The sequence below is a fragment of the Pantoea sp. T14 genome, from assembly GCF_036663535.1.
Taxonomy (GTDB): Bacteria; Pseudomonadota; Gammaproteobacteria; order Enterobacterales; family Enterobacteriaceae; genus Pantoea; species Pantoea phytostimulans.
This window is the reverse complement of the sequence record NZ_JAWUEB010000025.1, coordinates 1-57,671: the sequence shown is the minus strand read 5'-3', so window position 1 is coordinate 57,671 and position 57,671 is coordinate 1. Positions and strand designations below refer to the sequence as shown.

General features: G+C 51.0%; 49 protein-coding genes and 4 pseudogenes. 16 read left to right on the top strand and 37 right to left on the bottom strand.

Annotated elements, in window-relative coordinates; all coding sequences use genetic code 11:
• Positions 1–445: 445 nt before the first annotated feature.
• Positions 446–922 (bottom strand): heme-degrading domain-containing protein, encoded by a 477-nt coding sequence (locus tag SC127_RS13080; RefSeq protein WP_215848428.1) that lies wholly within the window; start codon positions 920–922, stop codon positions 446–448.
• 172 nt (positions 923–1,094) lie between these two features.
• On the opposite strand from SC127_RS13080, the gene SC127_RS13075 reads away from it, so the two are divergent.
• Positions 1,095–1,568, top strand: a complete 474-nt coding sequence (locus tag SC127_RS13075) for an OsmC family protein (protein ID WP_332626856.1) — start codon at positions 1,095–1,097, stop codon at positions 1,566–1,568.
• Positions 1,569–1,728: 160 nt separating this feature from the next.
• Complete coding sequence (locus SC127_RS13070; protein WP_332626854.1) at positions 1,729–3,678, top strand: methyl-accepting chemotaxis protein; 1,950 nt, start codon at positions 1,729–1,731, stop codon at positions 3,676–3,678.
• A 61-nt stretch (positions 3,679–3,739) separates the two neighbouring features.
• Here SC127_RS13070 and SC127_RS13065 read toward each other — a convergent pair whose 3' ends face one another.
• From SC127_RS13065 to SC127_RS13045, 5 genes are read right to left on the bottom strand one after another with little or no spacing between them, the layout of a single operon-like run.
• Positions 3,740–4,831: an ABC transporter ATP-binding protein gene (locus SC127_RS13065; protein ID WP_215848426.1), complete on the bottom strand. Its 1,092-nt coding sequence runs from the start codon at positions 4,829–4,831 to the stop codon at positions 3,740–3,742.
• Positions 4,832–4,833: 2 nt separating this feature from the next.
• Entirely contained in the window at positions 4,834–5,766 is a 933-nt protein-coding gene (locus tag SC127_RS13060; RefSeq protein ID WP_332626850.1) for a carbohydrate kinase family protein, read from the bottom strand.
• A complete protein-coding gene (locus SC127_RS13055) occupies positions 5,763–6,602 on the bottom strand; it encodes a carbohydrate ABC transporter permease (protein WP_332626848.1) in 840 nt (279 codons plus the stop codon). The genes SC127_RS13060 and SC127_RS13055 overlap by 4 nt, the downstream gene beginning before the upstream one ends.
• Positions 6,592–7,500 carry a carbohydrate ABC transporter permease gene (locus tag SC127_RS13050; protein ID WP_243079388.1) on the bottom strand — a complete coding sequence of 303 codons (909 nt, stop codon included), beginning with the start codon at positions 7,498–7,500 and terminating at the stop codon, positions 6,592–6,594. The genes SC127_RS13055 and SC127_RS13050 overlap by 11 nt, the downstream gene beginning before the upstream one ends.
• A 9-nt stretch (positions 7,501–7,509) precedes the next feature.
• The gene (locus SC127_RS13045) at positions 7,510–8,757 is read right to left on the bottom strand and encodes an extracellular solute-binding protein (RefSeq protein ID WP_332626844.1); all 1,248 of its coding nucleotides are present in this window, start codon (positions 8,755–8,757) and stop codon (positions 7,510–7,512) included.
• A gap of 281 nt (positions 8,758–9,038) precedes the next feature.
• On the opposite strand from SC127_RS13045, the gene SC127_RS13040 reads away from it, so the two are divergent.
• On the top strand, positions 9,039–10,208 hold the full coding sequence (locus SC127_RS13040; protein WP_215848421.1) for an ROK family transcriptional regulator: 1,170 nt from the start codon (positions 9,039–9,041) through the stop codon (positions 10,206–10,208).
• 35 nt (positions 10,209–10,243) lie between these two features.
• Here the strand turns inward: SC127_RS13040 and SC127_RS13035 are convergent, their stop codons facing one another.
• The 3 genes from SC127_RS13035 to SC127_RS13025 form a co-directional block, all read right to left on the bottom strand.
• Positions 10,244–11,518, bottom strand: coding sequence for a Glu/Leu/Phe/Val family dehydrogenase (locus tag SC127_RS13035; RefSeq protein WP_215848420.1), 1,275 nt, complete (start codon positions 11,516–11,518; stop codon positions 10,244–10,246).
• A 516-nt stretch (positions 11,519–12,034) separates the two neighbouring features.
• The gene (locus SC127_RS13030; protein ID WP_332626841.1) at positions 12,035–12,418 is read right to left on the bottom strand and encodes a DUF1090 domain-containing protein; all 384 of its coding nucleotides are present in this window, start codon (positions 12,416–12,418) and stop codon (positions 12,035–12,037) included.
• A 115-nt stretch (positions 12,419–12,533) separates the two neighbouring features.
• The gene (locus SC127_RS13025) at positions 12,534–13,322 is read right to left on the bottom strand and encodes a transcriptional regulator (protein ID WP_215848418.1); all 789 of its coding nucleotides are present in this window, start codon (positions 13,320–13,322) and stop codon (positions 12,534–12,536) included.
• 434 nt (positions 13,323–13,756) lie between these two features.
• On the opposite strand from SC127_RS13025, the gene SC127_RS13020 reads away from it, so the two are divergent.
• A complete protein-coding gene (locus SC127_RS13020) occupies positions 13,757–14,152 on the top strand; it encodes a hypothetical protein (protein WP_215848417.1) in 396 nt (131 codons plus the stop codon).
• Positions 14,153–14,171: 19 nt separating this feature from the next.
• Here SC127_RS13020 and SC127_RS13015 read toward each other — a convergent pair whose 3' ends face one another.
• From SC127_RS13015 to SC127_RS12985, 7 genes are read right to left on the bottom strand one after another with little or no spacing between them, the layout of a single operon-like run.
• Positions 14,172–14,510, bottom strand: a complete 339-nt coding sequence (locus SC127_RS13015) for a LysR substrate-binding domain-containing protein (RefSeq protein ID WP_332626838.1) — start codon at positions 14,508–14,510, stop codon at positions 14,172–14,174.
• Positions 14,476–14,949: a nuclear transport factor 2 family protein gene (locus tag SC127_RS13010; protein ID WP_332626835.1), complete on the bottom strand. Its 474-nt coding sequence runs from the start codon at positions 14,947–14,949 to the stop codon at positions 14,476–14,478. Before SC127_RS13010 ends, SC127_RS13015 begins: the two co-directional genes overlap by 35 nt.
• Before the next feature lie 38 nt (positions 14,950–14,987).
• On the bottom strand, positions 14,988–15,947 hold the full coding sequence (locus SC127_RS13005) for a sugar-binding transcriptional regulator (protein ID WP_332626833.1): 960 nt from the start codon (positions 15,945–15,947) through the stop codon (positions 14,988–14,990).
• A 7-nt stretch (positions 15,948–15,954) separates the two neighbouring features.
• Entirely contained in the window at positions 15,955–16,389 is a 435-nt protein-coding gene (locus SC127_RS13000; protein WP_215848413.1) for a 6,7-dimethyl-8-ribityllumazine synthase, read from the bottom strand.
• Positions 16,390–16,419: 30 nt separating this feature from the next.
• The gene (locus tag SC127_RS12995; RefSeq protein ID WP_215848412.1) at positions 16,420–17,358 is read right to left on the bottom strand and encodes a sugar phosphate isomerase/epimerase family protein; all 939 of its coding nucleotides are present in this window, start codon (positions 17,356–17,358) and stop codon (positions 16,420–16,422) included.
• 10 nt (positions 17,359–17,368) lie between these two features.
• Positions 17,369–18,904 carry a glycerol-3-phosphate dehydrogenase gene (locus tag SC127_RS12990; protein WP_243079396.1) on the bottom strand — a complete coding sequence of 512 codons (1,536 nt, stop codon included), beginning with the start codon at positions 18,902–18,904 and terminating at the stop codon, positions 17,369–17,371.
• Between the two features lie 54 nt (positions 18,905–18,958).
• Positions 18,959–20,506 carry an FGGY-family carbohydrate kinase gene (locus SC127_RS12985; protein ID WP_243079397.1) on the bottom strand — a complete coding sequence of 516 codons (1,548 nt, stop codon included), beginning with the start codon at positions 20,504–20,506 and terminating at the stop codon, positions 18,959–18,961.
• 469 nt (positions 20,507–20,975) lie between these two features.
• Between SC127_RS12985 and SC127_RS12980 the strand changes: the two genes are divergently transcribed.
• The 6 genes from SC127_RS12980 to SC127_RS12955 all read left to right on the top strand — a co-directional run bounded on the left by SC127_RS12980 (position 20,976) and on the right by SC127_RS12955 (position 27,190).
• Positions 20,976–21,629 (top strand): DUF2291 domain-containing protein, encoded by a 654-nt coding sequence (locus SC127_RS12980; RefSeq protein WP_332626825.1) that lies wholly within the window; start codon positions 20,976–20,978, stop codon positions 21,627–21,629.
• Positions 21,626–23,164 (top strand): sugar ABC transporter ATP-binding protein, encoded by a 1,539-nt coding sequence (locus tag SC127_RS12975; RefSeq protein WP_243079399.1) that lies wholly within the window; start codon positions 21,626–21,628, stop codon positions 23,162–23,164. The genes SC127_RS12980 and SC127_RS12975 overlap by 4 nt, the downstream gene beginning before the upstream one ends.
• 23 nt (positions 23,165–23,187) lie before the next feature.
• On the top strand, positions 23,188–24,246 hold the full coding sequence (locus SC127_RS12970) for an ABC transporter permease (RefSeq protein ID WP_243079400.1): 1,059 nt from the start codon (positions 23,188–23,190) through the stop codon (positions 24,244–24,246).
• A gap of 79 nt (positions 24,247–24,325) precedes the next feature.
• Complete coding sequence (locus SC127_RS12965; protein WP_243079401.1) at positions 24,326–25,279, top strand: D-ribose ABC transporter substrate-binding protein; 954 nt, start codon at positions 24,326–24,328, stop codon at positions 25,277–25,279.
• Between the two features lie 128 nt (positions 25,280–25,407).
• On the top strand, positions 25,408–26,277 hold the full coding sequence (locus tag SC127_RS12960) for a DeoR/GlpR family DNA-binding transcription regulator (RefSeq protein WP_243079402.1): 870 nt from the start codon (positions 25,408–25,410) through the stop codon (positions 26,275–26,277).
• A gap of 205 nt (positions 26,278–26,482) precedes the next feature.
• A complete protein-coding gene (locus SC127_RS12955) occupies positions 26,483–27,190 on the top strand; it encodes a phage antirepressor KilAC domain-containing protein (protein ID WP_215848405.1) in 708 nt (235 codons plus the stop codon).
• Between the two features lie 77 nt (positions 27,191–27,267).
• Here SC127_RS12955 and fhuE read toward each other — a convergent pair whose 3' ends face one another.
• The gene (gene fhuE / locus SC127_RS12950; protein WP_332626819.1) at positions 27,268–29,451 is read right to left on the bottom strand and encodes a ferric-rhodotorulic acid/ferric-coprogen receptor FhuE; all 2,184 of its coding nucleotides are present in this window, start codon (positions 29,449–29,451) and stop codon (positions 27,268–27,270) included.
• 428 nt (positions 29,452–29,879) lie between these two features.
• Here fhuE and SC127_RS12945 point away from each other — a divergent pair, with 428 nt between their 5' ends.
• The gene (locus SC127_RS12945) at positions 29,880–30,974 is read left to right on the top strand and encodes a YncE family protein (protein ID WP_332626817.1); all 1,095 of its coding nucleotides are present in this window, start codon (positions 29,880–29,882) and stop codon (positions 30,972–30,974) included.
• Between the two features lie 48 nt (positions 30,975–31,022).
• Here the strand turns inward: SC127_RS12945 and SC127_RS12940 are convergent, their stop codons facing one another.
• The 7 genes and pseudogenes from SC127_RS12940 to SC127_RS22610 all read right to left on the bottom strand — a co-directional run.
• Complete coding sequence (locus tag SC127_RS12940) at positions 31,023–31,334, bottom strand: antibiotic biosynthesis monooxygenase (RefSeq protein ID WP_332627041.1); 312 nt, start codon at positions 31,332–31,334, stop codon at positions 31,023–31,025.
• Positions 31,335–31,446: 112 nt separating this feature from the next.
• Positions 31,447–31,664 (bottom strand): annotated as a pseudogene (locus SC127_RS12935) (arylsulfatase regulator).
• Positions 31,665–31,715: 51 nt separating this feature from the next.
• Positions 31,716–32,195, bottom strand: coding sequence for an Hcp family type VI secretion system effector (locus SC127_RS12930; protein ID WP_332626815.1), 480 nt, complete (start codon positions 32,193–32,195; stop codon positions 31,716–31,718).
• A 451-nt stretch (positions 32,196–32,646) separates the two neighbouring features.
• Positions 32,647–33,126, bottom strand: a complete 480-nt coding sequence (locus tag SC127_RS12920) for an Hcp family type VI secretion system effector (protein ID WP_332626811.1) — start codon at positions 33,124–33,126, stop codon at positions 32,647–32,649.
• Between the two features lie 244 nt (positions 33,127–33,370).
• On the bottom strand, positions 33,371–33,586 hold the full coding sequence (locus SC127_RS12915) for a hypothetical protein (protein WP_332627053.1): 216 nt from the start codon (positions 33,584–33,586) through the stop codon (positions 33,371–33,373).
• A gap of 36 nt (positions 33,587–33,622) precedes the next feature.
• Positions 33,623–33,846 (bottom strand): annotated as a pseudogene (locus SC127_RS22615) (helix-turn-helix domain-containing protein); the annotation flags it as partial.
• Between the two features lie 7 nt (positions 33,847–33,853).
• Positions 33,854–34,120 (bottom strand): annotated as a pseudogene (locus tag SC127_RS22610) (Hcp family type VI secretion system effector); the annotation flags it as partial.
• 365 nt (positions 34,121–34,485) lie between these two features.
• Here SC127_RS22610 and SC127_RS12905 point away from each other — a divergent pair.
• Positions 34,486–34,690 (top strand): annotated as a pseudogene (locus SC127_RS12905) (hypothetical protein); the annotation flags it as partial.
• A gap of 246 nt (positions 34,691–34,936) precedes the next feature.
• Here SC127_RS12905 and treY read toward each other — a convergent pair.
• The 8 genes from treY to SC127_RS12865 all read right to left on the bottom strand — a co-directional run bounded on the left by treY (position 34,937) and on the right by SC127_RS12865 (position 48,372).
• Complete coding sequence (gene treY, locus SC127_RS12900; RefSeq protein ID WP_332627040.1) at positions 34,937–37,426, bottom strand: malto-oligosyltrehalose synthase; 2,490 nt, start codon at positions 37,424–37,426, stop codon at positions 34,937–34,939.
• A 41-nt stretch (positions 37,427–37,467) separates the two neighbouring features.
• Positions 37,468–39,255 (bottom strand): malto-oligosyltrehalose trehalohydrolase, encoded by a 1,788-nt coding sequence (treZ, locus tag SC127_RS12895; protein WP_332626809.1) that lies wholly within the window; start codon positions 39,253–39,255, stop codon positions 37,468–37,470.
• Positions 39,256–39,521: 266 nt separating this feature from the next.
• On the bottom strand, positions 39,522–40,655 hold the full coding sequence (locus tag SC127_RS12890) for an MFS transporter (RefSeq protein ID WP_332626807.1): 1,134 nt from the start codon (positions 40,653–40,655) through the stop codon (positions 39,522–39,524).
• A complete protein-coding gene (locus SC127_RS12885; RefSeq protein WP_332626805.1) occupies positions 40,652–41,194 on the bottom strand; it encodes a TetR/AcrR family transcriptional regulator in 543 nt (180 codons plus the stop codon). Before SC127_RS12885 ends, SC127_RS12890 begins: the two co-directional genes overlap by 4 nt.
• 137 nt (positions 41,195–41,331) lie before the next feature.
• Positions 41,332–43,407 (bottom strand): glycogen debranching protein GlgX, encoded by a 2,076-nt coding sequence (gene glgX, locus SC127_RS12880; protein WP_332626802.1) that lies wholly within the window; start codon positions 43,405–43,407, stop codon positions 41,332–41,334.
• A 437-nt stretch (positions 43,408–43,844) separates the two neighbouring features.
• On the bottom strand, positions 43,845–46,172 hold the full coding sequence (locus SC127_RS12875; protein WP_332626800.1) for an FdhF/YdeP family oxidoreductase: 2,328 nt from the start codon (positions 46,170–46,172) through the stop codon (positions 43,845–43,847).
• Positions 46,173–46,516: 344 nt separating this feature from the next.
• A complete protein-coding gene (locus SC127_RS12870) occupies positions 46,517–47,347 on the bottom strand; it encodes a sugar phosphate isomerase/epimerase family protein (RefSeq protein WP_332626798.1) in 831 nt (276 codons plus the stop codon).
• 14 nt (positions 47,348–47,361) lie between these two features.
• The gene (locus SC127_RS12865; protein ID WP_332626796.1) at positions 47,362–48,372 is read right to left on the bottom strand and encodes a LacI family DNA-binding transcriptional regulator; all 1,011 of its coding nucleotides are present in this window, start codon (positions 48,370–48,372) and stop codon (positions 47,362–47,364) included.
• A gap of 472 nt (positions 48,373–48,844) precedes the next feature.
• Between SC127_RS12865 and SC127_RS12860 the strand changes: the two genes are divergently transcribed.
• Genes SC127_RS12860 through SC127_RS12850 form a run of 3 tightly spaced genes read left to right on the top strand, consistent with a single transcriptional unit; the run spans position 48,845 to position 51,948 of the window.
• Positions 48,845–49,762 carry a substrate-binding domain-containing protein gene (locus SC127_RS12860; RefSeq protein WP_243079414.1) on the top strand — a complete coding sequence of 306 codons (918 nt, stop codon included), beginning with the start codon at positions 48,845–48,847 and terminating at the stop codon, positions 49,760–49,762.
• Positions 49,763–49,818: 56 nt separating this feature from the next.
• Positions 49,819–50,997 (top strand): Gfo/Idh/MocA family protein, encoded by a 1,179-nt coding sequence (locus SC127_RS12855; RefSeq protein ID WP_332626793.1) that lies wholly within the window; start codon positions 49,819–49,821, stop codon positions 50,995–50,997.
• Between the two features lie 9 nt (positions 50,998–51,006).
• On the top strand, positions 51,007–51,948 hold the full coding sequence (locus tag SC127_RS12850) for a sugar phosphate isomerase/epimerase family protein (RefSeq protein WP_332627039.1): 942 nt from the start codon (positions 51,007–51,009) through the stop codon (positions 51,946–51,948).
• 48 nt (positions 51,949–51,996) lie between these two features.
• Here SC127_RS12850 and SC127_RS12845 read toward each other — a convergent pair whose 3' ends face one another.
• Positions 51,997–52,401 carry a YybH family protein gene (locus SC127_RS12845; protein WP_215848398.1) on the bottom strand — a complete coding sequence of 135 codons (405 nt, stop codon included), beginning with the start codon at positions 52,399–52,401 and terminating at the stop codon, positions 51,997–51,999.
• Between the two features lie 206 nt (positions 52,402–52,607).
• Between SC127_RS12845 and SC127_RS12840 the strand changes: the two genes are divergently transcribed.
• A complete protein-coding gene (locus tag SC127_RS12840; RefSeq protein ID WP_215848397.1) occupies positions 52,608–53,333 on the top strand; it encodes a pirin family protein in 726 nt (241 codons plus the stop codon).
• 115 nt (positions 53,334–53,448) lie between these two features.
• On the opposite strand, the gene SC127_RS12835 is transcribed toward SC127_RS12840, so the two are convergent.
• The 4 genes from SC127_RS12835 to SC127_RS12820 all read right to left on the bottom strand — a co-directional run.
• Complete coding sequence (locus SC127_RS12835; RefSeq protein ID WP_215848396.1) at positions 53,449–54,270, bottom strand: alpha/beta fold hydrolase; 822 nt, start codon at positions 54,268–54,270, stop codon at positions 53,449–53,451.
• Between the two features lie 47 nt (positions 54,271–54,317).
• Positions 54,318–55,946, bottom strand: a complete 1,629-nt coding sequence (locus SC127_RS12830; RefSeq protein ID WP_332626791.1) for an MFS transporter — start codon at positions 55,944–55,946, stop codon at positions 54,318–54,320.
• Positions 55,933–56,361 carry a DoxX family protein gene (locus SC127_RS12825; protein WP_243079419.1) on the bottom strand — a complete coding sequence of 143 codons (429 nt, stop codon included), beginning with the start codon at positions 56,359–56,361 and terminating at the stop codon, positions 55,933–55,935. The genes SC127_RS12830 and SC127_RS12825 overlap by 14 nt, the downstream gene beginning before the upstream one ends.
• Positions 56,362–56,363: 2 nt before the next feature.
• Positions 56,364–57,671 (bottom strand): amidohydrolase (locus tag SC127_RS12820; protein WP_332626788.1); only part of this gene is annotated, 1,308 nt, incomplete at its 5' end.

Below are 57,671 nucleotides of genomic sequence, written 5' to 3'. Positions count from 1 at the left end.
CAGGACGCGAAGGCCCTGTTTTGAGATTAATGTGTGAATTGCGTGAAGGTGCTCGAGTAGAACTGAACCATCCAGATCACATAAACCAGCCATACCACCAGCGCGCCTGCTAACCCGACTTTGCCCGTCATCATTATCTTCTCCTGCTGTCGTTTCGTGGTTTGAAAACCGTTTACATAAACTGACAGTAGTGCGGATAACGTTTGTTGTTGTAGATCAAAAAAAAGCGTTGTCGGCGGATTTAAGTTTTCCGGTTTGTGGTCAAGTTAACCCTGATTCAGTTACTGGCCGGAAAAATTTCTCCATTTCTTTGCAGAGCTGAACAGGCAGCATCAAAATCAGGCCGCACGAAGCGGCTTTATGCGTTGATAAATTGGCTATCAGGCGCGTTTAAGTCTTCGCTGACCGCCGTTATCGGGGTCTTGTGCCTCTTCGCGCTTTTGGTTTACGTGTTCAGAGTATGTTGAATTTGTTGGATGCCCCATAACGCCAACGTATGATCTTCTTCAGACGGTAAGCCACTGACGCTCACCGCACCAAACACCACGCCCGCCTCGTTCAACAGCGGGAATGAGCCACCGTGATCGGTAAATTCATCTTGTGCAATCCAGTTCATCTCTTCCATGCGTTTGCCGCTCTGCTCATTGTTAAGGCCGAGGTACATTGAGGCATGCCCGAAGCGCAGCACTGAATTGCGTTTACGCTTCATCCATTCCAGATTGTCAGGGCTTGAACCGGGCAGCGCGGCAAAGAAAAGAGGCTGACCAAAGGCATAAACTTCAATAGCGACCGGTAATTTTTGCTCACTGGCGCGCTGTTGCAGGCTTTGGCCTAAAAGCCAGGCCAGTTGGAAATCAAACGTAGATAAACGACTTTCAGCTTCTTGTTGCAGGATAGTGTGTGAAGTAAGGGTCGATGACATGGTTATCACTCTGGTTTAATGGAATTAATATTCTATTAAACATACCAACAAAATAAAATTACCGCATCCATTTATCCTGACTGCGCAAAATTTAAGTTTTTCGCCATGTAAACTTCACTGCATTCAAGCGATCCTTTTAATATCAGTGACAAATAACCCATAAGGATGACAAATGGCAGCACGTGAACATCATTATCAGCTTAGCGTCGAATGGACCGGCAACAGCGGCAAAGGCACGGAATCTTATCGTTCCTATCAACGTGATTTTGTGGTGACGACAGCGAACAAACCTGCAATTCAAGGCTCATCCGATCCGGCCTTTCTGGGCGATGCGACCCGCTGGAATCCAGAAGATATGTTGCTGGCTTCTACGTCTGCCTGTCACAAGTTGTGGTATCTGCATCTGTGTGCTGAAGCCGGAATCGTGGTAACTGCATACCGTGATAATGCAGAAGGCACGATGACAGAAGATGAAAAAGGGCACTTTACTCAAATTATCTTAAAACCGCAGGTCACGGTGCGGCAGGGCAGCGATAAAGCGTTGGCGCTGGCGTTACATCACAACGCGCATGAGATGTGCTTTATCGCCAATTCGCTTAATTTTCCGGTGCTCTGCGAAGCATCGATTACCGACGCGGCTGAATAATCTCACTTTTATAGTGGCGACTCCCCACGCCACTGCGATCTCTTCTAAAAAAGCGTCCTCGGCAGTGATTAAAGTTCAAAAAAAAAGCGCCGATAGAGGATCCTGTAACGGATGAAATTTACAGGGAGGTCATGAGAAGGTTTATTTCAGGGGAGCCGCAATGGCCAATCAAACCAAAGAGAAGAAAAGAATGAGCACCCGCACGCAGATGCTGTGGACGGGAGGCTTGACTATCATGCTGGGTTTCGCCGTTACCATTGGCGTGCTGAGTTGGCAATCGAGTAAAGAACAGAAGACGCTGGCTGAAAACTATTTGCAGCAAATTGCGCAAAGCAAAGGTTTGCAGATTCAACAGGAATTAAGCTATGCGCGTGATGTGGCGCATAACCTTGGCCAAAGTCTGATTGCGTTGCCTGCTGCGAATATCACCGACCGCAAAGTCGTTGACAAAATAATGGAATATTCGCTGCGCGCGAATCCCGACTATTTATCGATGTCAGTGATTTTTGAAGAAAACGCCTTTGACGGACGTGATGCGGAATTCGCAACGCAACCTAACCAGGCACCAAAAGGGCGCTATGCCTGGTTTGTCGATCGCGATCAATCCGGCAATTACTCCATGCACCCGTTAACCTCTTATCTCACACCAGGACAAGGTGATTATTATCTTGTGCCGCAAAAAACCCAGAAAGACACGCTCACGGAACCTTATAGCTATGCCTATAACGGCGTACCTACCTTATTAACCTCCGTGGCTGCGACTGTTTTTGAAAATGCGAAACTTCGCGCCGTCGTCACCTCTGATATTTCGTTAGCCTCTCTTCAGCAGAAAGTGAATCAAATTAAGCCTTGGGAAGGCACCGGTTATGCGCTGCTGCTCTCCAATGGCGGCAAAGTGATTTCGTCCCCGAATAAAGATGAAGCAGGAAAAGCGTGGAAAGGTCAAAGCGATGGGTTTACCTCGGCGGTGGTTCAGCACTTTGATGCAGTGCTCGGTGAAGAGGCATTGATCACCTGGCAACCGGTGATTATCGGGAACAGCGATAAGCCTTGGTATATTGGTGTGGTCGCGCCGGTGAGTCAGGTGATGGCGGCGGCAAACCGTCAATTAATCTATGCCATTGTCTTGATGATTGTGAGCATTTTGCTGGTGGGTACGCTGCTTGGCGTGCTATTCAACCGTAAAGTCCTGCGACCGATTGGTGGCGAGCCGCTGGAAGCCGCAAAAATTGCATTAGCGGTGGCGGATGGTCATTTGGATAATGTCATCACCGTTCAGGCTAACGATCGCAGCAGCCTGTTTTTTGCGCTGCATACCATGCAAAGCCAACTGCGAGCCATTGTTGGGCAGATCAAAGATGCCAGCGAATCAGTACGCCAGGGTGCAGGTGAAATTGCCAGCGGCAATCTCAACCTGGCTTCGCGCACTGAACAACAAGCTGCGGCGCTGGAGCAAACGGCTGCCAGCATGGAACAGATCAGCGCCACCGTTCGCTTAAATGCGGATAACGCACAGCAGGCAACCAGCCTGACAGAAAATGCCACGCTTATTGCGAGTCGCGGTGAAACTCTGGTCGGGCAAGTGGTTCAAACCATGGCGCAGATTGATGACAGCTCGAAGAAGATCGGCGACATCACCACCATGATCAACAGCATTGCTTTTCAAACAAACATCCTTGCACTGAATGCCGCCGTTGAGGCCGCGCGTGCAGGCGAACAGGGGCGTGGATTTGCCGTGGTAGCGTCAGAAGTGCGTAATCTTGCTCAGCGTAGTGCAAATGCGGTGAAAGAGATTGCCGCATTGATTGAGGAGTCGAGCGTGCGGGTTGAAAGTGGTGTGAGGCTGGTGAATGACGCGGGAAAAACCATGCAGGAGATGACGCAGGCGGTAACTTCGGTTCAAGGCATCATTGCTGAGATTGTATCAGCTTCTGATGAGCAGGCGCGGGGGATCAGTCAGGTTACGATTGCGGTTAATGAGATGGATGGCACCACCCAACAGAACGCCGCGCTGGTGCAGGAAATGTCTGCGGCAGCCAGTTCTCTGGAAGATCAAGCGCAGCAGCTGGCACAAACAGTTGAGCAATTCCATCTACAGCAGAGTGCATAAGCACTGACTGTCGCTGTTGTTTGATGAATAAACGAAACCCGCCATTTGGCGGGTTTTTTTACTAATGCTCAAAAACTTCAGTGAGCCGTTCACCCTTTTCTGCATCAAACAGATGTATTTTCTGCGTATTGATACCGATTGCCAGCGATCCGCCCGGCGTTGCTTCGCTGCGGCCTGCTAACTGCATGTGCAGTGGCGAACCTTGCCATTCCAGATGTAATAACGTGGATTCACCGGTAATTTCGACAATTTTTACCAAGGCTGGCTGGCCCGATGCGTCGCAGATCAAATCATGAGGGCGTACACCCAAGGTTACTGCTTGCCCTTCGCGTTGTTGTGCGGCCGTATGCCAGCGTGGCGGCAGTGCAAACCATTGGGCACCGCACAGCAAGCCGGGAAGGCCATTTTGCTGCTGAAAAACGGCATTGAGAAGATTCATGGGAGGCGAGCCAATAAATCGCGCCACAAATGTATTTACCGGACGATCATAAATAGCCAGCGGCGCGCCTTGTTGCACAATCACACCATCCTTCATCACCACAATCTGATCGGCTAGCGTCATCGCTTCAACCTGATCGTGGGTCACATAAACCATGGTGGTTTTAAAGCGCTGATGCAATGATTTGATTTCGGCGCGAAGTTCCATTCGCAACTGAGCATCAAGGTTGGAGAGCGGCTCATCAAACAAGAAAACCTGCGGATTACGCACCATGGCGCGTCCCATTGCGACACGCTGACGTTGACCACCAGAAAGCGCACGGGGATAGCGTTGCAGCAGCTGATCAATGCCTAAGATAGCGGCAATGCGAGCGATTTTACTCTTTTGCTCGTCACGCTTGACCTTCTTCACCTGCATATGGAAGGCAAGATTTTCCGCAACGGTAAGATGCGGATAGAGCGCATAACTTTGAAATACCATCGCGATATCACGATCTGCCGGGTCGAGATCGTTGATCTGCTTTTTATCCATCAAAATCGCGCCATCAGACAGGGTTTCAAGTCCCGCTAACAGGCGCAGCAAGGTTGATTTTCCGCAGCCGGAAGGGCCAACTAATACGGTGAAGCTGCCATCGGGAATGGTTAAATCCAGCGGATGTAACACGCTCTGTTTGCCGTAGCGCTTAGCCACTTTTACGAGTTCAACACTGGCCATAATTAGCGCACCTCTTTGTGTTGTTGAAGTTGTTGCCAGTCGGGATAACGGCGCGGAGAACTGCTGATCGCCAACGAAGCAACATCAATGCCCCATTGCAATGCGGTGTGCGCAGATTCTTGATAGAGCAATGCCGTCAGAAAGCCGGCGTTAAAGCTGTCACCGGCACCAATGGTATCGACCACTTTCACCGGCTGAGACGCGACATGCATTTCCTGCAAGGAATGCCAGAGGCGTGCGCCGTCAGCGCCGCATTTCACTACGCAGCCACCTTTGCCACTGAGCTTGGTGGCCAGTTGTTGCGCGCAGGATTGCAGAGAAGGCAAATCTGCCAAACCCAAGGTTTCGACTTCATTCAGCAGTAGCCAGTCGCAATGCTTCAGCCAGACGTCAATCTGCTGGCGCAGCGCAATCGACCAGCCTTCAGGTGGCCAGCCGGTATCGACCGCCACGATAAAACCGCGCTGTTTAATCTCTGCCAATAAGGCGGGATAAGCCGCATAAAGCTTGAGGCAAAGGAAGGTGCCGCACAGCAGTACGATGTCACCCGCTGTGGCTTGCGCGGGCAGTTGCGCCAGAACATCTTCAGCGGTGAGTTCGGTGATGTGACCGCGATTACTGATAAAAGAACGTTCATTATCCGGGTGCGTTAAGCCCACCGTCAGCGAGGTTTCGCATGAGGAAAGTGGCCAGTGCGCTGCACTGTGTGGAAAGTGGCTTGCCAACCAGGCGCTAAAGCCATCATTGCCCTGATTCGCGATGGCGCGATGGGGAACCTGCATCGCTTCCAGCGCCAGCGCGCAGTTACCCGCCGAACCGCCGGGACGCAATTCACTGTGCTGCAACATCACTTCTGTACCGCGCTGAGGCCAGTCGTTAAGTGTACTCATGATGAGATCAACGTTGATGTTGCCCACCACATATAAAGTATTCATCCTTTACTCCCGCCACTGGCCAGGCCGCTTACCAGCGTTTTCTGGAGCCAGATAGCAATAAACAGCGGTGGGACCGACGCCAAAATCCCGATTGCTGCTATCAAACCATCATCGGTAGCGCGGCCAGCGGTGAACCCGGCAATCGCAACCGGCAAGGTTTGCGCCGAGATATTGCTGGTAAACAGCAGCGCATAGAAAAATTCATCCCAGGCGAGCAGCCAACCAAACAGCGCCGCTGCACCCAAGACCGGTTTTGCCAGCGGCAAGGTAATACGCAGCAAAACTTGCCAGAAGCGTAATCCATCCAAACGCGCGGCTTGTTCAATATCACGCGGCAGTGAGTCGAACTGATTTTTCAACATCCAGGTCAGGAACGGCAAAATCAATGAGCAATAGACGATGACCAGGCCGGGGCGGGTATTAAGCAGATCCAGCTGTTGCAGCAAAAAGTAGAGCGGCAACACGAAGGCCACAGGCGGCACCATGTAGATGGCCAGCGCACCGAAAAGCCAACCATCACGGCCTGGGTAGCGTGAAAAGCTGAATGCTGCCGGTATCGCCAGAAACAGCGAAATCAGGGTAGCGACACTGGCGACTAATAAACTATTGCCCAACGCATGCAGGAACAGATTGCCGGGTTGATTGGGGGCCAACGATACCAGTCGCGTGTAGCGGCTGAAATCCCATTCACGCGGCAGCCACTCCAGCGGCACGCGTGACAGATCGCCGGTTGAACTCACGCTCATCAGGAACAGCCAGCCCATCGGCGCCAAAATAGAGAGTGCCACCAGCAAAGCCGCACCGTAGCGCAGCAGAATACGCAGGTTAGTTTTCATAAGCGGAACTCCGGCGACGCTGACGCCATAACATCAGCAAATAGATCGTGATCAGCAGGGCGCACATCAACGTCATCAACATGGCATAGGCGGCACCGCTGCCCGCGCGCAAATAGCTGAACGACTCTTGGTAAACAAAAAAGCTCAGCGTTTTAGTGCTGTCGACGGGACCCCCGCGTGTCATCACATAGATGATGTCGAAGATTTTAAAGGCATCAATGGTGCGTAACACCAATGCCACGCCGAGCGGTGCAACAATGGCCGGAAAGGTGATGGCGCGAAAACGACGCCAGGCAGAAGCACCGTCTAAGCGAGCCGCTTCAAAAAGATCGTCGGGAATGGATTGCAGCGCCGCCAACACTAACAGCGTGACCAGCGGATAGTTTTTCCAGATGTCAGCGAACATCACCGCGTTCAGCGCGGAGTCAGGCGATCCCAGCCAACTGCGATAACCGTCGATGATCCCGAGTTGCGTCAGCAGCGCATTAATGCTGCCGTAATCAGGATTGAAGTTAAGCCGCCACATCATGGCATTAACGATGGTCGGCAGCGCCCACGGCAGAATCACCAATACCCGCAATACATTGCGACCCGCGAATTTCTGATTTAGCAGCAGCGCCACCAGCACGCCGATAACGCCTTCAAAAGCCACCGATACCACAGTGAAATAGAGCGTACGCAGGATTGAGGTTTGAAAATCTGGATCGGTCAGCGCATAAACATAGTTCTCAAGACCGATCCAACCGGGCGTTTCGCCGCTGCCAATCAGCGCCGCATCGGTAAAACTTAACCAAATGGTGCGCAGCAGCGGCCAGGCAGTAAGCAGCAGCATCACAATGATCATGGGTGCAAGCAGCACCCATGCCTGACGCTGTTCGCGTTGACGCAAACTCAGCATCGTTGCTCCTTAACGCAAGCGCGCAGCGCTTTTATCGACGGTTGCCATGGCATCTTGCGCTGGCGTTTTACCTAACAACACTTGCTGAAGTTCTTGCTGCAGCGTATTGGAGAGGCGCGAATAATCCGCAGTTTCAGGACGTGACAACATCACGTTTAGTGACTTGTCCGCTGCGGCAATCAAACTCTCCTGATCTTTTTTAACCGCCTCATCCTGATAAGAGGATTTCCAAATCGGCAGACTAAGTTTGGCGTATTGGTTTTGTACCGGCTGAGAGGTCATATAGGTAATGAACTGCCACGCTTGCTCAGGATGTTCGCTGCCTTTCGCAATGCCCAATCCCATCGAGCCGTTAACCGCGCCCACTTTGCCCGGTGCGTCTCCAGGCGCGGGCAGGATACCGACATCACCTGCGACCTTGCTCTGTTTGGGATCGTTGGCCATGTTGTACATGTAAGTCCAGTTAAGCGCGAAAGCGGCATCGCCATTAGAGAAAGATTTGCGGACATCCTCTTCAAGATATTCACGCGATGCGGGATTACTCAGACCTTCATCCAATGAACTTTTCATAAGTTTCAGCGCTTTCAACGAGGCGGGACTCGTAAAGTTCAGCTTACCGTTTTGATAAAATTCACCACCAAAACCAGAAACCAGCGTGGTGTAATCGCACACCAGCGCTTCAGCCTGCGACCAGCTCCAGACCAACGGATATTTAACGATATTTTTCTGCTTGATAATCTTGGCGTCGTCCATCACCTGTTGCCAGGTTTGCGGCACGTCGGTAATGCCTGCTTTTGCCAACATCGCCTTGTTGTAATAAAGATATTTGGTATCCAGAATCCACGGCATGCCAAGGGTTTTGCCCTTATAAACCACGGTGCTCAACGCGCCGGGGAACACCTTTTCTTTCTCTTCTGGCGTAATACGTGAACTCACATCCTGCAGCAAATCAAAACGGGTGAATTCGGCAGGCCAAATCGCATCAAACAGCACCACATCGTAGCCGTTACCACCTGCGCCTTTTGCCGCCACGATTTTGTCATGCAGCGCTTCATAAGGCACAAACTCAAGGTTCACTTTTACATCAGGGTGTTGTTTCTCAAAATCTTGCGTCATGGCGCGAATGTCATTTTCGCTGTAAGCCGCTTGCGTCATGAACAGGGCATTGATTTGGCTGGCCGCGGATGCGCTACCAGCACTCAACATCAGTAACGCGGCGAGGCCGCCTTTGAGTTTCGGAGTGAAACGTTGGGTCATGATGATCTCCACACAGCAGAAACAGAGCGGGATTAATAAATCAATTTGATTGATTTAATCAGAGGCGTAACTTAGGCCAGCTTGAAACCGCTAACCTGATAACACTAAGCAAACGCCATGCCATAACAGGATCAAGGCGCAATAACGCTTAGGAAAGACTGCGCTTTTGAGGCCAATCTGCCTATCATCACGCGCTGAAATTGTGTGCAGGATCAAAGATATTATTTGATCAGCCCTTTTTCGCAGCCGATACTGAGCCACTTGCTGTTATGGACATCATCATGAAAACCTCGGGCACTAATTTAGAACATGCACGTGCGCACAATCGCCGCGTCATCATTGAAGCGATTCGCCTAAACGGTGAACTTACGCGGGCTGAGCTGGCGCGGTTAACTGCGCTGACGCCGCAAACTGTCTCTAATATTGTCGCGGAACTGGAGCAGGCCGAGCTGCTCACCAGCCGCCAGCCGCGACGGAGCGGACGTGGGCAACCCTCCATTCCAGTCGCGATTAATCCCGCCAGTGCGTGGTCGATCGGCATTCATCTTGATCATCAAACATTGTTGCTGGTGCTGGTGGATCTGAGCGGTGAAATTCACTTTCGTCGCCTTGTTATGGTGCAGAAGCCGCAACCCGCTGCTACGTTAGCGCGCATCGCGGCACTGCTTGATGAGATGCGCGCCTTTCTCGGGGCGCAGTGGCAAAAAGTGTTGGGTATTGGCGTCGTCATGCCAGGCCCGTTTGGCGTAGAGGGAATCTCATCTGTTGGGCCAACCACACTCAACGGCTGGGAAAATATCGATATTGAAGCGGAGCTTGCTGCATTAAGCAATCTGCCCGTTACGCTGGAAAATGATGCTACCGTCGCCGCTATTGGTGAACGATTCCACGGAATTGCGCGTCAGCTTAACTCGTTTATCTATCTCTATATCGGCACCGGTTTGGGCGCCGGCATCTTTACTGATGGGCATATTTATACCGGCCATGCGCACAACGCCGGTGAAATAGGGCACATCGTCGTGGAGCCGGGCGGGCGGGCCTGCTATTGCGGCAATCAGGGATGCCTGGAACGTTATGTCTCGTTGCAGGCAGCGTATGAATTTTGTGGGCTGGATCCCATGAGCGCGCTACCGGAAGATTTATTAAATATTGAACACGCGCAATTTGATGCGTGGATTGAGACGGCACTCACGCCGCTGCGTCAGGCGATCAACATTCTCGAATCGGTATTTGATGCGGAAGCCGTGATTATTGGCGGCATGATGCCAGCGGAATTACTTGAAAGAATCGTCAAGCGCTTGCCGCCATTGTATCAATCTGTACGTGGGCGTTATCTTGATGGCATGCGGCTGAAAACCGGCATGAGCGGCAGTGATACCGCTGCGCTGGGTGCCGCAGCCTTACCCATATTTGACGAATTTAATCCGCAGTTTCAGGTCTTGATGAAATAGCGAGGCGCTGCAGATAATCAGCAGCGCCCGGTTTATTAGCCTGGATAGATACCACGATCTTTACGTGCCATCAGGATACGTTCACACGCCACAATGTAGGCTGCGGTGCGCAATGAACAATCCTTCTCTTTGGCTTTTTCCCACACGTGGACCATCGCTTCAGTCATGATTTTATCTGAGCGCTGGTTGATCTCGTCCTCGCTCCAGAAGAAGCTGGCCATGTCCTGCACCCATTCAAAATAACTCACGGTGACGCCGCCTGCGTTGCAGACCACATCGGGGACCACGATGATGCCACGCGTTGCCAGCATGTCGTCCGCGTCAGGATAGGTTGGACCGTTTGCGCCTTCCAGCACCAGTTTGCAGCTCAGCGTTTCAGCGCGTTGACGGGTAATTTGACCTTCAAGCGCGGCAGGGATCAGGATATCCATCTCCGTGCTCCAGAAAGCCTCTTTATCAATATGTTGCGCACCGCTGAAACCGGCAATCTGCTTGTGCTCAATCTGCCATTGTGTCAGGGCGGCCATGTCGATGCCGTCTGCGTTGAACAGCGTTGCCGTGTGATCCTGAATCACCACCACGCGCGCACCTGCTTGATCGAACAGTCGTGCTGCTTCGCTGCCGACGTTACCGAAACCTTGCACCGCTACGCGCGCACCTTCTATTTCGATGCCAGCACGGTGAGCAACTTCGCGGCCGGTGATAAATACACCGCGCCCAGTGGCTTTTTCACGTCCCAGCGATCCACCAAGGTGAATGGGTTTGCCGGTGACCACGCCGGTAATGGTGGTGCCATGATTCATGGAGTAAGTGTCCATCATCCATGCCATTACTTTGCTGTTGGTTCCCACGTCCGGCGCAGGAATGTCTTTTTGTGGCCCAATAATGATGCCGATTTCGCTGGTGTAACGGCGCGTCAGACGCTCCAGCTCACCTTCTGAAAGCTTAAAGGGATCAACACGAATGCCACCTTTTGCGCCGCCGTACGGTAAGTTAACTGCCGCACACTTGATGGTCATCCAGGCAGAAAGCGCCATCACTTCATTAAGATCAACGTCTGGATGGTAACGAATGCCGCCTTTTCCTGGCCCGCGTGAGAGGTTGTGCTGAACGCGATAGCCTTCGAAATGGCGAATGGTGCCGTCATCCATTTGCAGGGGGATATCAACGATCAAAGCACGTTTAGGATGACGCAGCGTATCTATCCAGCGTGAAAGGTCGCCGAGGTAAGGCGCTACGCGGTCAATTTGCTGTAAATAGGTTGACCAGGCAGATGTGCTAGTTTCAGACGCGTAAGATAACTTAACCATATAAAAACCTTTCTTAATGAAGTTATTTATTGTGTAGGGCCGTGGATGTGGAGCGCATTTAACCGCGCAGACATAATTTATCACTGCTGGAAAAAATATGATGTCGTTGCTAGGGCTAACCCAGCGCCAACATGCTCTTTAAAGCGGAAATTAAGTGAATAATTATCCAAAATATGGCCGCGTTATAGCTGCATAAAAATGCGTAAATGAGGCGTAAGCTGTGCATATAAAACAATTTTTAATGAGTTTGTAGATCTTTGAAGGGCTTCATAAAGTGAACTTATTGTTTATAGGACGTATTGACTTTGTTGCACCATCAAGGTGCATGAGAGAAAGTAATCAGAGGGTGAGATAAAGTAATGAGTGAGGCAGGGATTAAGCTTGGTGATCAACAGATTAGCGTATAACGGCTGGCGAAACCGGTTATAGCCATTGTTCAGCGTCACAAGGGAATGACATGAAAGACCAAAGAAAGCCAGCGTTGCTGAAGTGAACATCGACGCTGGCATAAACACGTTATTGCACGAGTGCGTGTTCTGCTTCTTGTAATTCTTCCTGCGCTTCCGCTAGCTTATGCTGACGCTTTTCAATTTTGCTGGCGCGGCCTTCGGCCTGTGCTTGCGCCAATTCTTGCTCGCGTTTTTGAACATCCTCTTTTTTAGCCGCTACTTTTGCCTGGCGCTGTTTTAACAGTGAACTGTCGTTACAGTGAGATTCAACTTCGCGTAACGCTTTTTCCAGTCCGGCAACGCGGGACATATTGTTATGCTGTTTTGCATATTTCAGTTGTTGCTCAATATCCGCTTTTTTCGCAGCGCATCCGGTCAGTTCACTGGCCGCTTGTGCAGATGAAGCAGTCAACGATAATAAGAGTGAAAGAGCGAGCAAGGTAGTTTTCATAGAGGTTCTCGTTAGGCTTAAATAAGATGCTGCCTATTATATTCAGGAACCTTAAGAGAATCTTACCCAAAAAAAATATCTGAAGGACAGAGAAAAGAGCCGGAATTAACCGGCCTTAAGCTGCGCCTGATTGCCAGGTGTTAGCAGGAAGGGAATTAAATGAGTAGCGCAAATTTTTATCGGGACCGCTCAGCATGACCGCTTTGCCCGCTGCACGTTCACTATCAAAGTAGTGATTCATCGATTTACTGATGCCCGCGCCACACCACATAACATGATGTTGATACTGAGCCGGTTTCGCTGCGGGCTGTCCAGACATTAATGTCGAGACTTCAACGTGAAAACCCATTGCGGTTAAACGAATCGCTTCCAGCCAAATTTCGCTAACGTTCTGTACACTGACCGCTTCGAGAAACAACGGAACAGTTTCCCCACGTCGAGAAGAAGCGCGCATGACAATCCCCGCTTGCTGTCGAACGCTCTGTTCGAAACGCGCCAATCGCCGTGATGAACCCTGGCGATGATCGGCATGTAGCCACTGGTTTAGGGGACAAAGCAGCTTAAAAACCAAGTCATCGCCACTGTAGTCATTCGACATATCGCGCATTTTGCGCGAAAGCGAAAGCGGTGTGCCATATTCAAGTTCCCATAACATGTCGCCTTTACGCGCATGCCAGCCGGAAGTCGAAACTGGACGATGTAACGCTTTACCACGTTTGATTTCTTTTAGCGTCGCACCTGTCGCTGTTAAGGCAACAAGGTCGTAAATTTCGTTTAGCTGATCGTCACTCCAGCCCTCGTTTTGTAATGTGTACGCAAGCAGGCCCTGATGCATCCAGCGTTTTAAATTTGCCGGGTGCGTGCCAGTCAGTGCACAAATAGTATCAGTCGTATGGAATTGCATAAGATGCCCTCAGATGAGGGAATGGCCGCCGGGTTAACCGAGGATGAGAGGGCACTATGAACCTCATAAAAATAAATAGATAGGTTCTCACTGCCTAAAATGCGGACAAACTCATTGCTGAATAATACATGTTCACTTCTACGTCTTGATTTTAAGCGATTATTAACCCAAACGGCAGCATCAGAATTTATCTATAAATGTTAAGCATAAGCACAGCATTTTTAGTCATAACCTTTTGGTGCAAAACAACATTAGCGCATTATTTCACCGCAATAAGGCTGAGAAGTCAGCGACGAAATCTGGCATGAGCGACTTTTACACAAACCTGACGTTAAAACCCATTTTTAAGAGCATGCCGAGGGAGGCTGCGCTTTCATCCTTTGCCAGAATCGCTAAAATAGACAGTTCATTTGTTTGGGAGAAAGACCGCCATAATGCGTTATCGTTTTACACTCGCCGCTATAACGGCCGCCACGTTGCTGGCGGGATGCGCTAAGCATTCATCAAAAGATGCACCGAATGAATTCGCTGCTGGTCCAACGCAAATCAATGTTTCGCACATTGTGACGCGTGCGGATGATGGCTCAAATGTGTACCTGACAGTAGACGGCAAAGATGCTGGCGAATTACTCAATGGTGACAGCATGTTGATACATGTGCCTGCAGGCAAACACAAAATTGGTGGCTACGTTCCGACGCTGTTTGGCTTAGGCCGCGTAACGATTGCACCGGTTGAAGTCACCACGTCGCCCGAGAATGTAAAAAAAGTGGCTTATTCCGTCACGCGTAATCAGGCTTCTTTTGCTGAACACGACGACGCGCAAGGTTAATGATATTTCGCCCGGCGCGTTACGGCGCGCCGGACATATTGATAGATTGCATTGCTTGTTTGAGCACGTCCAGAAAGGTGATAACCCGCACGGGCAAATGCCGTGAAGTAGGGAACAGCGCCCAAACCGCTAACATTTGATCCTGCACGTCATCCAGCGAAATGGCAATAAGCTCGCCGTTAATTAACTCCTCACGTACGTCCCATGCTGTCAGCTGTGCTAATCCCATTTCTGCCGTACAAAGTGCACGCACGCCTTCAACATTACTGCTACTAAAGCGGCTTTTTACGCTCTGAGCTAAACGGCGCAAAGCAGGCGGTTCGCTAAAGGCCCAACTCACTGAGAGAAGGGTGATCATCAGGGCGACGGCCTTGCGGCCAGTGAAATAGCCGCTGGCTTTCGCTTATAGCCAAATCATTAATGCTGGCAAAACGGCGCGTCATTAATCCGTTTTCGTCAAACTCCCAGTTCTCATTACCGTACGAGCGGAACCAGTTATCGCCATCGTCATGCCATTCATAGGCAAAGCGAACAGCAATGCGATTGAGGTGAAAACTCCATAACTCTTTGATCAGACGATATTCATGCTCGCGCTGCCATTTTTCAGTCAGAAAGGTGACAATGTCACTGCGTCCATTAATAAACCTGTCGCGATTACGCCACTGGCTCTCTTCGGAATAGGCTAAAGAAACACGTTCGGGTTCACGGCTATTCCAGGCATCTTCAGCCAGACGAACTTTTTGAATAGCCTGGTCGGCATGCGTGAAAGGGGGTAAAGGTGGGCGCGTGTTGCTCATGAAATCTCCTGAATACACTAAAAAGTCATGATGAAACGTCAGATGTCTGCCAACAAAGCTTTAGCCGTCAGCTCATCGGTAATCAATCCTGTTAGTAAACCACTTGCCAACACTGCGCGGATGGCCGCAATTTTGGATGCACCACCGGCTAACGCAACGATTTCATCGCGGCGTCGTATATCCAGCGAAACAGCCAGCGTGCGTGCGGTGAGAGTGTTATGGATCATTTGACCGCGTGCATCAAAGAAATGACCAAGCAGTTCGCCGATGCCACCCGAAGCTGAAATATCACGAATTTCTGTTTCTTCGATCATTCCCGCTTCTACTAACTGTGCGGCAGGTTCCACGGTACCGATTCCCACTAATTTCACTTCGCTTTGCGCGGCCATGGCAAAGACTTCGCTTACGCCACGTTGCGCCAGCAATACATCACGATCTTCTTCGGTATTGGCAAAAAAGGGCACCGGCATCATGTAGGCCTGTGCGCCGGTTTTTTCTGCAATGCGGTGCATAACATCATGGGGATTAAGCGCGTAATGACGCGTCAGGCATCCCAACAAGGAGACAAAGCGGATATGGTGTGCATCAAGGCGAGGTAATTGATGAATGGCAGCAGAGAGTGTACGCCCATGTCCTAAACCCAGCGTTGTGGGTTGAGTGGAGCAGAGCAAGTTGCGCAGATAATCAGCACCCGCCATGCCCAATGCGCGCACCGGCAAACCTTCTTCACCCAAATCAGGCGCTACGCGACAAAGACGTAACCCGTGACGCTCACGCAACTGATTCTCCAGTTCAACGCAAGCCACGATATCGCCATCAATTGAGACTTTTACTGCGCCTTCTGCCACCACACGGGCGATCAAACGATGGGTTTTAACCGAAGGCAAACCCAGACGTTTTGCCACTTCAGCCTGCGTATAGCCGCCGACGTAATGCAGCCAGGCGGCACGAAGCGCGAGCGACTCATCATTGTCAGGTGAAGTGGGCGCAGATTTCATAAATGAATCAGATTTCCAGCGCGTGAATCTGGCTAACCGCATTAGCGGCTTCTTTGCCTTTCTTCACGAAATGCGCCGTGTAGAAATCGATGAACTCATCAGCGGGCTGGAAGTTATGCGGTGTCAGAGAAACGGAAAAAACCGGCACATTGGTAGCCAGCTGCGCCTGCATCAATCCTGTGACAACCGCCTGTGCGACAAAGTCGTGACGATAAATGCCACCATCTACTACCAGTGCGGCGCAAACAATCGCGTCAAATTTGCCGGTCTGCGCTAAACGTTGAGCCAGTAACGGCATTTCAAACGCGCCGGGCACATCCCAGGTTTTGATTTCGAACGGTGTTCCGCGGCTTTCAAGTTCTTGCTCAAACCCAACAAGGGCTTGAGAAACGATTTCGCTGTGCCAGTTTGCTTTGATAAAGGCGACTTTCAACGGCTGCATGACTTACTCCAGTAAAAGTGACATGACGGGTTAGCGGATCAGATTGAGATCCTGCACCCCCGAATCAATATGGTTGGCCCAGAAGGCAACGCTCTCGGCGATATCCGCGACCACCTGACTGTCGGTGGGTTCGCGCTCTTTGAAGCTGAGTTCCAGGCAAATTTCATTGTCTTGCGCGCCGCCTTTAGCAAACGCGTCAAGCAGCGGAGCCGGTTGGATTCGACCGCCAGTATTATACTGTAATGTAAACGGCCTGTGCCCGCCTTTATCCAACATACTTTGTTTTATATGGATAATCGGCGAATAACGCGGCACTGCTTCAGCCCAGGCATAGGGATCGTAATCGCGTGGATCGGCAGAGGTAACATCACCGTGATCGATATCTGCCATCATCCACAAAGGTATCGCCAGGTTTTCCCCACTCAATCGTTGCTGTAAAGCCATACAGGCTGGCAGAGTCTCGCCAAACTCACGACCCACGCTCATTGGCTCCCAGAACAGATAAGATAAACCGGCGGATTTCGCATGTTCAGCCACTTCTGCCCAGCAATCGATGGCAATATCGATCATCTGCTCGCGACGGGCGATATCGTTAAAATCTTTATAAGTAAAAATGGCGAATTGCGAGCCCACCGCATCACCGCCAAGCTCAGCGGTGATATCAGCGAACGTTTTAAACCAGTTAACGTAATAGCGTCGAACATCCGCATCGGGATGACCAAAGTGATTCAGCCTGCCGTAAGGGCCGGTCATACCCGATGTGATGCGAACACCCGTTTCGTTCATTGCCTTTTTCATGCGGCGCGTCATCTGCATGATGGTTGACGCCTCCCAGCTGGGATTAATAAATTCATGCGTAAGCTGTAAATCCCGCACGCGAATCTGCTGCGCGACGGTATGAATCAAATCTTCAGGATCGGCAAAGCGATTCACCAGTGGATTAGTATTGAGTGAAAGCGTCAATGGCATGATCGGCTCCTTATCCTACGTTAACACGCAGCGGTTCAGGTGACGTTGTCACAAAAGTGGCGTCAAACCATTGCGTAAAGGCTTGCTGCTGCTCAGGGCTGAGATGCAATTTATGTTTGGTGCGGCGCCACATCACATCTTCAGCCTGCTGCGCCCACTCTTTCTCAACCAGATAGCGCACTTCGGCTTCATAAAGTAATCCGCCAAAATGGCGACCAAGATCGGCTATCTGAATGGAATTACCGACAACTTGAGATAACCGTGCACCATAGAGGCGAGCATAGTGTTTGCGTAACGCTTGGGGCAGCCACGGATATTGCGCTTTGACCTGCTGTAGAAAACCCTCGAAGTCCGCGTTGGCGATTTCACCGCCGGGCAAGGTCGCGCCGCGTGTCCAGTTTGGCCCCATAGTCGGGAAGAAAGGCGCCAGTTTTTGCATCGCATGTTCAGCAAGTTTACGGAAGGTGGTGATTTTGCCGCCAAAGACGTGCAGCAGCGGGGCATTTTGCTGATCGTCCAGATCAAAAACGTAGTCGCGCGTGACCGCAGATGGATTGCCTTTGCCATCATCAAACAACGGTCGCACACCAGAAAAACGGGTAATAACATCGCTGGGCGTAAGCTTCACTTTAAAATAGCGATTAACGACATCAATAAGATATTGCTGTTCAGTGTCATCAGCCGTGACGGCTTCAGCTTTGCCTTGCCACGGAATATCGGTAGTGCCGATCAGCGCTTTGTCACCTTCATACGGATTGATAAAGATGACGCGTTTATCACTGTTTTGTACCAGGTACGCCTGCTGGCCTTCCCAGAATTTAGGCACGATGATGTGCGAACCCTTGACCAGCCGCACGCTTCGGCTGCTGCGGGTCTGCGTGACCTGATTCACGATATCCAACACCCAAGGACCGGCAGCATTGACCAGCACGCGCGCTAAAACCGTCCGCTGCGCGCCGCTGGCTTCATCCTGTAAGGTAATTTGCCATTTTCCTTCCAGCCGCTTCGCTGCAAGGCAGCGCGTGCGCGGAAGAATGGTGGCACCGCGCTCGGCAGCGTCTAAAGCATTCAGCGTAACCAGACGCGCGTCATCAACCCAGCAATCTGAATACTCAAACCCTTTTTTATATTGATCGAGCAGCGGTGCGCCTTCGGGATCGCGAGCCAGATTTAACGAACGCGTGCCGGGTAACTTCTGGCGTCCTCCAAGATGGTCATACAGAAACAAACCAAGACGAACCAGCCAGGCAGGGCGATCGTTCGGACTGTGCGGCAAAACAAAGCGCATCGGCCAGATAATATGGGGCGCAGAGTTCAGCAAAACTTCGCGTTCAATCAACGCTTCACGTACCAGACGAAATTCGTAATATTCGAGGTAGCGCAGGCCACCATGGACCAGTTTGCCGGAGCGTGATGAAGTCCCTTGCGCCAGGTCATCTTTCTCACACATCATCACTGACAATCCGCGCCCAGCCGCATCACGGGCAATGCCTGCACCATTGATACCGCCGCCGATGACAAATAAATCCAGTAGATTTTCACTCATGATTCACTCCTTTATGAAGGCGTCAGGCTTGGCCAAACGCATTCAGCACGCGGATTACTGTTTCAGTTGATGCCAGACCGAGGGCAGATCGCTGCGGATTTGTTGATAGCTGGCGAAAAGATGTTGATAGCGCGCGACCAACTCTGCGGGTGGCGCTTCCGGAGGATCAAGCAGAGGCGTTACCCAGGTTTCCACGCAGCGCTGCATGGTGGGATAAGCACCGATTGCCACCGCTGCCATCATCGCGGCGCCTGCCGCGCCAGCTTCCTCTCGACGACTGCTGCGTACCGGCACACCAATGCAGGCTGAAAGGATCTGGCGCAGGTGTGCAGAACGTATAGCGCCACCGGTCAAACGCAGCTCGCCGGGCAGTGCGCCGCCCATTGCCTGATAGCAATCGCGCGCGGCCATGCCGATACCCTCAATAACCGCCCGAACCAAGTCACCAAACTGGTGGTTGTAGCTCAGCCCAATAAAACTGGCGCGCGCTTCAGAATTCACAAATGGGCCGCGTTCGCCTGCGATGGAGATATACGGGTGATAAAGCAAGCTGCCGGGTTTGGCTTCGCTCAGCCAGCGATCAATGTGTGCCACTAAACGGGCATGATCGGCTTCGCAACCAAAACTGTTAAGTAAATCGCTGGCGACTTTGAGCAACCAATCGAGATTCAACGTTGAGGCCATATTGGTTTGCACCTGCGTGACATAACCGGGCCATGGCAAAGGGATGACATAACCGGTCTGCGCAGGGTTGAGCCAAACATCGTCAATGGCGACGGCACGCAGATGAACGCCGGTGGAGCCCACAATCGAACAGGCGGTATTGGCTTCGCCGGTATGGACGCCCGCACCCAGCGCGGTCATGGCCATATCGACATAGCCCAAACAAACAGGTGTGCCGACAGCTAAGCCGGTCAATGCAGCAGCTTCCCGAGTAAGCGGATGGGTAATTTGTGTGCCATCAATAATCTCTGGCAACAAATCTCGGCGATGTTCCAGCCCCAGCGCGGCAATCACCGTGTCGTCATAGCGCTGATGACGGAAATTACCAAACGTAAAGCTGGCTTCAGAAGGATCGGTGGCGCGCACACCCGTGAGGTTAAGATAAAGCCAGTCTTTGCAGTGCAGCGCCACTTCGCAGTGCTCAAGCAACGCGGGAAAGTGGCGATCCATGTGCGCAAGTTGTGATCCCTGCTGACAAGTATTTAGTCCGGTTCCCGTGGCGTTAAAACGTGCGCCAGCAAGCGCCGAGTGATTCAGCTGCTCAACCGTTGATGCCGCACGCGCATCCAGCCAAATCCAGGCGTCACCAATGGGTTGATTATCGGCACCCACCAACCAGCTTCCATCCCCCTGAGCGGTAACCGCAATCGCCACCACGCGGGCGTTCAGGTTCTCTACGTGTTCGCCCAGCTTGCGCATGGCATTCACTGCGTCTTGCCAGGTTTGCGTCATGGATTGCTGCGCCGCGCCGCCTTCACCACGGTAATAGGTGTTGCGCACTGAGGCGCAGGCGAGTTGCGTACCTTCAAGATCAAACGCCACCGCTTTTACTACGGAAGTACCCGAATCCAGACCCAGAATAATGTCGCGATTATCCATGCATGCCTCCAGGCCTTTGCCGCAGTCGATCGCTGTTAAGAGAAGTGATGTTCATTGCCATCCCGCTTTAAAGGTGCTGACACACTCTGTAGTGGTGTTAACAGCATGTGATTTTTTTGCTAATTAAATTCATACACCACATCTCACTGAGATAACACTTCATTTGTATTATTTTGCTGACTAGACAATATATTTCATTTGAATTAGCGAGGAAGATCACGCTTTTCAGGCGGGTAACGAAATGTGATCGCGGCTACGTTTTATTATTTATACTTATAAAACAGTGAATTAATCTCATTTTAATTTTAGGTTGTGCAAATAAGCGATCCAGATCTCTCTCTGCAAATAAAGCGTTGGCAACTGTTGACAATTTAGTCACATCAGAACGATTCTCTTCACAGTAGTTATCATATTTATAACATTTAAGGCGACGTATATCGCCTGTTGAACAGCCTGAGAGGTCAACATCATGTCCGATGTCTCTACACTTACGAGCCAACTTTCCCGCCGCCGCTTACGGCGCTACAGCTTTATTAGTCTCGCCGTCATCGTGGTGATCGGTGCAATGGCATTGGACACCAAAGTGGTCAAAAAAGGCTCAGCTGACGATGTGCAAGAGCAGGCTTTTTCGCCCGACAGCTACGGCAGCAAACACTTCCCTGATATTCAGAAAGACGTTGCTGCGCGAGCCATTGATGCCAAAACACTGGCAGAAACCTTGCTGGCTAATCAGCAAGAAGCGGCGAAAAAATATGGCGTGGGTTCACCACTTCCGGTGATGTCGGTGAAACTGGAAGGCGTGGTAGAGCAAGGAAAAATGGGCATTTACGCGTTGAAAGTGGCCGATATGCCACAAGGGATACAGGTAAGGATGCAAACTGGGCCAGCCATTACCGGTACCGATCTGCGTGATGCAACGGGCAACATTCAGTTTGGCGATTTCACTAACCAAATCGAGTATCAGAACGCGGGTTCAGCGATTAACCGCGCGATGAAAACCGCCGTGTTAGACAAAGTCGATAACGCTGCCTTAACCGGTAAAACCGTGCAGGTGGTGGGCGTATTTCGTTTACTCAATCCTAAAAACTGGATGATCACGCCGGTTAGTCTGGAGGTGAAATGAGCCCGTTTAACGTTAATCCCGCGCTGTTGAAAGGCGAAGTAATCCTTGAGGCTCGTAACGTGAGCAAGGTTTACGGCTCTACCCACGCGCTGAAAGGCGTCAATTTTGAAATTCGTCGTGGCGAAGTCACTACGCTGTTTGGTGAAAATGGCGCAGGCAAATCCACCTTAATGAAGATCCTGTCTGGGGTAATTAATCCCAGCGCGGGTGACATTGTGTTGAACGGCGAACGCAAAGTGTTTCACTCCGCGACTGAAGCGCGTGATTGCGGGATTTCGATTATTCATCAGGAGTTGAATCTCGCACCAAATATGAATGTGCGCGACAACATTTTTATTGGGCGTGAAATCATGAAACCTGGCGGCGTGAACTACGCCGAAGAGGCACGTGTAACGCGCCATCTGATGGAGGCGCTTGAAGAAGAAATCGATCCGCTCACGCCGGTTGAAAATCTTCGACTCGGTCAACAGCAAATTGTTGAAATTGCGCGAGCATTGTCCGTGAACTCACAAATTTTAATCATGGATGAACCCACGTCTGCATTAAGTGCTGCTGAAGTTGAAGTGCTGTTTCAGGTGATTCGCGATCTGACCAGCCAGGGCGTAGCGATTGTTTATATCTCTCACCATCTTGAAGAAGCACTCGAAATTACCGATCGGGCCGTTGTGCTGCGTGATGGTGTCATGACCGCCTATGCCAAGCGCGATGAAATTGATCTTGAGTGGATCGTGCGCAACATGGTGGGCGACCATTTTGATTTGGGCGCGCCGCCGCAAGGCTACGACTTTGGCTCTACCGCGTTGGAAGTGAAAGATCTCACGGTGAAAGGCAAAGCGGGCATCAAGCTGGTGGACAACCTTTCTCTGAATGTCCGTGCGGGTGAAATCGTCTGTATATACGGATTAATGGGGGCAGGCCGCACGGAACTCATGGAGTGCGTGGCAGGGCGGTTACGTCAGGCCAGCGGCAGCATCTTTTTAGGCCGCGACGATGTTTCAGGTCTGACCATTTCACAACGCATCGCCGGCGGCTTGGCCTTGGTGCCAGAAGATCGTCAGCGAGACGGTTTGGTTCAAACCATGACGGTAGGAGAAAACATCTCTCTCGCCAGTATCAGCGAGTTTGTGCGTGGGCTGGTGCTGTCGACGCGCCGTGAAAAACAGCTGGTTAGCGACAGCATCCGTAACGTGACGGTGAAAACTTCCGGCGGCGAGGCGGCAATTGGCTCGCTGTCGGGTGGCAACCAACAAAAAGTGGTGATTGGCAAAATGCTGGCCACCCGTCCCAAAGTGATCCTGCTGGATGAACCCAGCCGCGGCATTGATATCGGTGCGAAAGCGGAAGTCTTTCGGCTGCTGGCGGACAACGCCAAAAAAGGACTAGCGGTGGTTTATACCACCTCCGAAGTGGGCGAATGTTTGAGCATTGCACATCGAATTGTGGTGATGAGCAAAGGGCGGATATCAGCCATCTTCGATTCCAGCGTAACAAAAGAACGCATTATGGCCGCTTCAGGCGAATCACTGGTGGCATGACGATGAAAAACGGAGAAAAACCCATGACTGACAGAACTCAAATATTGAGCGCAGCACCGCCTGTCACTAAAAAAGCGAGTCCGTCTAAAGGCACGAATATTGCCCGCTTGCTGTTGGAAGGCCGCGCCTTTATTGCTTTGCTGATTATTATCGCGACCTTTTCCTTGCTCTCACCCAACTACTTTACCGGCGCAAACTTTTTAACCATGGCCTCTCACGTTGCCATTTTCGGCTTGCCGGCAATTGGCATGCTGCTGGTGATTTTGAATGGCGGAATTGACCTCTCGGTGGGATCGACGCTGGGCCTGGCTGGCGTGTTTGCCGGCTTTTTGATGCAAGGTGTGAACTTAGAGGCGCTGGGCGTGGTGCTTTATCTGCCGGTGTGGGCCGTGGCGGTTCTAACGCTGGCGATGGGTGCATTAGTGGGATTGGTCAACGGTATTTTGATTGCCTGGTGTCGTGTACCGGCATTCGTCGCGACACTCGGCTCATTGTATGTCGCACGTGGCGTAGCACTGCTGATGACTAACGGCCTGACTTATAACAAATTATCGGGCAGCGAAGCGCTCGGCAATACCGGTTTTGACTGGCTGGGCTTCAATCGCATCTTCAACATTCCGGTTGGCGTATTAGTGCTGGGCGTGGTGGCGCTGGCCTGCGGCTTCTTGCTGAGTCGTTCGGCTTTTGGACGCTGGTTATATGCTTCTGGCGGCAACGAACGTGCTGCGGACTTGTCCGGTGTGCCGGTGAAGCGCATCAAAGTCAGTGTTTATGTGCTTTCCGGCATTTGCGCTGCGATGGCCGGATTGGTGCTCTCTTCGCAGCTGACTTCTGCAGGCCCAACGGCGGGTACCACCTACGAATTAACAGCGATTGCTGCCGTGGTCATTGGTGGCGCGGCGCTGACCGGTGGACGCGGCAATGTGCGCGGCACGCTTCTCGGTGCATTCGTCATCGGTTTTCTCTCAGATGGACTGGTAATTATCGGCGTTTCTGCTTACTGGCAGACGGTATTTACTGGCGCAGTTATCGTGCTGGCTGTGTTGCTGAACACCCTGCAATACGGTCGACGCGGAAGATAGATCTCACTCGCTGCGGCGTTCTCGTCCGTAGCGAGAGTGAATCCGTATACCTGTACCCCAATAATAACGGAGCAATAACATGTTTAATAACAGCAAACGTTTCATTCTGGCAGCCGCCGCTGTCGCAGTCACCGCTTTTGCTACACCCAGCTGGGCCGATAATGGGCTGATGACCATCATCGTTAACGATCCTTCCAATCCTTATTGGTTAACGGAAGGGCAAGTCGCGCAGAAGGCCGCAGAAAAGCTGGGCTATAGCGCCAAAGTCAGCGCGCACAAGGGTGATACCAACACCGAGAGCCAGCTTATCGATACCGCGATCACCAACAAATCAAAAGCGATCATCCTCGACCCCGCGAATGCGGACGGTTCAATCGGTTCGGTGAAGAAAGCTATTGCGGCCAATATCCCGGTATTTGTGATTAATGCCGAGCTTAACCAAAGCGGTTTAGCCAAAGCGCAATTGGTGTCAAACAATGCGCAGGGCGCGGCAGTGGGTGCAATGGAATGGGTAAAACAAGTCGGGGACAACGCAAGCTACGTTGAGCTAGTCGGCCCACCTTCAGATAACAATGCCGCCACCCGCGCCAACGGTTTTGAAACGGTGTTAACGCAATATCCAGACTTAAAACAGGTCGGTAAAGAAGTGGCGAACTGGGACCGCACGCAAGGCTTTAATAAAATGCAGTCGCTGCTGCAGGCGAACCCCACTATTAAAGGTGTTATCAGCGGTAATGATGAAATGGCATTAGGTGCTATTGCGGCATTAAAAGAAGCGGGCAAGCTGAATCAAATTAAAGTCGGTGGCTTTGACGGTTCGCCGGATGCGGTTGACGCAGTGAAAGCGGGCACGTTGGCTTATACCGTCATGCAACCTGTTGCGCAGTTTGCACAGAAAGCGGTTGAACAAGCCGACAGTTTCTTGAAAACCGGTAAAACCGGCGCGGCTTCTGAGAAGCAACTTTTCGACTGCGTATTGATTACTAAAGAAAACGCCGACAAGTTTGTATCACCTTTTGTTTTATCTGAGTAAGTGTGCGAACGACGTTATTGGGCGCTGCGGCGCCCTTTTTTATCGCACATCACTATTTGCTAAATAGTCGATTCGGCGGTGTAATTGGGTCCGAAATGGCATTTTCCTCTCATAATCTCGGATGAACTATGGCGCAAAACCCGCAGGATAATTCTCTCGGCGTATTTATGGCAGAAACGTTACCCAGCGACAGCCGACAAGCACGGCAACTGGCGCGACGCCAACTGATTGCGGAAGCCGTAATGGCCGCAGGCGCCATCCGTATTGAAGAGTTAACCGAGCGCTTTGGCATCAGCCTGATGACCGCGCATCGTGATATAGATGAAATGGTAGAGCGTGGCTTGTTGCACAAATCACGCGGTGTGGTTTCAGCAACCCCAACCAGCTTGGTTGAATCCAGCGATATCTATCGAGCAACGCGGCAACTTGAGGAAAAGCAGGCGATTGCTGAAGTGGCGGCGGGTTATCTTGAAACTGGGCAGGCTATTTTTCTTGATGATTCCACGACCGTACTGCAAATGGCGCGCTTTCTCCCTGCTAAAGCCCCTTTGACCGTGATTACCAATTCGCTGACGTTAATGAGTGAGTTGAAAAATGTGCGCGACATTACGCTGTTGGGCTTGGGGGGGCAGTTCCATAACTGGTGTAACGCCTTTATGGGCCGGATGACACGCAAAGAGATTGCCAGTCTGCGTGCTGACATGTTTTTTGTCAGCATGTCGGCTATCACCGACGACACCGTGTTTCACCAGTCAGCAGAAACGGTTGAAACCAAGCGCGCCATGTTTGAATCCTCGCAGAAACGCGTTCTGATGATGGATAACACTAAGTTTGAACGTCGGGCGCTGCACAGTTTTGCGCATTTAAGCGAGTTTGATGTTGTCATTGTTAACCAGGGTACGCCGGTGCCGATTTTACATCGCCTGCAAGATTTGGGGGTAAATGTGGTTATCGCGCCGTTAAAAATGCCTGCTGTTCGTAAAACTGCTGAAGATTAATATTCACTTTGTTCCCTGTTCACTGCGCCTTGATGGGGTGAACAGGGCTAATCATCAACAACTTACGATCACTTTACACCGCCATGCCGTAAAAGATTCAGCTTACATAATTGCTTAAAAAAAATACTGGATATTTAAACAGGTGATTGTATAATATTTCTACTGCCTGCCGGGTAATTGTGTAAGTAAGTGGATGGTGATGCCTATGATGATGTTGACAGAAAACCTCAATTCGCTGGATCAATCGGTCACGATGAGCAGCCGTGAAATTGCCAAAATGACAGGCATTACGCACGGTGAAGTGAAACGTCTGATAAAAAGTCTCGAAACCGCGCAGCGTCTCTCTAATCCCATAATGGTTAACCTTTATGAGAGGGAAGGAGAAATGCGTCAGGAATATTGCCTGAACAAGCGAGATTCTTTACTGGCGGTTGCCCGTCTCTCCCCAGGATTTACAGCTGAAGCGCTGGATCGCTGGCAAGAGCGCGAAAAAAGCGCCCATTTACCAGACTTCACTAATCCTGCTGCTGCTGCGCGTGCATGGGCTGAGCAATTTGAACAGCGTCTGGCTGCTGAACAGAAACTGGCACTTTCCGCCCCAAAGGCTGAATTTTTCGATCGCTTCATTGAAGTGGATGATGCGCTAGGTTTTCGTCAGCTTTGTAAAATGCTGAAGGCGAAAGAACCTGAGTTCCGTCAGTTCTTGCTGGAACGCAACATCATGTATCGCGCTAATGGCGTGCTGACTCCGCAGCATTACCATCTTCAGGCGGGCTATTTCACACTGCATTCCGGTGTAGGTGAAAATCAGCATGCATTTTCGCAGGCTCGTTTTACCGCCAAAGGCGTGAAGTGGGTTGCCAGCTTGTGGGCAGGGCATATCGCTTTGCAGACTAAAGGCGCGGCAGCATAACGCGTTATTCAGGATTGATGGCGACATTGCGCTAAACAACGGCATCCCCAACGGCAGGTTGAGGATGCCGTTGCTATTTAGAACGTATATGAGAGGCTTACTGAGTAACTGCGTGGTTCACCGTAAACCGCATAATCGCTGAGATAAGCGTAGTAAGTGCGATCAAACAGGTTGTCGACGTTAGCCTGAACCGCTAACTGTTTGTTGACCTGATAACGGGCAAACAGGCTCGCCAGCGGATAGCTTCCCTGATAAACGCGTGCCGCTTCGCCGTTGGCATTGGTGGTGTCCTGGAAGGTACGGTTTTGCCAGTTTACGCCACCGCCAATGGTCAAATCGGGCACCATCGGTAATGCGTAGCGGGTAAACAACTTGAACGAAGTCTGCGGGAGTTGGCTGTTGAAACGACCGGTTGAATCTTTCGCGACGTAGCGCGTGGCACCGAAGGTCAATTGCAGGTTATCGGTCACTGCGCCATTCAGCTCAAATTCCGCACCTTTACTTACTGCCCCTTTGGCGGCGTAATAGGCCTGTTCACTGGAATTGTTAACATGTCTATCGCCATCTTCCTGACCTACGTTGTCTTGCTCAATGCGGAACACCGAAAAAGTAGACGTCAGACGACCATTAAACCAGTCTGATTTCAGCCCGGTTTCATAATTTTTACCGGTAACCGGCGAGAGATATTTGCCGCTGCTATCACGATAGGTTTGTGGCTGGAATATTGAGGTATAGCTGGCGTAAGCCGACCATGTGTCGTTGATGTCATAAACCAATCCGCCATAAGGCGTGATGTTGTTTTTACGCACGTTGCCGCTGCTACCGACGCTGCTCCATTGCGTATAACGTGCGCCAACAATCAGTGATAACGGATCAGCCAGAGAGAAGCGAGCCGCCGTGTAAGCAGATTTTTGACGCACCACATCATCAGCGTTCAGATACCATTCACCCCAGCTGGGTTCGGCAACATCACCATTCCATCTGTTCGTTACGCTGCCCATCTGCTCTGTTTCAATCGGGCCGTCTGAGCTGTACGTTGTATTGTGCTGGCGACTGTAACTGACGCCAGCAACCAACTCATGCTGACGGCCGAACAGTTCAAACGGGCCGGTTGCGTAAGTATCAATGGCGTCGACCTTGCGCGTGCCGCGATCTTTACTGCCAAATCCACTGGTCCCTTCGCCCGTATCGATATCCGGGAAACCTTCAACATACAGCAGTTTATCGTTAAACTGCTGCTCGCCGTGTGTGCCATTCACGCGCACGCTCCAGCCGTTATCAAAATTGTGCGTCACGTTAGCAAAGACTTTGCGCGACTCAATGTTGTAATCCGTCCAGTCAGTTGACACGCTGCTATGGCGATCATAGTGAGTACGCGCACCGTTGCTGTACCACGTCGGCAATCCGCCCCAGGTTGGGTTGCCAGTATTGCTTTCCTGATAGTCGTAACCCACTGACAACGTGGTGTTATCTGTGACATCCGCATCAACCACGCCATATAAAAACTTTTTCGTTTTATGGTAGCGATCAACCCAGCTGTCCTGATCTTGATAACCGGCCACCACGCGGCCACGAACCGTGCCTTCTTCGTTCAAGGGTCCAGAAACATCCGCCACGTAGCGTTGCTTGTTCCAACTGCCGTAGCTGGCGCTGAGATTACCGGTAAATGTTTTACTGTCTGCGTGTTTACGTACCATGTTGACGGAAGCAGAAGGGCTGCCAGCGCCTGTCATCAGGCCGGTTGCGCCACGCACCACTTCGATACGGTCGTAAATCGCCGTGTCTTCTGCCGCATCACCAAAGTTCCAGGTATCACTGACTGAGCTTGGAATGTCATCAAAGGTGTAATCGGTGATCTCGAAGCCGCGTGAGTAGTAACTGGAACGTTCACTATCAATAAGGGAAGTGGCAATGCCGGTGGTGTTATCCAACACATCACCCACAGATTGCAGGTTTTGATCTTCCATGCGTTGCTTGGTGATCACACTGATTGATTGTGGAACGTCGCGCGGCGTAAGCAGCATTTTGGTGCCAGCACGCGTGGTTTTCACTGCGTAATCTTGCTGCTCGTGGCTGACATCATCGGGACTTGCGTCGGCATCCACCACGAGATCAGGTTGTGAAGCGTCGCTTGAAGCTGCTTGCGCCGCGACAGGCGCAAGCAATGCGTGAATCGTTAAGGCTAATAAAGAGAGCGTAAAACCTTGTTTAATGCTTGATGCACGCTGGTGTTGACCTTTTTTCCTGCAATCAAAATCCATATCACTTCCCTTAAGGAATGTTCATTTTATTCGCGTTGCAGTTTCACATCCCTAAACCCTGGCCTATGCAGAAAAGCGCATTGTGAGAGAGAACAGAACTGCAATGATGAGAATGCGGATGATAATGATTTACTTTTGGTTCGTCGCGGGAAAGTTCAACGAGGAAATGTAACAAGCCATTTCTTCAAGGCGTGATAGCCAACTTATCTACGTTGTTGTTTATAAAACTTTTTGATCAGGAAGGATGCGCGAAGCATTAGCAGATTCAGGATGAGCAGAATTTGTTCATACAAAAAAATGTGGCTCTGGTTGTTAACAAACACTGGATTTACTTAGTATTTGGTAATGCGTATGATTCGCATTCTTTGTCGGCGAGACGTTTGCGCATCGACCTTACCAAAGTCGTTTTTCCATTGATGGAGTACATTTTGAAAATGTTTATCAGCTCGCGCAAAGCCGCGTTAGCCGTGGCGACCGTTGCTGCTTTCAGTCTGACTGCGTGCCAAACACCCGCAAAAAACAACAAACCCGCAGCCTTCGCTGAGACGACAGTAAAGCCAGCTGAGGCCCACATTTCCCAACGTGTTATTGGGGACGGGCTGTATGAAATGACCTATTCATCTGCCGCCAACGCGCTGTTTGTTGCCAGTGCCCAAGGGTTTAAAGATGTTAACGGCGGTATGCTTTATCGTCTCGATCCCGCCACTCTGGAGACCAAAGGCGAAACGCATACCGACCTGAAAAATTTTGCGATGGCGGTAGAGCCAGACGGCAGCCTGTTTTATGTCACCAATACGTTGGATGGTGGCATCTCCAAAGTGGATGCGAAAAGCGGCAAAGTCTTACAGCGCCTGATGTTCAGTGAAAAAGACAAAGATGGCGATCCCATGGGTGCGCGTGAAATCTTCCTACATCAAGGGCAACTGTATATTGGTGGCGTAAGCGATCCGGCGGTGATTTGGGTGGTTGATGCCAAAACAATGATCCTGAAAACGCGAATCAAAAATGCAGGTAAATGGGTGACAGGCATCACGTACTCACCGGTAACAGATCGTATTTATGCAGCAACCGGTGGCGGCGTTATTCAGGTTATTAATCCGCACACGCACAAGATTGTAAAACGCTGGGCGCCTGACGACGGTAAAGAATATCTGTTCGTCAATCTGGCAGAAGATCCGGCGACCGGGCGTCTGTTTGTGACTGATGATTCCAAAGCCAAAACCACGCTGGTATTTGATGAGCACAGCGGCAAGGTGATCAAACGTATTTCAGGTGATGCATTAGGAATTAAATTTAATGCCAAACGCAATGAAATTTATATTAGCCAACGCCAGTCGAAAAAAGTGCTTCAACTGGATGCGACAACCTACGCTGTGAAAAACAGCTGGTCATTCGAAAGCCATCCCAATAGTTTGCTGGTTTCCGAAGATGGGCAAACGTTGTATGTGTCTGTTAAGCAGGATTTTAACGAAGACAATTCAACTAAAGGTCCAGACAGTGTGGCGCGTATTAATCTGAAATAAGCCTAAGAAAGGTGGCAGGTGATGAAACTTGCCACCTTTTTGCCGTGCTTAAAGCGCAGAAACTGACTCAACGCTATGCTGAAAAACATAAGGATCCGAAAGCAGCGCAAACTGTTCGTCGTCCTGATAGGTAACGGCGACATGATAATCCTCGCCTGCAAAGGCTTTTACCGCCTCTACATCTCTCCAGTAAGTCGCCAGAAAGAAATGTTCCCAGTCGCCCTGTGTTTCACGTCGTACAAAGGCGCCTAAATTTCCTGGTGTGTTTTTAGAATGTTCAACGCCCGTCAACGCTAAATGCCTTGCAAAGGCTTCTGCATGATGTAGCGGAACGCATCCATGCCAGGTTCTGACAATCATCTTTTTCACCCTCTTGGTGTTCTACACCGGAACCGTCGAAAATTCCGGCCCGTTGTTTTTAGTGAGCTTTCGGCACTTCAATGACTCCATCAGCAATACCCTGTGCCAGCCTTTACATCCATTTTGCAAAGCGAAAATATCCAGGGTATTGCAGGCAAATGTAGTCCATCTGGACTTTTGAAGCGCTGTCTATCACCCGTTTAAAGACATCTATATAGTCATAACAGCCTTGCAATAACTAAGCAGCGCCATTTCTGTCAGGGCAAAGTGGATAGCATAATCATGAACTATATTCGCCAGCTGTCGCTGTTCCGCAGTTACATCGATCATTTTCTCTCCTCGGTAGTCTCAGAGGAGGCATCGACCTCATTTCCTTCGTTATCAGGCACAACAACGATCGTTCCATGAATCACGATAGATAATATTTCCTTCCGTATACTTCCAGGTAATCGCCTCATAACGCAATTCGAGTGTTTCAAGATGGGTGCTGCTCATGCCATTAGGGGCAAGGTAAGGGGAAACCGTCGTGATTTTGATGTTTTCCAGAATGATATTGAAATACTCGTCCTCAATGCCCGATTCCAGAATACGGTACATCTTGATTGTCGCCTTCTTCATGGTTCGACCTTCACAGACAGCGCGGTACAGGAGTGGTGTTGTCTGATCAAACTCCTTCACTATCGTGATAGGGCGGTGAACTCGCGTGCCTGTCAGTTTTCCCCAGCTCGGATCCACAGGAATAGTTACACCGTGGGAGAATGATTTTAACTCGATAGACCCCTGGCGCAGTGGCATTAAACAACTGCCAACAATCGGAGAACCATTTTCATCTTCAAGCCATAAATGTGCGGGTGTAGACATGTAATTTCCTTATAAATAAATTTTAGATAATGCTAACGTTTGGACTTTACAATTTCATAGATCGATAAAATAACCATCAAAAACACAAAAAATAAGGGTATAAGCCAGATTGGGCTGTCCGGGAATAACAAATCCTGAACCAAAGCGAATATTATTGTCAGCACTGCCGGGCTATAATCCGAAATCAATGACCTGACTATCCGACTGAAAAACCTTTTAATAATGTTCATCATTATTATCGAATCATCCTGGTAATGATGTCTGCAATTTCACTATCCGATACCCATTGTGCTTTAAACGCCTCAGCCCGCTTAGCCTGCAAATAAGTGATAACTTGATTGCTGTAGCACATAACCGCTCCTTGTTCATTTTCATTAAATCCAGTTTTTCATTTTTCCCACGGGAGAGCGCTGTGTATTCCGATGATTCCGGCCAGTGATTCCCTCTGTTATCAGGCACAACAACGATCGTTCCATGTATCACGATAGATAATATTTCCTTCCGTATAGTTCCAGGTAATCACCTCATAACGCAATTCGAGCGTTTCAAGGTGGGTACTACTCATACCGTTAGGAGACAGGAATGGCGCAACCGTTGTGAACTTGACGTTTTTCAGAATGATATTGAAATACTCTGCCTCAATGCCTGATTCCAGTATTCGGTACATCTTGATCGTTGCTTTTTTCAATGTGCGGCCTTCACATACGGCGCGATACAGAATAGGTGTCGTTTGGTCAAATTCTTTCACTATCGTGATCGGGCTATGAACGCGCGTTCCGGTAAGTTTGCCCCAGCTGGGATCTACTGGAATGGTTACACCATGCGAAAATGATTTTAATTCGATGGAACCCAAACGCAGTGGCATTAAACAACTGCCAACAATCGGAGAACCATTTTCATCTTCAAGCCATAAGTGGGCGGGTGTAGACATACTATTTCCTTATAAATAAATTTTAGGATTACTCGTTTTAAGAAGTTACCATTTCACATATCGACTAAAAATATATATTACAAAGACAGCGAACACCGGTATAAACCAAAGCGGGACAGCAGGAAAAAAATTTATCTGCACCAGCGCATATGTAATTATTATTACCTGAGGAGCATAAAGGCCGACAAGAGACGTAAACACTCGCTTAAAGAATCTTTTAATAAGGCTAAACATCGTTATCGAATCATCCTGGTGATAATGTCTGCAATTTTTTCCTCTGATTCTGAGTACGTAAACGCCCCTGCGCGCTCAAGTAATACAGCGCACGCGTTGCACCTGCGCCGATCGTTTCAATCTGATTTGATACAGCTTTTCCTACGCCCGCTAATTCATGGTCGAGCTTTAGTGCGAGAATTTTATTAGCCTGCAAATAATTGATGACTTCATTATTGTTGTACATAACCGCTCCTTGTTCATTTTCAGTAAGTCCAGTTGTTCATTTTTGCCCACGGCAAAGCATCCGGTAAACAGTAGGTCGTGAAACGGGAAATAATTCAGCCAAACCGCTGATTGAATATTCGCCGCTTCCGTGCATCCTGCAAAGCGCTTTTTGCTGCTTATCAGACAATTTTGGTATTTCCCTCGCAGTTTCCCTTTTGTTCATGCGATGGCCATACCTTCGCGGGTACGCAGCCGTATCAGGTCTCCTTCAAACTTTGAAAGGTAATATATTGAACGTTGCTTTTTTCAGTGTGCGGCTTTCACATACGGCGCGATACAGAATAGGTGTCGTTTGGTCAAATTCTTTTACTATCGTGATCGGGCTATGAACGCGCGTTCCGGTAAGTTTGCATCAGCTGGGATCTACTGGAATGGATACACCAAGCGAAAATGATTTTAATTCGATGGAACCCAAACGCAGGGGCATTAAACAACTGCCAACAATTGGCGATCCGTTTTCATCTTTAAGCCATAAATGAGCGGGAGTAGACATATAATTTCCTTATTAGTGATGATTTAAATAACTGTGATATTCACGCTTTCACCATTTACAGTAACGCGTAAAAATAACAATCATAAGTATGGCGAATACGCCTGTAGGCCAGACAGGGCTATCAGGAAAAAAATACCCCTGAAGCAGTGCGAAAATAATCGTGAGAATCACAGGCCCGTACAGCGATGATAAAAACCTGAGTTGCCATAGTAGAAATTTCTTTAGTGATTGAATCATGGTTATCGGATCATCCGAGTGATGATGTTTGCTATACCGGAATCAGACGACTATTGCGCTTCAAGTGTGCCCGCGTGCTCGAATACCGGTTCAATCAGGAAATACATTATTTCCGGTTGTTCCATGTGATGAATCATGACAATCATGTCATGGCGAGAATCAGCGATATACCGTTCCCTGTACTGGAAATTACATATGAACAGTACCGCCACCTGGCATCACTGCTCACGACCAATGACTGTATCACCGATGCCATAGAGGCCCTGACGGTTTTTCCACTCTATTCGTTTGATCCAGAGACGCTTTATGGTGCCGTTGACGGACAGAAGCTGGCCTGGCAGCACATTTTGCTGAATGGGCATTATATCTTCCAGAACAGCAATGAAATTATTGATCTGGATGTGCTGGTCGCCGGGCTGAAACTGGGGAAACGGAAATTTCGGTGGTTCCGGCGTAGAACCCCTTTGGTGTTAAATGAAATTTCACAACAACATGATGTAAAAAAGCCGACACAGTGCGTATCGGCTTTAAGAGGGTTATCAGCTAAAGATTATTCTTTCAGTGATCAGTCAGAACGGATCATCCACGAAGAATGACGACCGAAGGCCGCTCTTTAAACGTTTCCAATTTAAGAGTGTCTTCCAGCAACAGCGCTTCTCCGTTGAGAACATTGTGATAGTGCCGGTTGGCAAGCTGTTCAGGCAAAGCGATCTCTGTCTCTGCCCAGTGCTCTATGTTCGGCTGCATAAGTCCTTGCTCAATGCCTTTGAAGACGAGGCGAGGGACGATGACAATGAGCGCATCGTCGCCGTCAAGGCGCGCAAAGGCCAACGCGTGTTCCGCTTTTTTACCTTTGGCGATCAGCGGCAAATAGTCACCCTGACGAAACAGCGTTGGTGTTTCCTGACGACAGCGTAACAACGTTGCAATCACGTGTTGTTTTAGCTCACCGCTGAACACGCTTTGCTCAGTGAAAGCACTCAGCTTCTGATCAACGTTTAGCTGCTGCTCTAGCGTGGCGAAATCGGGTTCGCGCCGATTGTCCGGATCAACAAGGCTGAAATCCAGCGCCTCACAGCCTTGATAGATATCAGGCACGCCCGGCGCAGTGAGTTTTATCACCGACTGCGTCAGGCTGTTAACTAAACCCGCGCGAATGAAAGGCTGCATAGACGCGCTAAAATCCTTCAGGAAGGTTTGATTAGAGGAAGAAAGCAGATGACGTGCATAGTCGAGCACTGCTTTTTCATAGGTTTCGTTGCCATCGCCCCAGTTGGTGCGACGTTTCGCTTCCCGCAACGCTTTTTCTACATAAGCCAGAAACCGCTTCTCAAGCGCCTCCAGGCCAGCGTTATCGTCTGGCTGCAGCGTAGCAGGCCAAACGCCAGCCAGCGCCTGATAAAGCATCCATTCAACCGCAGGTTCCGGTGCGGCTCCATCATCAAGCTGGCTAACGTTGGATTGATTCAGCTGGCGCCAACGGGCGACGCATTCTGCCCACAGCTCAGGCGCTTCGGTCAGGGTATAAAGCCGCGCCCGCGCATCTTCGCCGCGTTTAGTATCGTGCGTTGAGGTGCTTGAAAGTGCATCTGGCTGACGTTCCAGCCGCGTTTTCATCTCAGCATGAAAGTGGTCAGGCGAGAAGGCGCGTGGCAACGGTTCTGCACCCACTTCATTCAACGCCAACGACATGTTTTGACGATAAAACAGCGTATCTTCTACTGATTTCGCCATCAACGGTCCCGTTAATTGCTGGAAACGGATACGAAAGTTAGCCGCCTCGCTTAAGGCTGCTTCAGCGATCTCGCCAGTAAGAATATGGGTCAGGAAATCGAGTGCCTGAGGATCGGGTGCGTTGACGCTGGTTTTAACTTTCTCGACCACCTTTTGCAGCCTGTCCTGGCTGGCTGGCGGTAGCGATTGCTCCGTACCATAAGTGCGATAAACCGGGAAAGCCACTAACAGCTCGCGCAGGGCGGATCGCACGGCTTTCTCCTCCAGCGTGAGTTTTGCAGTTTCTGCTATTGATAGGGCGAGGGTGAGTAGCGTGGTAAATTCGCCCTCGAAATTCTTGTCCGCCATCAGAAGCTTTGCTGCACGCAGTTCAGCCTCCATATCAACCGGCTTGCCCACGACATCAACATACGCTTTACGCAATGCGGTGAGCTTTTCACCATCCACCAGCGCGTGGGAAAGTGAGGCAATAAATTCGTAACCGGTTGTGCCAGAAATGGGCCAATCATCGGGAAGGTGTTCACCTTCGCCAAGGATCTTCTCGACCGTGATGTAACAGTCAGCGCCAGCCTCCTGACGAAGCAGATCAAGGTACGCCTTGGGATCAGCCAAACCATCCACATGATCAACCCGCAATCCATCGACTGCGCCTGTATGAACCAGTTCAAGTATCAGCCGATGCGTATCATCAAAAACAGCTTTATCTTCAACCCGCACGCCGACCAACCCGGTGACTTCAAAGAAGCGTCGATAGGAAAGGTCACGCGGCGCATCACGCCATGACATTAATCGATAAGGCTGCTGTTCATGGAGTGTGGCGATTTCTGCCTTGTCAGTAAGTTGCAAAGTCTCTGACTCGCGACCTTGCCAGGTTTCGTGGGCGAGAGGAAAAAAGTTTTCATAGTAGGCGAAGCTTGGATTACCGGTTTTCGGATCGGGTTTTAGCGCGATTTCGCCGTTTTCCAGCACCGTCTCAAAGGTATCGCCAAGCACCGGTAAGGTGAGTCGCCGCGACCAGTTAATATCAAAATGTTGTGCGTAGCGGCTGTTTTCACCTTTTTCAATAACATCACGCCACCAGCCATTTTCCAGCGAGGCGGCCATATGATTCGGAACAATATCGATAATCAGTCCAATATCAGCCGCTTTTAACGCTTTTACCAGGCGGTCAAAGCCTGCGCGGCCGCCAATAGCAGGCTCAATTTCATTAGCATCGGTCACGTCATAGCCGTGAGTGGACTCCGATGTCGCGGTGAAAATTGGCGAAGCATAGAGGTGGCTGATGCCCAAGCGTTTTAAGTAGGGGACAAGGCCCGCAGCACGATCAAAGGTCATGCCATTGCGAAACTGAATTCGATAAGTGGCGGTTGGTATCTTCACGCTGCGTCTCCCGAAGCCAGGCGGACAATGATTGAATTTGGCGGCAGTTCCGTTTCAGCTTTCGGCCAGGCGAAAAGGATCTGGCCGGGTTGTTCGGGAAGCGGCTGGGATTGCTCGCCAATATTGAACGCGATCGACAACGTGCCATTCGGGAAAGTCCAGGTTACAGCGACTAACCCTTTTGCGGTTTTCACAACGTTGCCGGACTCACCGCCCGCAGTAGAAAGCAGCGGCACAATATGTATCTGGCGCAACGTCAATAACTCACTGGTCAGCGCCAGCCACTTTTTACCCGCTTCGCTGTCTGGTTTCTGCCAATCCAGCTTCGACATTTCAAACGTGGTATTAGCATTTGGATCGGGCACGCTTTCCCCTTCATGGCCTGCATGTCCCTGAAATTCTCTTGCGCGGCCTTCACGCACGGCTTTGGCGAGATCGCCGTGAAAATCGGTAAAAAACAGGAAAGGATTTGTTTCACCATACTCTTCACCCATAAACAGCAGCGGGATGTGCGGCGACAGTAACAGGGATGCCAACAGGATTTGTGTGCGTTCAGCGCCAGCCAATTCAATCAGCCTTTCGCCCTGAGCACGGTTGCCAACCTGATCGTGATTCTGGATAAAGTCTACAAAAGCGACCGGTGGTTGGCCGCTACTTTTTACACCGCGCTTTTCGCCCGACTGTGCTGAAATCTCACCTTGATAGGCGAAGCCCTCTGCCAGAACGCGTGCAACCAACTTTTCCGGTGCTTCGGCAAAATCTTGGTAATAGGCGTGGGTTTCGCCCGTGGCCAGGACATGGATAGCATTGTGAAAGTCATCGTTCCATTCGCCGGTAAACAGCGGAGCTGAACCCTCGTCATCGCGAGGATGCAAAAAGATAACGTTGCGGCTGTCCTCGGTCGTCAGATGAATGGGCCGGCTGGTTATTTCTGCCCGAATACGTTCGGCGATTTCAATCAGCACATGCTTCTCAGAGGTATCTTCGATCTGATCGATGGCATCAAAGCGAAGGCCATCAAGATTATACTCTTTTAGCCAGTAGAGCGGCGCCTCCACCATATAACGGCGGGCCGCATCAACATCATAAGCAATGCCAGCACCCCAAGGCGTCATGCGTTCTTTATGGAAGAAGTCAGGTGAAAGAAGCGGCAGATAATTGCCCTCGGGCCCAAAATGGTTAAGCACAATATCCAGCACCACTGAAAGGCCTTGTCCATGTGCTGCATCGACAAAGGCTTTGAAATCGTCCGGGGTGCCATAGGCGGAATGCGGTGCGTAAAGAAGTACGCCGTCATAGCCCCAGCCACGATTCCCGCCGAACTGCGAAAGCGGTAAAACCTCAAGCATGGTGATACCGAGATTGGCAAGATAGGGCAGTTTTTCGATAGCCGCGCGGAATGTGCCTTCCGGCGTAAAAGTGCCGAAATGCATTTCATAGACCACCGTTTCTTCCCACGGACGTCCTTTCCAGTCACGGTTTTGCCAACTGTATTGGGAGGGATCAATCACCAGGGATGGGCCGTTGACCTCGGCCTTTTGGGCGCGAGAAGCGGGATCGGGTACCACAGTTCCGTCAGCGAGAACAAAGTTATACTCCGCGCCAGGTGAAACGCCGCTGGCCTGCAATTCAAACCAACCGTCGCCGACGGGATTCATCGCCTGGTCTTTGCCCGAAAGCCTGAGCGTGACATTGTCCTGACCTGTCGCCCACAGGCGAAAGCGAACGGTATCTGCACCCACATATTCGGCGCCCCAACTTTTAGTAAATGATTTTGACTCCATGCGATTGCCTCTTTATATGCAGATGTAAGCAAAAGACGACATCACGCGGTTGTCGTTCCGCTGATGCAAGCGTCATTAGTCAGAGCAGCTACGCGCGATCTGTATGCCGAAATTGGTCAGTAAAATCCGGTTCAATGGTTCGGCTATAGGCAGCATACGAAGAATAATCATAGACTAAGATGCAGGAAGTAAAATGCTGTGCTGGCAGAGGTAAAGCCAACGGTATGTCAACACATCAGTAGCATCGCGGGATCAGTGTCGGGCCCTTATCTGTGTTCTTTTGGCGGCAGAAACAGCATGAGCAAGGCGAGTGAAGCGAATCCGATGAGCGTAGGCGCAGCGCCAGCCTGGGCATAGAACAGACCAAAAATAGCGGTGCCTGCAATCTGTCCTAATGCCAGCATGAAGAAGGCAACGCCCACACCTGCAGCGGGTGAATCTTTCGTTATTGAAGCGCCAACAACCAGCAAGACACCCGATAACGTGACGTAACCTGCGCCACCAAGCGCGACAGCAGGATATAGCCAGCCTGAAAAGGTGTGGCTTAATGCCAATAAAAGCAGCGGAGTCGCCATAGAGAGCTGAGAAAGGCGGTAAATTTGTTTCATGCTGAGGTAACGCGCTGCGGGCCCGGTCATAACACCGGCTATTCCTGCGGCCCCGCTCACCAGCCAAAGCAGACTGCTAAGGTGTTGGTTCACGCCAAGATGATTACGCAAAATATCCGGGCCAAAATTCCACCACGCTGCACTGCTCATGCCGCTGATAAAGGCAATGATGATCAGACATTTCATTGGCGCGCGCAAAAGCCATTGATGTCCACGATTATGATCAGGACTGGCCTTCAGTCGCTCGGCGGGAAGATAGCGAATCGCAGGTAGCAGACATAAAACCGCCATTACGCCAAAGACCAAGCAAGCGATGCGCCATCCGCCAGGTACAAAGGCCAACACTGGCACTGTCAAAATAATGCCTGCGCCTGTTCCTGCGTTAATAACCGTGTTTACCATCGCCTGTTTATTTTCAGCGACGGTGCGTGTAACTGCACTGGCAAGGGAAGGCGATGCCAGTCCTGAACTTAATCCAGCAATGAAAAGCCCGCTGGCTAACATAACGGGAGAGTGTGAAGCAGCGAGCAACAGCATTCCCGCAGCTGCGCACAGGGCGGCAATGACGGCAGGTAATCGTGGTCCAAAGCGTGAAACCAAAAAAGAAGCGCCTACCACCGAAAGGCAATAAGCCAGATAACTGCATGCAGCAATAACGCCGGATAACCGTGGTGTAAAAGGAATGTCCTCTGCGATTGAAGGCATCATAAGCCCCCATGAAAACCGGGCCATGCCGTAGGTTACGGCTATTAACGAAAAGCCGGTGATCCCCAGCGCCAAAGACGTTCTCACTGCGCTTCTCCGCTTTTTTTCATCAGCAGAGCAGCGGCATGACCTGCATCCAACGCGGCTTGCGAACCTGTTAACAGCGCTGTGGTAGAAGCCCCCTCAAACAAAATCCAAATCACATTGATCAGTGCCTCGCGGTTTACACCATGAGAGTGATTGATGCAGGCGGCGATGTAATGACGCAGCATATAGCGATAGTCCAATGCCAGCGCTGCCAGCGTCATGTCGTGCTCAGCATATTCAGCCCAGGCTTTGACAAAGAAGCACCCCTGAGCGCCGTTCTCATCCATCCACCGCTTCAGCTCTCGAAAAAGTTGGTCAATCGCTTCCACATGCTCGGCAGGATAGAGCGCTGAGAAAAAGCGGTTTTTACGCTGCTCCATCACAGAAGCAGTCAGGCTTTCGCGGGAAGGGAAATAGCGGTAAAGCGTACGCGTTGAGACGTTCGCTTCGCTACAGATATGGTCTGTGCTGGTGGCGTGGAAACCGTTGTTGTAAAACAACCGCTCTGCTGCGCGTAAAATATCATTTCTTTTGTCCATACTTTAAAAGTAAACCGATCGTTTTACTTTTGCCAGTTTAAAAAAGAATTTCGGTTTGGCGGCAGAGAACGTTGAAATGAAAAAGGGGCAGCGCTATTACTGCGCTGCCCCTTTTTTAGCCTAATTCCTGAGCGGTTTTATTCTCTTCTGAACAGCGCAATACTGCGGCCTTCGAGATCGAAATCCTTTTCTCGGGTAATAACAATGCCAGGTTTTACGGTATCGGAGGTTGAAAGCTCAAGTACCCAACCGCCTTCGCCAAACTGCGGGATACGGAAGGGTACAACGCCTTCAAATGGATTAAACAGCATTAACACGTCGTGCCAGACGCCTTCCTCGGCCTGAAGATCTGCCCGGCCTAAATAGACGCCGAGCGTGGTTCCTTCGTCCCATTGCTCAGGCAACTGGAATCCACCGCCCGCATTAAACCACTTGATATCCATGCCATCGCGCCAGTTTTCGCGACGTAGTAGTGGCTGTTCCGCACGAAGTTTGATCGCCTGACGAGTAAAATTGCGCAGCGCTTCCGCAGATTCCGGCAGATTATCCCAATGCACCCAAGAGATTTCGCTGTCCTGACAATAACCGTTGTTGTTGCCCATCTGACTGCGACCAAACTCATCGCCAGCCAATAACATTGGCGTGCCATGGGAAAACAGCAGCGTTGCAAGGAAATTGCGTTTCTGACGTTCTCGCACCGCATTGATCGCTTCGTCATCCGTCGGGCCTTCAACGCCGTAGTTATAAGAGCGATTGTCATTATGGCCGTCGTTATTATCTTCGCCGTTGGCTTCGTTGTGCTTGTCGTTATACGAAACCAGATCGTTAAGTGTAAAACCATCATGAGCGGTGATGAAGTTGACGCTGGCCCAAGGTCGGCGTCCACGCTGATCATAAAGATCGCCGGAACCGAGCAAGCGGGTGGCAAAATCTGTCGAGACATTGTTGCCTTTCCAGTATTCACGCACCGTGTCGCGGTACTGGTCGTTCCATTCAGCCCAACCTGGCGGGAAGCTGCCTACCTGATAACCGCCTGGGCCGATATCCCAGGGTTCGCCAATCAACTTCAATTTGGACAGCACGGGATCTTGCATCATCGCATCGAAGAAGCCGCCGCGTGGGTTAAAGCCTTCCGGCTCACGACCCAGAATGGTGCCGAGATCGAAGCGGAATCCGTCGATATGCATCGATTCTGCCCAATAACGCAGCGAATCCATCACCAGTTTCAGCACCCGAGGATGTGAAATGTTCACGGTATTGCCGGTTCCGGTATCGTTGATGTAATAACGGTGTTGATCGGGCAAGGTGCGGTAATAAGAAAAGTTATCAATTCCTTTGAATGACAGCGTTGGGCCAAGTTCATTGCCTTCAGCCGTATGGTTGTAAACCACGTCAAGAATGACTTCGATGCCTGCATCATGGAAAGCCCGCACCATATCGCGGAATCCCTGAATGCCCCGAGGGCCAAAATAGCGAGAAGCGGGCGCGAAGAAACCGAGCGTGTTATAGCCCCAAAAGTTTTTCAAACCTCTGTCGAGAAGATGCTGATCATCGGGGAAGCCGTGAATGGGCAGCAGCTCAACCGAAGTAACCCCAAGGCTTTTGATGTAGTCGACGGTGGATTTGTGGCTCATACCGTCGTAGGTGCCGCGAATATCGGGTGGTATGGCGGAATTGAGCTGGGTAAAACCTTTTACATGGGTTTCATAGATAATGGTTTTCGACCACGGCACGTTCGGGCGATTTTTGTCTTGCCAGTCAAACTCATTAGGATCGATAACGCGACATTTCGGCATAAAAGGCGCGCTGTCACGCGTATCAAAAGTGAGGTCTTTGTCTTCATGAAGCAGGTCATAAGCGAAGTGCGATTCATCCCACTTAATATCGCCCGCGATCTCACGTGCATAGGGGTCAAGTAACAACTTGTTAGGATTGAAACGGTGACCATTTTCCGGGTCAAAAGGGCCATAAACGCGATAACCGTATAACGCACCTGGCTTCAGGCCAGGTATGTAACCATGCCAGACTTCATGGGTAAACTCGGGCAGATCCAGCCTGGCAATCTCCTTTTTACCGCTGGGATCGTAGAGACAAAGCTCAACGCGCTCCGCAGTGGCTGAAAAGAGAGCGAAATTAACACCTTTACCATCATAATTGGCCCCGAGAAGATGACTATCTCCCGCTAAGATTTGAAAACCATTACTGTTTACCATTCTTCCCTCTCCATCAAATATGCCGATTTTCACGCAATACAGCATGTGTATTTCAATGCGATCACTCGCTCACGAGTACGACAGGAGACAATATTCGACTGTTTCCTGGTTGATGCGGTAGGTCAGAACTCTCTCTTCTCTACGATGAACCAAACGCTGGCGTCGATCAGCGAACCGCCTGGACAGTTATGGGTTCGGGTCATGCGAACGTAAAACTTGTTTACCGGTATGTTGTTGCCGGGGTGGACCGGCGCGGCTCTGGTAGCCTAAAGGTGGCATATCCTCGGGGTGAGGATGAGGCGATTTTAGGGTGCCTCGACCACAAGCAGCATACGTAGAAAAATCATAGACTATTCCGCAAAAGTTGTTTGCCTGCGGTGAAAAATGCGCGAAAACGGCGCTGAAAAACATGTCAACTTCAGCGCCGTTGAGTTGGCTTAACGCAGCGTACCGTCTGACGTTTCAGCCGGGACTTTTACCTGTTCTAAAGCGATGGGAATACTTTTGTAAGCGGGAATGCCACTCTGCGTATCGTGACTGTCCAACGGCACCAATACGTTTGCTTCTGGATAGTAAGCCCCGACAGAACCCGGTGCCATATCGATCACCACTATGGTCAACCTGGCCATTTTTCGCGAGGTTGGTTTGCCTTCAGGATCCAGGGCCACGATGTTGACCTGATCACCGACGCGCAGTTGACGTTTTTCTGCTTCATCAGCATTGATAAACAGCACATCACGACGCCCAGTCACGCCGCGATAGCGGTCATTGAGACCATATAACGTGGTGTTGTATTGGTCATGGCTACGCAGCGTGGTGAGCACCAGGTCGTGGCAGCGAAGTGAACGAGGATCCTCATTTATTCCCTGCATCACCTTGAACTGCGCCTTTCCTGAAGGTGTGTTCCAGACGCGTTCCGATGCCGTGTTGCGCAGGCGGAATCCGCCGGGTTTTTTTACCCGCTCATTGAAGTTTTCAAATGCAGGAAACACCGCTTCAATGGCATCACGGATAAAGCTGTAATCGCCAATCATTTTTTTCCAGTCAACCACGCTATTCGGCAAGGTTGCCATCGCCAGTTCGCCCACCAGCGCCGGTTCAGATTTGAGCAGTGGAGAGGCGGGTTTCAGCGAGCCGCGTGAGGCGTGCACCATCGACATCGAATCTTCTACCGTCACGCTCTGCGCGCCAGAGGCTTGTATATCGGTTTCGGTGCGGCCAATCACCGGCAATAGATAATTGTGTTTGCCCAGCAGCAGGTGTGAGCGATTAAGTTTCGTTGCCATGTGCACCACTAAATCCAGTTTACGCATGGCGGGAAAAGTCACTTGTGGATCAGAAATCGCTTCCGCCAGATTCCCCCCCAAACAAAGCAGGGCTTTGGTATGGCCATCACGCATCGCCTGAATCGCCGCCACGGCGCCGTGGCCATGCTCCTGCGGTGGCTTAAAGCCAAAAACCTTTTCAATGCTGTCGAGCAGCGATTGCGGAGGAATTTCAGTGATGCCCACGGTGCGATCACCCTGCACATTGGAGTGACCCCGTAACGGGCAAATACCTGCGCCTTTTTTTCCTATGTTGCCACGAAGCAGCAGCAGGTTAGCGATTTGCTGCACATTTTGAGTGCCATATTGATGCTGGGTGATCCCCATGCCGTAACAGATGATGGTGCGTTCAGCATTGGCGTAGAGCCGCGCAATGTGTTGAATCTCTTCGCGCTCCATACCGGAAACTTTAAGGATGTGATCCCAGTTTGTGGCATCCAAATCCGCTTTTAGCGCATCAAATCCTTGGGTATGTTCTTCAATAAACGCGCTGTCGATAACACCCGCTTCACCTTTTTCCAGTGCCGCTTCGTGCATGGTCAGCAAGATTTTCATCACACCTTTCAGCATCGCCGCATCGCCGCCCACGCGTACCTTGTAATACGTCGAAGCCAGTTCGGTAGAACTCATTGAGAGCATTTCAATTGGGCTTTGCGGTGAGGTAAAGCGTTCCAGCCCGCGCTCGCGCAAGGGATTGATCGCCACGATGGTCGCACCACGCTTCGAAACTTCACGTAAGGTACCTAACATGCGCGGATGGTTGGTGCCGGGATTATGACCAATACAGAGCACCAGATCGCAATGATCAAAATCGCTCAGCTCAACGGTGCCTTTGCCGACGCCAATGGATTCAGGCAAACCAACGCTGGTAGGTTCATGGCACATATTTGAGCAATCGGGGAAATTATTGGTGCCATATTCGCGAGCAAACAGCTGCCAGAGAAAGGCAGCTTCATTTGAAGCGCGCCCAGAGGTATAAAACTCAACGCTGTTGGGATCCTCGTAGCTGCGCAAATGCTCACCAATCTCTTTAAAAGCTGTTTCCCACTCGATAGGCTGATAAGTATCGGACGCCGCATCGTATTTCATTGGATGGGTCAGGCGACCTTCACCTTCCAGCTCAAACGCATTACGCTCCCATAACTCGCTAACCGTATGGGCAGCAAAAAATTCTGGCGTGGTGCGTTTGCTGGTGGCTTCCCATGAAACCGCTTTTGCGCCGTTTTCACAAAATTCAAATGAAGAGGCATGTTGAGGATCGGGCCAGGCGCAGCCAGGGCAATCAAAACCCTGGGGCTGATTGACTTTGAACAACGCAATGACATCTTGCTTCACAGACATCTGACCGCGAATCGCGTCTGCCACTGCTTTTAACGCACCCCATCCGCCAGCTGAACCGCCATAAGGGGCAATGCCGATAGTACGATTTTGCTCTTTCATAATGCTCCGCAGGTCCTGTTTTGTTTTTTTAAGTTTGGTACAAAACGGAGATTTCGTGATGCGCAGCTTAAATTTGAACGTAGGCGTTTTTTACAAAATGTTTCGTCTGCGTTGATGCACGGGCAGCAAAACATTCACCTCGTTGAGGTTTATGAATAAACGAATAGAAGGAATCAAGAGGAGATTCTTGCAGCGCATAACCGCATGTTTTCAGCTAAATTGCGGCATATGATCCGCGTTGAGAGGGGTTTCAAGCGACACACTGTGCCACTCTTCAGCTTTGGCGCTAACGCCGCGCTGCCGCGGCGTTTTTAGTTATGCAGCTTTCATATCAAACGTTTTAATTAAACAGTGATGTCGTACTGCTTCAGGCTTTGCATACTGGTTTGGCCAATCTCAAAGAGATCCCTTTCCCAGGCATGTGGACTCAACCATTCTGGCGTCCAGACACCGTCAAAGCCGGTGGCACGCACCGCATTAAGCCAGCTATGAATATCCACATCGCCTTGGCCGGGTTCGTAGTCGCGTTGCACCCATTCATCCCAGGCTTCGCCTTCGCGTGCGGCGCGGCCATCACAGAAATGAATGCCGTAGATCAGATTCACATCCATCTGCGCCACTTCTTCGGGACGCGTATTGCCGCCCGCATGCAGATGCCAGAAATCTATCACCAAGCCGACATTATCCTTTCCGCAGGACGTGATCATATCCAGACCTTGCTGCAGTGAATTAAAGGGGGTGAAGGCGACGACTTCAATCTGGAATTTGATGCCAAGCGGTTGTCCGATATCGGCAATGGCTGAGATGTTGTCACGAAGAATCGCATTACGTTCCGATTCGGAGAGATGATCAAGTTCATTCAACGCCATTATTTGCACCACCGGACAGCCCAGCTCAACAGCGGCCTGACAGATTTTTTCAGCTTCCTGCAGCAGGGCAGCGCGTTCTTCCGGCTGATGGCGACCGATACGTTTCAACGCGTTGATACAGGTGATCTCTATGCCATATTCCGTCATGAGTTGGCGATATTGTGTATAGCTTCCCCCGTTTTCGAGATAGCGGAACAGATGTTCCGGCAGTAATTCCAGGCCAGTAAATCCGGCATCGCGGGCGATACGTAACTGAGTGACGGCATTGCTGTACCAAACAGAAACACCGTGTAACGACAACTTCATCTCTCCTCCTTAGATTAAGGCTTCAGGTGAGAGCGTCGAATCCGCAATTCTCCCTGTCGCCACTCGCTATCTTCCGCCGCCTGACCGTCGATCAAGCGGTTTATTGCTTCAGCCATTAGCCGATCCAGCCGCTGACTGTAGGTGGTCAGTTGCCAACCCGGCGCAGCCGCTTCATCGATATCGTCAAAGCCCACCACCGCGATTCGGTTATTCGGTGCGGTGTCGCGCTGCGCCTCCATCGCGCCCAGCGCCAAAATATCGTTCTCACAAAACAGGGCTTCAATGCGCTCAGCAACCGGTGTCGCCAGCAGATAGTTCTGCATGGCGCGATAACCTAATTGACGATCGTAATGATCGCTATTCAGCTCAACGTCCAGCGCAAAACTTTGTGCCATCAGCGCATCGCGAAAGCCCTCTTTGCGTTGTAAATGACCATCTTCCGCACCGGGGCCGGACATATAGCCAAATCGCTGATGACCTTGCTCAACCAGCAAGCGCGCGATGAGGCTGCCTGCTTGATAATCATCAGTGTTTACAACATCAATGCCTTGCCTGTTGGTGTTACGGCAGACCTGCACCAGCGGAACTTTATGCATATCTTCAGCTATGGCGATCAGTTCATGCGTTAACGCAGTGCCGAGGAACAAAATGCCATCGACCTGTAACTGATCTGCCAGCGACATCACTGAACGGTAATTTTCGCCGGTGATGTTAAGCACCAAGGCCATATAACCGCGGGTCTGGAGCTGACGTGTAGCCTCACCCAACATCGACATGGAGTGCGGATTTTTTAATTCGTCGATCACGACACCAATGATCTGGGTTCGCTTTTGCGACAAGCTGCGCGCCAACAGGTTAGGGCGATAACCCAGTTCTTTGGCAATGGCCAGCACGCTGTCACGCGCTTTGTCCGAGATTGACGCTCCTGGTGTAAAAGCGCGCGACACGGTCCATTTTGATACGCCCGCTTTGGCGGCAACATCGCTGGCAGTGGCTTTATGTCGTTTAATTGTTGCTTTGGTCATCTGCACGCGTCCAAGAGGTTTAAAGAATTTCCTCAGCATTGAACGCGAAACGCTGCAGAAAATAAACCCTGGCAGACTATCCGATCAAAAAGCGCCGTTTTCCTTAATAAGGTTGCGAGTATGTTTGATATTTGCACCCGATTGCAATTAATTTTGCAATCGGGTGCAAGATGTAGGCATTTTGTGATCAACTCTCGCTATTTGAATGAAAGGTAATTGACTATTTTTTGTGCCTCTTACACATTCATAGGCGACCTCAATGAGAAACCCTGAACAGATGTCGTGCTAGTGAGGGCGTTATTTCCCTTTTTTTGCACCCGGGTGCAAAAATGAATGAGGAATTTAATACGTGTTGTTTAAGGCGTGCAGTATCGCGATTTAAAGCAAGGCGGGCATGAACAGGCGGATGACTACCCAGGCAATGTTTGGCGTAGCGAATCGAATAATAAAATTTACCCTACAGGATTCGATCATGAAAAAGACTCTGTGTTTGTTGATGTGGTTGACCTTAACGTTTGCAGTCAGCGTCCAGGCAAAAACCTACCAGGTTGGGGTGGCATTAGCCAACTTCGATCTCAACTTTGTCTCCATTTTACGGACCCAAATGGTGCATGAGCTCGATATACAAGGATTGAAAGGGCAGTTTTCTGATGCCAAAGGTGATGTCGCGCTGCAAGCACAGCAGGTTGATGATTTTATCAATCAGGGCGTTGACGCCATCATCCTTAATCCGGTGGATACTCAAGGCGTGTTGCCGATGATTAATGCGGCTAAGAAGGCAAATATCCCGCTGGTGTTTGTAAACCGTAAACCTGAAGTGCCATTAAGCGGCGCAATGGCGTATGTCGGTTCCGATTCTGCGGTAAGCGGCAAAATGCAGATTGAAGCGCTGGCAAAAATCATGAACTACCGCGGCAACATCGCCATTCTGATGGGCGCACTCTCAAATGAAGAAGCGCGTGAACGGACTCGTGCGGTTGAAGAAGTCATCGCACAGCATAAAGATATGAAAGTAGTGGAGAAACAAACCGCCAAGTGGCAGCGCAATGAAGCGGTAGATGTGGTGTCGACCTGGTTGTTGAACGGCACGCCGATCAACGCAATTGTGGCAAATAACGATGAAATGGCGATCGGTGCCATCATGGCGCTGAACCAAGCGAAACGAAAAGATGTACTGGTAGCCGGCATTGATGGCACACCGGATGGGCTGCAATTTATCAAGAACGGCGAAATGATCGTGACGGTTTTCCAGGATGCCAAAGGACAAGCTACCGGCGCGGTGAAAGTCACGCATGAAATGCTGGAGAAGCAGAAAACCCAGACCTACAACATGATTCCTTATCAGACTGTGACCAAAGAAAACTATGCGCAGTTTATCCAAACCAAATAATTATCATTTTTTAAACCCTACAAATGCACCCGAGTGCAAAAAAACAAGGAGTCATCATGTTAATCGGTGAAAAACAGATACCGCGTCCTCTGCGTTGGGCAATGATTGGCGGTGGACGGTTGAGTCAGGTGGGTTACAAACATCGTTCGGGTGCGTTACGCGATAATACGGCCTACCAAATGGTCGCCAGCGCGTTTGACGTTGATGCCGCACGCGGGCGGGAGTTTGGTGTCAATCTTGGCATCGCCCCCGAGCGCTGCTACGACAATTATCAGCAATTACTGGCAGAAGAAGCCAAACGCGAAGATGGCATTGAAGTAGTGACCATCGCTACGCCGAATGGCACGCACTATGAAATTGCCCAAGCTGCGTTGAATGCGGGCATTCACGTCATCTGTGAAAAACCGCTGTTCTTTACCACGGTTGAAGCGCAAGCGATCAAAGCGCTGGCTGAATCGAAAGGCTTGATCGTTGGCGTTACCTACGGGTTCTCTGGTCATCCGCTGTTGATGCAGATGCGCGCGATGATCGCTAAAGGCGAAATTGGTGACGTGCGCATGGTTGAGCTGCAATACACCCACGGTTTCAGCGCTAATGACAGCGCCGATAAATTCAGTGATGCACAGAAGTGGCGTGTCGATCCAAAAATCGCTGGGCCTTCTTTCGTGCTGGGCGATATTTCCACTCACACTTTCTACATCTCGCAACTGGTGTTGCCGACGTTGAAGATCAAAAGCCTGCTGTGCGATCGCCAGAGTTTTATCCCTTCCCGCGCGCCGCTGGAGGATAACGCCATGGTGCTGATGCATTACGAAAATGGCGCGGTAGGGCGCATGTGGGCATCGGCGATCAATGCCGGATCGATGGACAGCCAAAGTATTCGCGTCATTGGTTCACACGCCAGCCTTGAGTGGAGCGATTACAACCCCGGTGAGCTGAAGTATGAAGTGCAGGGCAAACCTAATCAGATTCTGCATCACGGTATGCCGTATCTCGATGAAAGCGCGCTGGCGGATGAACGTCTCGGTGCGCTGCACACCGAAGGTTTGGCCGAATCTTGGGCCAATATTTATCTGAAATTTGCCCTTGCCATTAACGCAACCCAGCGCGGTGACAGCGAGACTTTAGCAACGCTGATCTATCCCGACATCAATGCTGGGATTGAAGGCGTGCGCTGGATCGAAAATTGTGTGCGCTCTGCGGATAACGGCGCCAGTTGGGTTAATTACGAATAAGGAATCATGATGAAACTTGCATTATGTACCGATGTTTTGGCCGATCTCTCTTTTCCAGCCATGCTGGATAAAGTTAAAAGCTACGGAATTTCTGGCGTGGAAATGACCGCTGGTGGCTGGTCATCTTGCCCACACGTAAACACCGAGGAATTGCTGGCCTCCCCGGAAAAACTCAGTCAGTTTCATGAGGAACTGGCCAGGCGTGATATAGAAATTGTCGCGTTAAACTGTTCGGGCAACCCACTCGCGCCGGGTGAATTGGGTGAGAAGCACACCCAAAGTAGCTATCGCGCAGTTGAGTTGGCAGGAAAGCTGGGCGTAAAGAAAATTGTGATGATGAGTGGCTTGCCGGGCGGTGGACCAGAGGATCGCGTGCCAAACTGGATCACATCTACCATTTCCTGGCCCGACTACATGCCTGGTGTTGTTGATTATCAATGGAATGAGGTGGCAATTCCGTGGTGGAAAAAATTTACTCAACACGCAAAGCAGCACGGCGTAGAGAAAATTGCGATTGAAGAGTTCCCGTCTCAACTGGTTTATAACCCATCGACGTTGCTGCGTTTACGTCATGCGGTAGATGAGATCATTGGGATGAACCTTGATCCTTCCCATTTGATTGCGATGGGAGCCGATCCCATCGCAGCGGCACGCAAACTGGAAGGCGCTGTATTCCACGTTCACGGCAAGGATGCGCGTATTGAGCGCGGATTGGCTGATGTGGATGGTTTAATGGAGTATCAGCCCGTAACTGATACTAAAACGCGCACCTGGAATTACGTTGCCGTGGGATGCGGTAAAGATCTTCAATGGTGGAAGGAGTTCTTCTCTGTTCTGAGCATGACCGGTTATGACGATTGGGTCTCTTTAGAAATGGAAGATTTAACCATGTCGGTTGAAGCGGGAATCAGCTCATCCATTGCCGCCTTGAGGCAATGCATCAGCCAGTAATCGCAGGATTTGTGGCTGTAGTTTTTGAGCTATAGCCACAATAGCCATTTAATCAGCATCACCCTGCAGCAAGGATGTTCCGTAGGAATTATCGACAGTGCAACGCCAACAATTATCGCTCTCCTGGCGGAAAACATACGTTGCCCGACGCGTCGTTTCCCGCGTTTTACCTTGATCATCAGGGTATCGAAGCACAGTTTCCATGATAACCAGCGCGGTTCCGCCACCCTCAATCACCTGCATCTCACCCTGTTCTACCACCAGCTGACCTTGAAAATGTTCGGCGATGGCGATAAAGGCTTTCCTGATGTTCTCTTTTCCATGAGCAATCATGCCCGGCTTTATAACTAGCGCGGCGTCTTCCGCGTAATAGGTCATCAGTGAATCAAAATCTTTCGCTGAGATAGCTTTGTCGCATGCTTCAATAATCTGGCGTATCGGGTGAGTATTCACGTGCTGATTTCTCCTTAACGTTAATGACCTGCATTTACCTTAGCATTAACTCGCGGCTTGGCTCACGGCGTCAGTATTGTCCACTTATATGTGACAGTAATTGCCACTTTGCAGTATTGATGCGCAAATAGGTTTACCTGTAATCTCTTTCTATCGAAGCGCAACACAGCTTCACTCATTTAAAACAGAGAGTTAGGGAGCACATCATGATTGAACAACGTCTTTCTGAACAACGCGGATTAGGTGATCACGGTTGGTTGAATTCACGTCACACATTCTCATTTGCTAATTACTGGGACCCTAAACAAGTTGGCTTCTCTGACTTGTTGGTGATTAACGATGATCGCGTAGCAAAAGGCCGCGGTTTTGGTGCTCATCCACACAGCAATATGGAAATCATCTCCTATGTGCTGGAGGGAGCGCTAGAGCATAAAGATTCAATGGGCACCGGTTCGGTGATTGTCCCCGGTGATGTGCAGTTGATGAGTGCAGGCAGTGGCGTAACACACAGTGAATATAACCACTCAAGCACGGAAGGGGTTCATTTCCTGCAAATTTGGGTGGTGCCTTCAGAGAAAAATACGCCGCCTGGCTATCAACAGGTGAGCGTGTCGGAAAGTGATAAACGGGGGAACTTGCGTCTTATTGCTTCACCTGAAGGTGTAAACAACGCACTTCGCATTCGTCAGGATATCAACATTTACGCCGGGTTGTTTACGGGTGATGAGCAGCAAACCTTTACGTTGGATGAAGAGCGCTATGCCTATATTCATGTCGTGCGTGGCAATATCATCATTAACGGCGTGCAGTTCAAATCAGGTGATGGTGCCCGCGTTCGTGATGAAAAAGCGCTGACCTTCGCTAACGGTGAAGACGCAGAAGTGCTGTTATTTGATCTGCGGCCGATTGAAGTCAACCAGCCTTCTCGATAAGCGCTGTTGCATCCTATCGCCTCTCTTCCCAACAAAAAAACCGACCTTTTACAGGTCGGTTTTGGCTTAAGGTGTGATGTGGTGTGTTAACTGCACGGCTTAACCACGCAACGGATTAGCGTGCTTTCAGGAAGGTCAGTAAATCTTCGTTTAGTTGATCCTGATGCGTGACAGCAAAACCGTGCGGCGCATTGTCATACACCTTCAACGCCGAACCTTGGATCATCTCAGCCGCGACTTTACCGGTGGTTTCAAACGGAACGATCTGATCGTTACTGCCATGAATCACTAAAGTGGGAACATCAATTTTCGCCATGTCAGCGCGGAAATCCGTCTCGGAAAATGCCGTTACACAATCCACTGTTCCTTTCAGAGATGCCATCAGCGCGATGTTCAGCGTCTGAGTCAGTACGCCTTCGGAAACAGTCTGGCCCGCATTAGTGCCATAAAAAGGGGCGGCAAAGTCGCTGATAAACTGCGCACGATCTTTAAGCAAACCCTCTTTGATGCCAGCAAATACCGATTTATCCACGCCCTGAGGGTAATCTTCTGCCTGACCAAAAATCGGTGTTACTGCGCCCAGCAGCACCAAACCCGCAACGCGTGCGCTGCCGTAATGGCCGATATAGCGAGTGACATCGCCGCCACCCATGGAGAAGCCGACTAAGGTGACATCTTGTAGATCAAGGCTGGTGATGAGGTCATTAATGTCTGAAGCAAAGGTGTCATAGTCGTAACCGGTCCAGGGTTGATCGGAGCGGCCAAAGCCACGACGGTCAAAGGCAATGGCGCGATAACCACGCTCGGCCAGAAAATTCATCTGGCTGTCCCACATATCCGCATCCAGCGGCCAGCCGTGACTGAACAGCACCGGCTTGCCGGTTCCCCAATCTTTGAAGTAAATCTGTGTGCCGTCTTTTGCTTTGATTGTGCTCATTTTTGTCCCTTACGTTGAATGAATAACAGGAGTAATAGGTGCACCCGTTAGACGGGCGCGACCAGATACCTGACTTCAGGAAGGCTTTCTCCCTGATGGAATGCAAAAACGCGATTCTGAATTTTGCGATCATTCATGGTGTAGCGTTCTTTCTGACGCAAGTGCTCCATCCATGAGCCAACCACGAAGGTTTCGACGAAAATACCGGGCTGCAAAATGTCTTCATACACAGACCAGTTTATTGCGCCGCCACGACGTCGCACCCGGCGCATATCCTGCATACAGACGGTAAAGTCGTGCGCATCGTCTGTTTTGATCAGGTATTCATAACTCACCATCACCGGGCCGCGATCGTGGCGGATATCCAGCGCTGGCACGGTTTCACCATCAGCGATACTGTCCAGATTCAGGTCAGGATCCAGATCTAACCGCCAACGCAGCACGGTGGCGCTAGCCAAAAACATGCCAGCGGTGGCGATTGAAAGTGAAACCGGAATACTGAAATGAGATGCCAGCTGTCCCCAGACAGCGCTGCCGACGGTCATCGAACCAAAGAACACCGTCAGGTATACCGCCAGGGCGCGGGCCTTCACCCATTTTGCCGCACTGCGCTGCGCGCCAAGATTGAGCGTAGAAAGCACCGCAATCCATGCAAATCCTGTGAAGAATTCAAACGCATTCAGCAACCAGAAGTGGCGCACGAACGCCAGTGCCAGCATAGTCACGGCAAACATCAGGCTCGCCAGTACCATCAAACGATCGGGGCTCAAGCTTTTACGCATTCTCGGCAGTAAAACCGCCCCGCAAATGGCGCCCACGCCGATACACGCCAGCATGATGCCGTATCCACCTGGCCCCAAGCCAAGCTCGCGCCGCGCCACCAGCGGTAACAAAGCCCAACCGGCGCTGCCAAAAAGGAAGAAGGCGACGGTCCGCACCAGTACGTTCCGCAATACCGGAGCTGCATGGACATAACGCAGTCCCGCACGTACTGCTGAGAAAAAATGTTCTGGCGGCAGACGCTGCACGCTCGGTTCAGCTTTCCAGCGATAGAGCACCCAAGCCACGCCGAGCACCGAAATGGCATTGAGCATAAATACCATCCACGGGCCAGCGAAGGAGAGAATCAAACCGCCCAGCGCCGGGCCAATGGCGCGACTGATATTGATGCCCAGCGAGTTCAGCGCGATGGCCGGGCCAAGCTCATCCTTTTTCACCAGGTCAGGCACAATGGCCTGGAACGGTGGTGAACTCATCGCTGCACCCGCACTCAGCAGGAATGCGGCAATCAGCAAAATTAACGGCGTGATGTGGCCGGTAAAAGAGAGGATTGTCAGCCCTGTCGCGGCAATAAACACCCACAGCTGGGAAAACAGCAGGTACTTGCGTCGGTCAATGATGTCAGCCATCACCCCGGACGGCAGCGCAAACAGGAACATCGGCAAACTGCTGGCGGCCTGAACCAGCGCAACGGACAGCGGATCGGCGCTTAGCGTCAACATCGTCCAGTTCACGCCAACATCGTTCATCCATGAACCAATGTTGGACATCACCGTGGCGATCCACAGCATACGAAAAACGGGCTGACGAAGCGGTTGCCACGGTGAAGGGCTAGCTATAACAGCTTCTTCCGGCAGTTCTGGCGTGACGTCGTTGATGTCATTAACTTGCGCCATGTCGTACCTCCTGATGATGGCCCGCTGCGATACGCCATTTTCCCGGCCCGGTTATGGCTAGCGTGGTAAAAATGATCAGTAGCAGCCAGCCAAACTGACCTTCAGCAATTGACCAGCCAGGATGCACGAACAGCATCGCTACCAGCAAAACGCCTATAATCGGCAGGCAGGCGAGGCGGGTGCCAACACCCAGAATGATAAATATCGGGCAAATCACTTCAGCAAATATGGCCGGGATCAGGCTCATGTAAGGGCCCATGCCAAAGGGATCTTCGATACGCGTCAGCTCTTCACTGAAGTGAAATACCTTGGGAAGCCCGTGCACATGCAGTAACAACAGGCTGCCAGTCAGGCGCAGGAAGAACAGCCCCAGATCAATCCGGGGCGGGATAAAAAGTGCAGATGAGTTTTTCATGATTAAAACGCAAAGCAGCTGCAGCCGAGCGCGCCCCAGAAGGCGTTGTCTCCGGCGACGGGCACGTCAGAGCCGCGCGCGATGTCGTGCGAGTGGCTGTGCACCCCGCACGGACCGCTGCACTGGTGCGGCTGTTGCATCATGCCCACGCGCGTGGCCGCGGTGGGCGGCGCGCTGCGGTAGTGCCCCGGCACCGTCACCACCGGCGACCAGTCGGGCAGCACCGGGATCGCAGGCGGCGCTTCTGCACTGAACGAGCCGGCGGCATACACCACGTTGCCGTCCACCACCGTCAGCACCGACTCGATGCCCTTGATCTCCTCTTCCGGCACGCTGAAAAAGTCTTTGCTCAGCACCGCCATATCCGCCAGCTGGCCGGCCTTGATCTGGCCCTTTTTTCCCTGCTCGCTGGAGAACCAGGCGCTGCCCTGCGTCCACAGCATCAGCGCGGTTTCGCGGTCGAGGCGGGCGTTGACGTCATACATCTGCATACCGCCCACCGTGCGTCCGGAGACCAGCCAGTACAGCGCGGTCCACGGGTTGTAGCTGGCGACGCGCGTGGCGTCCGTTCCCAGGCCCACCGGCACGCCGGTTTCCAGCATGCGCGCCACCGGCGGCGTGTGGCGGGTGGCCTCAATGCCGTAGCGTTCGGCAAAGTATTCGCCCTGGAACGCCATGCGGTGCTGCACCGCGATGCCGCCGCCCAGCTCTTTAATGCGGTCGATGTTGCGCTGCGTCACGGTCTCGGCGTGGTCAAAGAACCAGTGCAGGCCGTTGAACGGGATGTCGCGGTTGACCTTTTCAAACACGTCCAGCATGCGGCTGATCGACTCGTCGTAGGTGGCGTGCAGGCGGAACGGCCAGCGGTGCTCGACCAGATGACGCACCACGCGCTCCAGCTCGTCCTCCATGCCCGGCGCCAGATCCGGGCGCGGCTCGAGGAAGTCCTCAAAGTCTGCGGCCGAGAACACCAGCATTTCGCCCGCCCCGTTGTGGCGGAAGTAGTCGCTGCCCTGGCCCGGCGTCAGCATGTCGGTCCACTTTTCGAAGTCCTCCAGCTCGTGCCCCGGGCGCTGGGTAAACAGGTTATAGGCGATGCGCAGCGTCATCTGCTTTTTCCCGTGCAGCTCGGCGATCACCTCATAGTCTTCGGGGTAGTTCTGGAAGCCGCCGCCGGCGTCGATGGCGCTGGTCAGGCCGAGGCGGTTCAGCTCGCGCATAAACTGGCGCGTCGAGTTGACCTGCTGCTCCAGCGGCAGTTTCGGGCCCTTTGCCAGGGTTGAATAGAGGATCATGGCGTTCGGACGGGC

Bases quoted from the DNA above. Each gene is read 5' to 3' on its own strand.
- SC127_RS12875 (WP_332626800.1), bottom strand. From the start codon at position 46,172: ATGAAAGAGCAAAATCGTACTATCGGCATTGCCCCTTATGGCGGTTCA.
- SC127_RS12870 (WP_332626798.1), bottom strand. From the start codon at position 47,347: ATGAAGTTGTCGTTACACGGTGTTTCTGTTTGGTACAGCAATGCCGTC.
- SC127_RS13005 (WP_332626833.1), bottom strand. From the start codon at position 15,947: ATGAAATCTGCGCCCACTTCACCTGACAATGATGAGTCGCTCGCGCTT.
- SC127_RS13065 (WP_215848426.1), bottom strand. From the start codon at position 4,831: ATGGCCAGTGTTGAACTCGTAAAAGTGGCTAAGCGCTACGGCAAACAG.
- SC127_RS12960 (WP_243079402.1), top strand. From the start codon at position 25,408: ATGGCGCAAAACCCGCAGGATAATTCTCTCGGCGTATTTATGGCAGAA.
- SC127_RS12830 (WP_332626791.1), bottom strand. From the start codon at position 55,946: ATGGCGCAAGTTAATGACATCAACGACGTCACGCCAGAACTGCCGGAA.
- SC127_RS13045 (WP_332626844.1), bottom strand. From the start codon at position 8,757: ATGACCCAACGTTTCACTCCGAAACTCAAAGGCGGCCTCGCCGCGTTA.
- SC127_RS12995 (WP_215848412.1), bottom strand. From the start codon at position 17,358: ATGCCATTGACGCTTTCACTCAATACTAATCCACTGGTGAATCGCTTT.
- SC127_RS12885 (WP_332626805.1), bottom strand. From the start codon at position 41,194: ATGGACAAAAGAAATGATATTTTACGCGCAGCAGAGCGGTTGTTTTAC.
- SC127_RS12920 (WP_332626811.1), bottom strand. From the start codon at position 33,126: ATGTCTACACCCGCCCACTTATGGCTTGAAGATGAAAATGGTTCTCCG.
- glgX (WP_332626802.1), bottom strand. From the start codon at position 43,407: ATGGTAAACAGTAATGGTTTTCAAATCTTAGCGGGAGATAGTCATCTT.
- SC127_RS13030 (WP_332626841.1), bottom strand. From the start codon at position 12,418: ATGAAAACTACCTTGCTCGCTCTTTCACTCTTATTATCGTTGACTGCT.
- SC127_RS13020 (WP_215848417.1), top strand. From the start codon at position 13,757: ATGCGTTATCGTTTTACACTCGCCGCTATAACGGCCGCCACGTTGCTG.
- SC127_RS13025 (WP_215848418.1), bottom strand. From the start codon at position 13,322: ATGCAATTCCATACGACTGATACTATTTGTGCACTGACTGGCACGCAC.
- SC127_RS12965 (WP_243079401.1), top strand. From the start codon at position 24,326: ATGTTTAATAACAGCAAACGTTTCATTCTGGCAGCCGCCGCTGTCGCA.
- SC127_RS12850 (WP_332627039.1), top strand. From the start codon at position 51,007: ATGAAACTTGCATTATGTACCGATGTTTTGGCCGATCTCTCTTTTCCA.
- SC127_RS13070 (WP_332626854.1), top strand. From the start codon at position 1,729: ATGGCCAATCAAACCAAAGAGAAGAAAAGAATGAGCACCCGCACGCAG.
- SC127_RS13075 (WP_332626856.1), top strand. From the start codon at position 1,095: ATGGCAGCACGTGAACATCATTATCAGCTTAGCGTCGAATGGACCGGC.
- SC127_RS12975 (WP_243079399.1), top strand. From the start codon at position 21,626: ATGAGCCCGTTTAACGTTAATCCCGCGCTGTTGAAAGGCGAAGTAATC.
- SC127_RS12865 (WP_332626796.1), bottom strand. From the start codon at position 48,372: ATGACCAAAGCAACAATTAAACGACATAAAGCCACTGCCAGCGATGTT.
- SC127_RS13050 (WP_243079388.1), bottom strand. From the start codon at position 7,500: ATGCTGAGTTTGCGTCAACGCGAACAGCGTCAGGCATGGGTGCTGCTT.
- SC127_RS12985 (WP_243079397.1), bottom strand. From the start codon at position 20,506: ATGGATAATCGCGACATTATTCTGGGTCTGGATTCGGGTACTTCCGTA.
- SC127_RS12835 (WP_215848396.1), bottom strand. From the start codon at position 54,270: ATGAGCACAATCAAAGCAAAAGACGGCACACAGATTTACTTCAAAGAT.
- SC127_RS12825 (WP_243079419.1), bottom strand. From the start codon at position 56,361: ATGAAAAACTCATCTGCACTTTTTATCCCGCCCCGGATTGATCTGGGG.
- SC127_RS12955 (WP_215848405.1), top strand. From the start codon at position 26,483: ATGATGATGTTGACAGAAAACCTCAATTCGCTGGATCAATCGGTCACG.
- treY (WP_332627040.1), bottom strand. From the start codon at position 37,426: ATGACCTTTGATCGTGCTGCGGGCCTTGTCCCCTACTTAAAACGCTTG.
- SC127_RS13055 (WP_332626848.1), bottom strand. From the start codon at position 6,602: ATGAAAACTAACCTGCGTATTCTGCTGCGCTACGGTGCGGCTTTGCTG.
- SC127_RS13035 (WP_215848420.1), bottom strand. From the start codon at position 11,518: ATGGTTAAGTTATCTTACGCGTCTGAAACTAGCACATCTGCCTGGTCA.
- SC127_RS12970 (WP_243079400.1), top strand. From the start codon at position 23,188: ATGACTGACAGAACTCAAATATTGAGCGCAGCACCGCCTGTCACTAAA.
- SC127_RS12990 (WP_243079396.1), bottom strand. From the start codon at position 18,904: ATGAGTGAAAATCTACTGGATTTATTTGTCATCGGCGGCGGTATCAAT.
- SC127_RS12980 (WP_332626825.1), top strand. From the start codon at position 20,976: ATGTCCGATGTCTCTACACTTACGAGCCAACTTTCCCGCCGCCGCTTA.
- SC127_RS12840 (WP_215848397.1), top strand. From the start codon at position 52,608: ATGATTGAACAACGTCTTTCTGAACAACGCGGATTAGGTGATCACGGT.
- SC127_RS13010 (WP_332626835.1), bottom strand. From the start codon at position 14,949: ATGAGCAACACGCGCCCACCTTTACCCCCTTTCACGCATGCCGACCAG.
- fhuE (WP_332626819.1), bottom strand. From the start codon at position 29,451: ATGGATTTTGATTGCAGGAAAAAAGGTCAACACCAGCGTGCATCAAGC.
- treZ (WP_332626809.1), bottom strand. From the start codon at position 39,255: ATGGAGTCAAAATCATTTACTAAAAGTTGGGGCGCCGAATATGTGGGT.
- SC127_RS13000 (WP_215848413.1), bottom strand. From the start codon at position 16,389: ATGCAGCCGTTGAAAGTCGCCTTTATCAAAGCAAACTGGCACAGCGAA.
- SC127_RS13015 (WP_332626838.1), bottom strand. From the start codon at position 14,510: ATGATCACCCTTCTCTCAGTGAGTTGGGCCTTTAGCGAACCGCCTGCT.
- SC127_RS12860 (WP_243079414.1), top strand. From the start codon at position 48,845: ATGAAAAAGACTCTGTGTTTGTTGATGTGGTTGACCTTAACGTTTGCA.
- SC127_RS13080 (WP_215848428.1), bottom strand. From the start codon at position 922: ATGTCATCGACCCTTACTTCACACACTATCCTGCAACAAGAAGCTGAA.
- SC127_RS12855 (WP_332626793.1), top strand. From the start codon at position 49,819: ATGTTAATCGGTGAAAAACAGATACCGCGTCCTCTGCGTTGGGCAATG.
- SC127_RS13040 (WP_215848421.1), top strand. From the start codon at position 9,039: ATGAAAACCTCGGGCACTAATTTAGAACATGCACGTGCGCACAATCGC.
- SC127_RS12930 (WP_332626815.1), bottom strand. From the start codon at position 32,195: ATGTCTACACCCGCACATTTATGGCTTGAAGATGAAAATGGTTCTCCG.
- SC127_RS13060 (WP_332626850.1), bottom strand. From the start codon at position 5,766: ATGAATACTTTATATGTGGTGGGCAACATCAACGTTGATCTCATCATG.
- SC127_RS12915 (WP_332627053.1), bottom strand. From the start codon at position 33,586: ATGTACAACAATAATGAAGTCATCAATTATTTGCAGGCTAATAAAATT.
- SC127_RS12940 (WP_332627041.1), bottom strand. From the start codon at position 31,334: ATGATTGTCAGAACCTGGCATGGATGCGTTCCGCTACATCATGCAGAA.